The 48,579-nt window shown below is 32.5% G+C and carries 50 protein-coding genes and 1 pseudogene; 6 read left to right on the top strand and 45 right to left on the bottom strand.

Annotated elements, in window-relative coordinates; genetic code table 11:
• Positions 1 to 216 precede the first annotated feature (216 nt).
• The 12 genes from ACI32A_RS04815 to ACI32A_RS04760 form a co-directional block, all read right to left on the bottom strand.
• Positions 217 to 1,821 (bottom strand): putative manganese-dependent inorganic diphosphatase, encoded by a 1,605-nt coding sequence (locus ACI32A_RS04815; RefSeq protein ID WP_439753897.1) that lies wholly within the window; start codon positions 1,819 to 1,821, stop codon positions 217 to 219.
• 1 nt (position 1,822) lies between these two features.
• Complete coding sequence (locus tag ACI32A_RS04810; RefSeq protein ID WP_439753896.1) at positions 1,823 to 2,218, bottom strand: PTS sugar transporter subunit IIA; 396 nt, start codon at positions 2,216 to 2,218, stop codon at positions 1,823 to 1,825.
• Positions 2,219 to 2,235: 17 nt separating this feature from the next.
• Positions 2,236 to 3,006 carry an SDR family NAD(P)-dependent oxidoreductase gene (locus ACI32A_RS04805; protein WP_439753895.1) on the bottom strand — a complete coding sequence of 257 codons (771 nt, stop codon included), beginning with the start codon at positions 3,004 to 3,006 and terminating at the stop codon, positions 2,236 to 2,238.
• Positions 3,007 to 3,009: 3 nt separating this feature from the next.
• Complete coding sequence (locus ACI32A_RS04800; RefSeq protein WP_439753894.1) at positions 3,010 to 3,801, bottom strand: HAD family hydrolase; 792 nt, start codon at positions 3,799 to 3,801, stop codon at positions 3,010 to 3,012.
• Positions 3,798 to 4,877, bottom strand: a complete 1,080-nt coding sequence (locus ACI32A_RS04795) for a 2-hydroxyacid dehydrogenase (RefSeq protein WP_439753893.1) — start codon at positions 4,875 to 4,877, stop codon at positions 3,798 to 3,800. Before ACI32A_RS04795 ends, ACI32A_RS04800 begins: the two co-directional genes overlap by 4 nt.
• Positions 4,878 to 4,929: 52 nt before the next feature.
• On the bottom strand, positions 4,930 to 5,760 hold the full coding sequence (locus ACI32A_RS04790) for a PTS system mannose/fructose/sorbose family transporter subunit IID (RefSeq protein ID WP_439753892.1): 831 nt from the start codon (positions 5,758 to 5,760) through the stop codon (positions 4,930 to 4,932).
• Positions 5,761 to 5,772: 12 nt separating this feature from the next.
• Positions 5,773 to 6,549, bottom strand: a complete 777-nt coding sequence (locus tag ACI32A_RS04785) for a PTS sugar transporter subunit IIC (protein WP_439753891.1) — start codon at positions 6,547 to 6,549, stop codon at positions 5,773 to 5,775.
• Between the two features lie 25 nt (positions 6,550 to 6,574).
• Positions 6,575 to 7,054, bottom strand: a complete 480-nt coding sequence (locus ACI32A_RS04780; RefSeq protein WP_439753890.1) for a PTS system mannose/fructose/N-acetylgalactosamine-transporter subunit IIB — start codon at positions 7,052 to 7,054, stop codon at positions 6,575 to 6,577.
• Positions 7,055 to 7,068: 14 nt separating this feature from the next.
• Positions 7,069 to 7,494, bottom strand: a complete 426-nt coding sequence (locus tag ACI32A_RS04775; protein ID WP_439753889.1) for a hypothetical protein — start codon at positions 7,492 to 7,494, stop codon at positions 7,069 to 7,071.
• Positions 7,495 to 7,505: 11 nt separating this feature from the next.
• Positions 7,506 to 8,723, bottom strand: coding sequence for an iron-containing alcohol dehydrogenase (locus ACI32A_RS04770; protein ID WP_439753888.1), 1,218 nt, complete (start codon positions 8,721 to 8,723; stop codon positions 7,506 to 7,508).
• Between the two features lie 119 nt (positions 8,724 to 8,842).
• Complete coding sequence (locus ACI32A_RS04765) at positions 8,843 to 9,622, bottom strand: SDR family NAD(P)-dependent oxidoreductase (protein ID WP_439753887.1); 780 nt, start codon at positions 9,620 to 9,622, stop codon at positions 8,843 to 8,845.
• A 16-nt stretch (positions 9,623 to 9,638) separates the two neighbouring features.
• Entirely contained in the window at positions 9,639 to 10,460 is an 822-nt protein-coding gene (locus ACI32A_RS04760; protein ID WP_439753886.1) for a class II fructose-bisphosphate aldolase, read from the bottom strand.
• A 211-nt stretch (positions 10,461 to 10,671) separates the two neighbouring features.
• Between ACI32A_RS04760 and ACI32A_RS04755 the strand changes: the two genes are divergently transcribed.
• The 6 genes from ACI32A_RS04755 (at position 10,672) to ACI32A_RS04730 (ending at position 17,444) form a co-directional block, all read left to right on the top strand.
• Positions 10,672 to 12,582 carry a BglG family transcription antiterminator gene (locus ACI32A_RS04755; RefSeq protein WP_439753885.1) on the top strand — a complete coding sequence of 637 codons (1,911 nt, stop codon included), beginning with the start codon at positions 10,672 to 10,674 and terminating at the stop codon, positions 12,580 to 12,582.
• An 89-nt stretch (positions 12,583 to 12,671) separates the two neighbouring features.
• A complete protein-coding gene (locus ACI32A_RS04750; RefSeq protein ID WP_439753884.1) occupies positions 12,672 to 13,073 on the top strand; it encodes a hypothetical protein in 402 nt (133 codons plus the stop codon).
• Between the two features lies 1 nt (position 13,074).
• The gene (locus ACI32A_RS04745; RefSeq protein WP_439753883.1) at positions 13,075 to 14,232 is read left to right on the top strand and encodes a nitrogenase component 1; all 1,158 of its coding nucleotides are present in this window, start codon (positions 13,075 to 13,077) and stop codon (positions 14,230 to 14,232) included.
• Positions 14,229 to 15,050 (top strand): nitrogenase iron protein, encoded by an 822-nt coding sequence (gene nifH / locus ACI32A_RS04740; protein WP_439753882.1) that lies wholly within the window; start codon positions 14,229 to 14,231, stop codon positions 15,048 to 15,050. The genes ACI32A_RS04745 and nifH overlap by 4 nt, the downstream gene beginning before the upstream one ends.
• Positions 15,051 to 15,088: 38 nt before the next feature.
• Positions 15,089 to 15,562, top strand: a complete 474-nt coding sequence (locus ACI32A_RS04735) for a MarR family winged helix-turn-helix transcriptional regulator (RefSeq protein WP_439753881.1) — start codon at positions 15,089 to 15,091, stop codon at positions 15,560 to 15,562.
• A 43-nt stretch (positions 15,563 to 15,605) separates the two neighbouring features.
• A complete protein-coding gene (locus ACI32A_RS04730; protein ID WP_439753880.1) occupies positions 15,606 to 17,444 on the top strand; it encodes an ABC transporter ATP-binding protein in 1,839 nt (612 codons plus the stop codon).
• Positions 17,445 to 17,448: 4 nt separating this feature from the next.
• Here ACI32A_RS04730 and ACI32A_RS04725 read toward each other — a convergent pair whose 3' ends face one another.
• The 33 genes and pseudogenes from ACI32A_RS04725 to ACI32A_RS04565 all read right to left on the bottom strand — a co-directional run bounded on the left by ACI32A_RS04725 (position 17,449) and on the right by ACI32A_RS04565 (position 48,520).
• Entirely contained in the window at positions 17,449 to 18,360 is a 912-nt protein-coding gene (locus ACI32A_RS04725) for a patatin-like phospholipase family protein (protein ID WP_439753879.1), read from the bottom strand.
• Between the two features lie 7 nt (positions 18,361 to 18,367).
• Positions 18,368 to 19,486 (bottom strand): Ldh family oxidoreductase, encoded by a 1,119-nt coding sequence (locus ACI32A_RS04720; protein ID WP_439753878.1) that lies wholly within the window; start codon positions 19,484 to 19,486, stop codon positions 18,368 to 18,370.
• Positions 19,487 to 19,547: 61 nt separating this feature from the next.
• Positions 19,548 to 20,135, bottom strand: coding sequence for a rubrerythrin (gene rbr / locus ACI32A_RS04715; RefSeq protein WP_439753898.1), 588 nt, complete (start codon positions 20,133 to 20,135; stop codon positions 19,548 to 19,550).
• A 222-nt stretch (positions 20,136 to 20,357) separates the two neighbouring features.
• Positions 20,358 to 21,314, bottom strand: a pseudogene (locus tag ACI32A_RS04710) (FMN-binding glutamate synthase family protein); the annotation flags it as partial.
• 432 nt (positions 21,315 to 21,746) lie between these two features.
• Positions 21,747 to 22,733: a Gfo/Idh/MocA family protein gene (locus tag ACI32A_RS04705; protein ID WP_439753877.1), complete on the bottom strand. Its 987-nt coding sequence runs from the start codon at positions 22,731 to 22,733 to the stop codon at positions 21,747 to 21,749.
• Position 22,734: 1 nt separating this feature from the next.
• The gene (locus ACI32A_RS04700) at positions 22,735 to 24,141 is read right to left on the bottom strand and encodes a HAMP domain-containing sensor histidine kinase (protein ID WP_439753876.1); all 1,407 of its coding nucleotides are present in this window, start codon (positions 24,139 to 24,141) and stop codon (positions 22,735 to 22,737) included.
• A 3-nt stretch (positions 24,142 to 24,144) separates the two neighbouring features.
• Positions 24,145 to 24,804: a response regulator transcription factor gene (locus ACI32A_RS04695; RefSeq protein WP_439753875.1), complete on the bottom strand. Its 660-nt coding sequence runs from the start codon at positions 24,802 to 24,804 to the stop codon at positions 24,145 to 24,147.
• A 14-nt stretch (positions 24,805 to 24,818) separates the two neighbouring features.
• Positions 24,819 to 26,195, bottom strand: a complete 1,377-nt coding sequence (glmM, locus tag ACI32A_RS04690; protein ID WP_439753874.1) for a phosphoglucosamine mutase — start codon at positions 26,193 to 26,195, stop codon at positions 24,819 to 24,821.
• 2 nt (positions 26,196 to 26,197) lie between these two features.
• On the bottom strand, positions 26,198 to 26,947 hold the full coding sequence (locus tag ACI32A_RS04685) for a CdaR family protein (protein WP_439753873.1): 750 nt from the start codon (positions 26,945 to 26,947) through the stop codon (positions 26,198 to 26,200).
• Between the two features lies 1 nt (position 26,948).
• Complete coding sequence (cdaA, locus tag ACI32A_RS04680; RefSeq protein WP_439753872.1) at positions 26,949 to 27,851, bottom strand: diadenylate cyclase CdaA; 903 nt, start codon at positions 27,849 to 27,851, stop codon at positions 26,949 to 26,951.
• A 15-nt stretch (positions 27,852 to 27,866) separates the two neighbouring features.
• On the bottom strand, positions 27,867 to 28,640 hold the full coding sequence (locus tag ACI32A_RS04675; protein ID WP_439753871.1) for an HAD-IIB family hydrolase: 774 nt from the start codon (positions 28,638 to 28,640) through the stop codon (positions 27,867 to 27,869).
• A gap of 85 nt (positions 28,641 to 28,725) precedes the next feature.
• Complete coding sequence (locus ACI32A_RS04670; RefSeq protein ID WP_439753870.1) at positions 28,726 to 29,412, bottom strand: LytR/AlgR family response regulator transcription factor; 687 nt, start codon at positions 29,410 to 29,412, stop codon at positions 28,726 to 28,728.
• A gap of 35 nt (positions 29,413 to 29,447) precedes the next feature.
• Positions 29,448 to 30,713, bottom strand: a complete 1,266-nt coding sequence (locus ACI32A_RS04665) for a UDP-N-acetylglucosamine 1-carboxyvinyltransferase (RefSeq protein WP_439753869.1) — start codon at positions 30,711 to 30,713, stop codon at positions 29,448 to 29,450.
• Positions 30,714 to 30,792: 79 nt separating this feature from the next.
• Positions 30,793 to 31,464 (bottom strand): hypothetical protein, encoded by a 672-nt coding sequence (locus tag ACI32A_RS04660; protein ID WP_439753868.1) that lies wholly within the window; start codon positions 31,462 to 31,464, stop codon positions 30,793 to 30,795.
• On the bottom strand, positions 31,461 to 32,135 hold the full coding sequence (locus ACI32A_RS04655; protein ID WP_439753867.1) for a LytTR family transcriptional regulator DNA-binding domain-containing protein: 675 nt from the start codon (positions 32,133 to 32,135) through the stop codon (positions 31,461 to 31,463). The genes ACI32A_RS04660 and ACI32A_RS04655 overlap by 4 nt, the downstream gene beginning before the upstream one ends.
• A gap of 20 nt (positions 32,136 to 32,155) precedes the next feature.
• A complete protein-coding gene (locus ACI32A_RS04650) occupies positions 32,156 to 33,544 on the bottom strand; it encodes a BspA family leucine-rich repeat surface protein (RefSeq protein WP_439753866.1) in 1,389 nt (462 codons plus the stop codon).
• Positions 33,545 to 33,553: 9 nt separating this feature from the next.
• Positions 33,554 to 34,018 carry a hypothetical protein gene (locus tag ACI32A_RS04645; protein ID WP_439753865.1) on the bottom strand — a complete coding sequence of 155 codons (465 nt, stop codon included), beginning with the start codon at positions 34,016 to 34,018 and terminating at the stop codon, positions 33,554 to 33,556.
• Positions 34,015 to 34,521 (bottom strand): signal peptidase I, encoded by a 507-nt coding sequence (locus ACI32A_RS04640; RefSeq protein ID WP_439753864.1) that lies wholly within the window; start codon positions 34,519 to 34,521, stop codon positions 34,015 to 34,017. Before ACI32A_RS04640 ends, ACI32A_RS04645 begins: the two co-directional genes overlap by 4 nt.
• Positions 34,518 to 35,105, bottom strand: coding sequence for a hypothetical protein (locus ACI32A_RS04635; RefSeq protein ID WP_439753863.1), 588 nt, complete (start codon positions 35,103 to 35,105; stop codon positions 34,518 to 34,520). Before ACI32A_RS04635 ends, ACI32A_RS04640 begins: the two co-directional genes overlap by 4 nt.
• Before the next feature lie 196 nt (positions 35,106 to 35,301).
• On the bottom strand, positions 35,302 to 36,213 hold the full coding sequence (locus ACI32A_RS04630) for a hypothetical protein (protein ID WP_439753862.1): 912 nt from the start codon (positions 36,211 to 36,213) through the stop codon (positions 35,302 to 35,304).
• A gap of 15 nt (positions 36,214 to 36,228) precedes the next feature.
• The gene (locus ACI32A_RS04625) at positions 36,229 to 36,861 is read right to left on the bottom strand and encodes a hypothetical protein (RefSeq protein WP_439753861.1); all 633 of its coding nucleotides are present in this window, start codon (positions 36,859 to 36,861) and stop codon (positions 36,229 to 36,231) included.
• A gap of 52 nt (positions 36,862 to 36,913) precedes the next feature.
• A complete protein-coding gene (locus tag ACI32A_RS04620; protein ID WP_439753860.1) occupies positions 36,914 to 37,531 on the bottom strand; it encodes a signal peptidase I in 618 nt (205 codons plus the stop codon).
• Positions 37,532 to 37,815: 284 nt separating this feature from the next.
• Positions 37,816 to 38,655 carry a tyrosine-type recombinase/integrase gene (locus ACI32A_RS04615; RefSeq protein WP_439753859.1) on the bottom strand — a complete coding sequence of 280 codons (840 nt, stop codon included), beginning with the start codon at positions 38,653 to 38,655 and terminating at the stop codon, positions 37,816 to 37,818.
• 94 nt (positions 38,656 to 38,749) lie between these two features.
• A complete protein-coding gene (fba, locus tag ACI32A_RS04610) occupies positions 38,750 to 39,616 on the bottom strand; it encodes a class II fructose-1,6-bisphosphate aldolase (RefSeq protein ID WP_439753858.1) in 867 nt (288 codons plus the stop codon).
• A 68-nt stretch (positions 39,617 to 39,684) separates the two neighbouring features.
• The gene (locus ACI32A_RS04605; RefSeq protein WP_439753857.1) at positions 39,685 to 40,554 is read right to left on the bottom strand and encodes an ATP-binding protein; all 870 of its coding nucleotides are present in this window, start codon (positions 40,552 to 40,554) and stop codon (positions 39,685 to 39,687) included.
• Positions 40,554 to 41,672 carry a DnaD domain protein gene (locus ACI32A_RS04600; RefSeq protein WP_439753856.1) on the bottom strand — a complete coding sequence of 373 codons (1,119 nt, stop codon included), beginning with the start codon at positions 41,670 to 41,672 and terminating at the stop codon, positions 40,554 to 40,556. The genes ACI32A_RS04605 and ACI32A_RS04600 overlap by 1 nt, the downstream gene beginning before the upstream one ends.
• Entirely contained in the window at positions 41,665 to 42,264 is a 600-nt protein-coding gene (gene coaE, locus ACI32A_RS04595; protein WP_439753855.1) for a dephospho-CoA kinase, read from the bottom strand. Before coaE ends, ACI32A_RS04600 begins: the two co-directional genes overlap by 8 nt.
• Positions 42,237 to 43,058, bottom strand: a complete 822-nt coding sequence (mutM, locus tag ACI32A_RS04590) for a bifunctional DNA-formamidopyrimidine glycosylase/DNA-(apurinic or apyrimidinic site) lyase (protein ID WP_439753854.1) — start codon at positions 43,056 to 43,058, stop codon at positions 42,237 to 42,239. The genes coaE and mutM overlap by 28 nt, the downstream gene beginning before the upstream one ends.
• The gene (polA, locus tag ACI32A_RS04585; RefSeq protein ID WP_439753853.1) at positions 43,058 to 45,601 is read right to left on the bottom strand and encodes a DNA polymerase I; all 2,544 of its coding nucleotides are present in this window, start codon (positions 45,599 to 45,601) and stop codon (positions 43,058 to 43,060) included. Before polA ends, mutM begins: the two co-directional genes overlap by 1 nt.
• Before the next feature lie 52 nt (positions 45,602 to 45,653).
• Complete coding sequence (gene mreD, locus ACI32A_RS04580) at positions 45,654 to 46,220, bottom strand: rod shape-determining protein MreD (protein WP_439753852.1); 567 nt, start codon at positions 46,218 to 46,220, stop codon at positions 45,654 to 45,656.
• Position 46,221: 1 nt separating this feature from the next.
• Positions 46,222 to 47,052: a rod shape-determining protein MreC gene (mreC, locus tag ACI32A_RS04575; protein WP_439753851.1), complete on the bottom strand. Its 831-nt coding sequence runs from the start codon at positions 47,050 to 47,052 to the stop codon at positions 46,222 to 46,224.
• 47 nt (positions 47,053 to 47,099) lie between these two features.
• The gene (gene radC, locus ACI32A_RS04570) at positions 47,100 to 47,774 is read right to left on the bottom strand and encodes a RadC family protein (RefSeq protein ID WP_439753850.1); all 675 of its coding nucleotides are present in this window, start codon (positions 47,772 to 47,774) and stop codon (positions 47,100 to 47,102) included.
• A gap of 44 nt (positions 47,775 to 47,818) precedes the next feature.
• The gene (locus ACI32A_RS04565) at positions 47,819 to 48,520 is read right to left on the bottom strand and encodes a tRNA threonylcarbamoyladenosine dehydratase (RefSeq protein ID WP_439753849.1); all 702 of its coding nucleotides are present in this window, start codon (positions 48,518 to 48,520) and stop codon (positions 47,819 to 47,821) included.
• Positions 48,521 to 48,579: the final 59 nt, after the last annotated feature.

Below are 48,579 nucleotides of genomic sequence, written 5' to 3'. Positions count from 1 at the left end.
GGTTTTAAATTGGCTTTTTTCTAAACCTCATCTAATTTTAGAGGTCCTTTAAAAAGGCAGGAATTCCTGCCTTTCTTTTATAAAATCGTATAATGAATGAATCGATAGTTTTAGTGAACGGAAATGTAATACTTCATAGAAATCGCGTTTTGAAGGACTTTTTACGACTATGAATAAAGTAGAAATTAATAAATGGTATATTCATTCATCACGATATTATAAATCCATATATTTACTGATCATCGGAATCAACTGTTGCTTACGAGACATGATTTTTTCATCAAATCCTGAACAAGTATCAAATGGATTTTCCAAAATTGAATTCATGATAAAGGATTGAGGTCCACTATAAATAAATAAAGTTCCTTCTCCTTTTACATTAGTAAACATCATGATCATTAAATCATATTGATTTTTTTCTTGATACAATCGAATAGATTCTTTAAATTCATTTAAACGAGGTTGAATATCTTTCAAATCACTGTAATTTGTTTGTCCAACAGCAAAACAATACTTTCCAAATCGATATTCTTTCAAATCTCGTTCAATAACTTCAATAATATCTACGTTTTCTAAATTTACAGAAGCTTTTAATAAACAATTAGCATATTCATCTATATTCACATGAGCAATACTAGCCAATGCATATGCATTTTCTATATCCTTTGAAGTCGTTGTTTCTGATTGAAAATACAACGTATCTGATATAATCGCACTCAACATCATTCCTGCTATTTTTTTTGAAGGTTTATATCCTCTTTCCTGATACATTTGATAAATAATGGAACACGTACATCCACATTTTTGATTTCGATATTCAATTGGCTTTGTGGTTTGGATATCTCCAATATGATGATGATCAATGACTTCAATGATTTCTCCTTGTTCTAAGTGATCAATGGATTGACTCAAAGAACTATGATCTACCAAAATAAATTGATTGGGCTGATAATTAAATAAATGATATCTGGAAATAGATCCCACTAAATGATTGTTTTCATTGACAACTGGATAACTACGAAATCTTGTTTTTACAATACTTTCTCGTGTTTCATCCACAAAATCATTTTCCATATAACAAACTACATTCTTAGACATAATCAATGACACTGGAAAGGCATAATATATAGCTAATACTATTTCTTCTAGTGCCATTTTACTATCGAGTAAAGTAATATTTCTTTTCTTTGCGATTTCAATGCACGTTTCAAAATCTTTTCCTGGTTTTTCTATAAAAATAATCATTGTTGGATTTTTTTGAAGTGCAATTTGAATATGTTTACTATGACAAAGAATAATGGAATGTTCTTCAATTTCATCGTCTTCACTACTCAAAAAAACAATTCTTCCTGTAAAATCAAATTTTCCTTTAACGATAACATCACTTTTTGTATCTTTACTAATATGTTCAATACTACTTTTTGACAATAAAACATCCAATTGTTTTCGATTTAATAATTTTAAAGAAGCTAAATCTCCAATGGAAACAATGCCCTTTAATTCTTTATTTTCAATAACATACAATGTTTTATTATTTGTTTTAACAATTTCTTTAAAGGCATCGTTACAAGAAGCATGCATAGAAATCATAGCAGGTTCATCCATTTGGATGTCTTTTAATAAAGTACGTGCATCACTTAATAAAATTGGTGCATCCACTTGAAAATAACGCGTCGCAAATTTAGTTTCTTCGTTTAATGTTCCCAATCGAGCAGCAATAACTTCTATTGAAGACATTACCTTTAATTCACAAATTGCCAATGAAGAAGCAATGGAATCCGTATCTGGTTTTTTGTGCCCAATGGCATAAATTTTTCCCATATTATTTATCGAATAAAGCTTTTACATCGATAATGCCTGTTTGTCCTGCTTTTAATACTTCTTCCATATTCAAGTCTTCTCTTGATGAAAGATATTGAAGAAGCATCGGAAAATTTAATCCAGCAATGACATCAACTTTATCTAAATCAAAATTTTTGAAATTACGAATCACACTGTTACAAGGTGTTCCATAGGCAATGTCACAGAAAATAGAAACGCCATCTCCTGTATCAACGCTTTGAACCGCTTCTAAAATACGATTCACATATTCATCTGGATCTTCGCCTTCTGCTAAACAAACCGTTATGAGTTGTTCAATTTCACCAAAAAACATTTTACAAGTTGAAACAATTCCATTGGCAAATTCTCCATGTGTGGCAATAACTATACCTTTCATATTTTCCTCCCTATTATTTATACATCCCCTAATAAAGTGGATCCCGAACAATCTAGAATAGCCCCGTTACATTGAAATGCTTTATCGGAACATAAAAAAGCAATACAATTTCCAATTTCTTCTGGTTTGGCATACTCTTTAAATGGAATATGAGAAATGGCTTTTTGATAACGAGCCGAATTTGGATTGGTTCGATCATTTATTACATATCCAGGAACAACTGCATTAACATGAATCCCATCTCGTATCACATCATGGGCCAATCCTCTTGTAAATGATGCATTGGCGCCTTTAACAGTAACATAAGCTAAATTATGATAGCTTCCTGTCCAAAATATAGATTTTGTTAATACATTTACAATGTGTCCTGGTTTCTTTTGCTCTTTACAGTGTTTGACAAATTCACGACAGCAAATCATCATGGATTCAATGGAACCGGCTTCTGCGCCTCTGAATTTTTCAACTGAAAATTGTTCAATAGGTCCATTGGAATCATTTAATTCATTGACATTATTGACTAAAATATCGATTTTTTTCATTTCTTGTAAAGATAAATTAAATAAACGAAGAATATCTTCTTCTGAATTCATATCCGCCTGAATCGCAATCGCATGGATGCCATAGGTGTTTTCAAGTCGCAAAGCCAATTCCTGTGCTCTTTGTTTTGAATGAACATAATTTATAATAACGTTGCAGCCTTCCTGCGCAAATACTTCACACGTACCTGCACCTATTCCTCTCGAAGATCCTGTCACTAATACAACTTTTCCTTTTAATCCTAAATCCATAATTTACTCCAATAAATTTTCTTCAATAAATTGTCCGACTCCATCTTCATCATTTGATAAACAAATATAATCAGCTACTTTCTTTGTGTTTTCGCTTCCATTTGCCATACATACACCAATCTTGGCAAATTTAAGTGCTTCAATATCATTTTCATAATCACCAAACATCATTACATTTTCCCGACTTAGATTTAAGATATCACAAACTATTTCAAGTCCTTTTCGTTTGTTTATGCCTTTTGGAGCAATGTCAATCAAAGTATCACCTGAAACAATAATAGAAATATCTTGATTGGTATAAGCATATTGAATGACTTTTTCATAAGATTTTTTATCATCAAATTGTGGCATGATTTTTATGGCTTTAAACTCTTTTAGTTGATGGATATCAAACAATTCTTCTATTGGCTTGTTTTTTCGAAAATGATGAAAACCAGAATTGACAATTTCTGTTTCATTGCTTCGAACAATAAAGTCAATGTGATTGTCCATTAAAAATTGAACACAATGCATCATAGATTCTATTTCAAAAGTATTTTCCTGATAAAGAATCTTTCCATCCCAGCTATATATTTGTGCTCCATTGGCACAGACAACCGGTGCATTGGCTTGAATCAGACATTGTACTTTTTCTAATCCTTTAAAATGCCGTCCCGTTAAAAAAGTGACAAAATATCCTTGTTCCTTAGCTCGATTCAAAATATCAATATTTCTTTTTGAAATTGTGTCTTGTGAATTCACTAATGTTCCATCTAAATCCATGGCAATGAGTTTGATGGTTTCAAATCGTTTCATTGTCGTCCTAGACGTTCTTTTGCTGTTTCTAACCATTCTTTGAAAGAAGGATTCTCTAATACTTCTGGATTGACAATGCCCATAATTGGCTTTCCATCAATTAAATCTTTGATTCGATCAAGTACTAGTTTAGGAGATCCTGTTGTGGATTCGATAGTATTTCCAGCGCGATGTGGTGTAAGTGTTACATTGTCCAATGTCAAGAACGGAGAATCAGCAGGTAAAGGTTCTTGATCAAATACATCTAAACTTGCCCCGGCAATACGATTTTCCTGTAATGCTTCCAATAAAGCATCTGTATCCACTAAACCAGCGCGAGCTGTATTGATTAGATAAGCCGATGGTTTCATCAAAGAAATTTGTTCTTTTCCAATCATATGATAAGTTGAAGGAAGCAAGCGAGCGTGTACAGAAACAAAGTCAGCTTCTTTAAAGACTTCATTTAATTCAACTAATTTTACGCCTTTTTCCTGTGCTATTTCTGGTTTTACATATGGATCATACGCAATAATATTCACATCAAATCCACTTAATTCTTTGGCAACCAATTGACCAATATATCCAAATCCAACCAAACCCACTGTTTTTCCATGTAATTCATATGTTGTTTTATAATTTGCTCTTGAATTCAATAAAGTCGCATGATGACTGCGAGCAATATTTCTTGTTTCAGCCAGTAACATACCTACTGTATATTCACTCACTGCATGGGCATTGTGTCCATTGGCATTGATAATCAGAATTCCTCGTTCTGTTGCTGCTTTAACATCATAGTTTTCCAATCCACCACGAATAGCACCAATCAAATGACAAGATTTTAATGCATCCAGGTTTTTAGCTGAGAAAGGTGTAAAAGTCGCAATAACGATTTCTGCATCTGGATTTTGTATAAAACCTTCCGGTGTATCAAAATCATCCGGTCCATCTGTTTCAACTTTACGAATTAAATATCCCAAGTCATCGCCTTCTTGTAACCAAGGTCCTTTGACTAATTCAACGTTTTTTCCAAGTGAAAGCGCATTAGGAACGATGTATTCATCCATGGCTCCGCCTTCATCCATATAAAGAACTTTCATATTTTCCTCCTTTTATAAAAGTATGAATGGAGCATAGCCCCATTCATTTTTTCTACCAAATATTTAATAATACACCAATGATGACAACCAATAAGTAGATCAACATCAATTTAATACTTGATGCTTTCTTTCCTTTTTCTAAGTATAAGTAACCACCAATTAAGAATAAGAATGGAACCAATCCTGGTAAAATAGAATCAAATAATCCAGGTAAATCCAATACGTTTCCACCAGATAATTCAAGAACCAATGTAGGTTGAATATTCACATAATTTGCTCCTAAACAACCCATCATCATCATTCCCAAAATACCAGCACCAACAACAAATTTATCTAACCAGTCTCCTTTTAAGACTTTTAATACCGCTGTTTTTCCTTGACTATATCCAGTATGGAATAAGAATAAAGATAAAGCGATGAATAAGAATCCCATTGCGAAACTTAATAAACATAATGGAGATCCTTCCATACCAAATCCAGCAAAGATAGATGCCCAAATTGGAGAAACTACATAACCGATGATTGTATCTCCTAAACCTGCCATAGGCCCCATACAAGATGTTTTAAATGTCGTAATGAAAGATCCATCAATAGGAGCTCCATTTGCTTTTTCTTCTTCCATTGCCATGGAAGCCGAAAGAATAATAGAACCACAGTTTCCTTCTGAAATATAAACTTCCAAATGACGTAATAAAGCTTCATCCAATGCTTCCTGATCATCGGCATATAATTTCTTCAAACAATGAATCATAGAAGCACAAATACCATTTGCGTAGTAATAAGAAATACTTTGTGTTGCTTTTTGGAAGAAATGTTGTAAGTACCAGAAAAGCGCAAGGTCTTTTTTACTTAATGTCTTTACATTTTTATTTTCTTCTGCCATAACTCTTTACCTCTACTTATTGTCCTTTACTTTATGAGCACCACTGATGGCATCCTCACTCATATTGGAAACAATAATAACTGCAACTAAACAAGCAACAACTGCAAACATCAATGTAGACATATCTGGTAAAATGACACAGATAAAATATCCTAAAATAAACCAAGGAACTAATTTTTTAGATCCAACAACACGTACACAAGAAATAATACCAACAGCTGGTAAGATTTGTCCTAAAATAGTTAAGGAACGGTTTAACCAGACTGGAATAAAGTTCAAAACAACTTCGGCATTTGTTCCGTGACAAGTCAAATAAAGAATAGCGGCAACAGGGATAACAGACATAGGTAATTTAATTAATCCAGGTGCTCCATATGCCCAGAAATACATTTGATTGTATTTATGTTTTTCAACACATTTCACCATGAATTCATGTGTTACTGTATTGATAACATATCCTGTATTGTTGATAACAGATCCTAACATACCAAATGGAATGGCTACGGCTAAGGCAGTTCCTAAATCTAGATTTAACTTCAATGTTAGTGGAATGGCAATTAAAGCTGCCAGTTTTTTATCAGATGGAAGTGTTCCACCAACGGCAACAACACCCATGAATGCCAATTCAATTGTTGCAGCAACTTGGAATCCTTTTGCAGGATTTCCACAGAATAAACCAATAATCAGACCCATCCAATATGTGTCTGTTGCGACCATAAGACATTTCCCATAGTCAGAAGTGGTTAACCAGTACCAAATACCGATACCTATACAACCTAATAAACTCATATTTTTTCTCTTTTCTTTCCTTTTTTTATAACTTATTAATGGCTTCTACGATGTCTTGTTGATTATCTTCAGGAACAGCCTGAACATAAACATTAACACCTTTTCCAACTAAATCCTTAAACATAGCTTGTTCGTCTTTTGTTAAGTGAACCGTATTATGTACTCTTTCACGTCCTTTTGTCATTGGAACTTGAGCTACGTTTAATGATTCATACTTCAATCCCGCATCCCATGCTTTACAAGCAGTGGCTGGTGTTTTAAATAAAATGATAATGTTTCCATCACCAAATTGATCCTGATTCCATCTTTCTACTCCTTTTTCAATTGTGTAGCATTCGATGGCAGTTCCTGGAGGAGCAACTAAATTAAACATTTCCACCATGAATGGATCATTGGCGACTTCGTCTTCAACAATTGCTACTTTTGTAGCATGTAATAATTTGATCCAACGTCCAGCAACTTGTCCATGCACCAAACGGGCATCGATACGTGTCATTACGATCATATGAATTCTCCTTTCTATTTTTTACACCAATTTTCATTGGTTGTTATCAATGATTCCAAAAAATCTTGCAGCGTTGTCTTGCTTCGTTTTGTTAATATGTAACTCGAAATAATCAGGGCAATTAATAGAATAAAGAAATTAATGGTTCCTGGTTTTTTTTGAATCCAAAACAAAATACACAAAACAACTAAACAAGCAATGGCTATATAAGTGGATAAAGACAAAGAAGTAAGTGATTTATAGACTTTGATATAGTTTTCATTTTTTTCTTTGTTGAATAACATCAAATCCACTAAAATTTCATTGTTTTCTTTGGAAATTTTATTTAAAATTTTTCTTTTTTCTTTTGGCTTTGTTTCTTCTTTTTTGAATATATCAAGGTCTTCTTTGTATTGATTCAATAAAGTAGAAATCGCTTTTCTTTCAATTGTCTTATCCATAAAAATCCTCATTAAATTAAAGAACGGAACATTTCTTTTACATCTTCTGGATGAACACGACCAAATCCAAAGAAATTTCCATCGTGATCAAATTTAACATATCCAACTAATTCATCTAATTGTTCTTCTGTTACGGTATCTACTTTTGCGTATTCACGAATCGTAGAAGGCATTCCCATATCATCTAACCAAGCTCTAAAACGATTGATTCCTTCTTGAGCAACAGCTCTACGATTTTCTGGATCATCTGGTACATCAAATACATTTGTTGCCAATTGGGCAACACGATCAATAGTTTGTTCGTCTTTATCAATTGCCAATTGCAGACAAGCAGGCATAACAACTGCTAATCCAGCTCCGTGTGTACGATGGAATACATTTCCCAATGCTTCTTCTAAAAAATGACTTGTAGCCGATAATTTTCCACGTCCAATTCTTGTTACATCGTTATGAGAGAAAGATGAATTTAATAACAATTCAGCTCTTGCTTCATAATTTGTTGGGTCTTTAACAGCAATTGGACCAAATTTAACAGCCGTACGCATTGTTCCTTCACAATATTGATCCGCTAAATAGGATGTTTCATATGTTAAATAGGAATCAAATGTATGGGCAAAAATATCAGTAGCCCCTGCAGCTGTCTGGAAAGAAGGAACTGTATAAGTTAATTCAGGATTCATCAAAGCAAAGCGAGTACGAATCGCATTGTTCATAAATCCACCTTTTAGACCATCTCCACCAGGTAAATCATTTTTGATCATAGCTGAACCACTTGTTTCACTTCCAGAAGCAGCAATTGTTGAAATAGCACCAACTGGACCCATTTTTTGTGGACGACGTTTATGTGTGAAGAAATCCATAACATCACCATCATCAACCATTCCCAATGCAATGGCTTTTGCTGTATCGACTGTGCTTCCTCCACCAATGGCTAAGACAAAGTCAACGCCTTCTTTTTTTACTAAATCCAATCCGACATACACTAAGCTGGCATTTGGATTGGGTTGTACGCCTTCTAATTCTACATAAGAAATATTTGCTTTTGTTAAGACATCGACGATTCGATCAAATAAGCCAGAAGCTTTGATGAATCCTCCACCATCCATAACAATTAGTACTTTTGTTCCTCCGTATTTTTTTACATAGTCAGCAACTTGTAGTTCTGCATCTTTTCCAAATACGATTTCTGTTGGCATATAAAATGTAAAATTCGAAAATCTTTTTTCCATTTTGAACTTCCTTTCCATTACTCATTTGAAAGATTCAAATGAATCTTTCAAATGAAATATTTCTTCAAATGCTTAAATAAAGGAGAGATAATAAGTTGAATGTTTCATTTGAAGATGTATTATAACAACAATCCACCTGTAATATCGACGATTGATCCAACAGCTACTTGATTTTGTTCACTGGCCAAGAAAGCAACCACTTGTCCAATTTCAGTTGGTTCCGCTAATTTATGTGTAGGTAATTTAGCCAAACGGCGTTTTACATTTGGATTTTCTAATTCTTCTGGTTTACCAGTAAATAAAGAATTTTTGGCAGATCCTGGCATTACACCATTAACGATAATTCCAGATTCTGTTAATTCAACGGCCATTTGTTTTGTTAAAGCCATTAAAGCCGCTTTTGTTGTTGCTAAACAAACATGTCCAGCTGTTGTTGAAGATACTGCCGCTTTTGATAAAATATTAACGACTCTTCCTGATTTTCCTTTTGCAATGGCACGATTTGCGAATTCCTGGCTCATCATAAAAGTTCCAATGAAGTTAACTTCAACATTTTTTCTTAATTTATCCATTGGCATTTCTGTAATTAAAGCATTTGTACTTGGTCCTGTTAATCCGGCATTGTTGACTAAAATATCAGCGCCTCCATATACTTCATCTGCTGTATCAAATACTTTTTTTACATCATCTGGATTGGAAATATCGCCTTGTACAAATGTTACACTTGTATTGTATTTTTCAGCTAATTCTTTGGCATAGGCTTCACATTCTTCTGGACGAGCTAAGTCATCAATGATAACATTGGCTCCTTCGCGTGCAAAGATTTCAGAAATTCCTCCACCTACACCACGAGCACCACCAGTCACAATGACTGTTTTTCCTTTAAATCCTAAATCCATATCGATCTCCTATTCCTTAAAATTTATCAACTTGACCAAATACATGCATGTAGTGAATGACTTTTTCTTTGTAACCTGCTTTTAAGTTTTTCATTCCCTTACCAGCATCTGTAACACCTGCTTCATTCCATTTATCAGCAGCATTTGTTAGTAAGTCTGTACAAATATTGATTTTACTAATTCCAGAACGAGCAGCTTGTGCTAATAATTCATCACCTGTTCCAGATCCACCATGTAATACTAGAGGGATATCAACTTTTTCACGACATTGTTTTAATAAATCAAAATCAATGAATGGAGTTCCTTTATATTGTCCATGTGTTGTACCAATGGCAATAGCCAATGCATCGACACCTGTACGTTCTACATAGTCTTTACAATTATTTGGATCCACTAATCCAGCACGAATTCCTTCTTCATCATCCCCCATACCAACGTGTCCAATTTCACCTTCAACAGAAACACCAACAGCATGTGCAATTTTTACTAATTCAGCAACTTCTTCAACATTTTGTTCATATGGTTTGTCAGAACGATCTGCCATAATTCCAGTGAATCCAGCACGAATAGCCCAGATAGCTTGTTCGAATGTTCCTCCATGATCTTGTTGAATAGCAACAGGAACTTTTGCCTGCATAGCTAATCTTTCATAGATTCTTCCTTGTGATACGATATCTGGATGTTGTGGAAAGTTAACATCTAGAATGACAGCTGTATGACATTCTTCTGCAGCTTCGATAGCAGCACGTGCAAATGTTTCATTATTGGCATTTGGTGCAATGACAGCAAATCCACCTTTTTGAGCGGCCTCTAAAATTTCTTTTGAACTAACTAACATATTTTTTGTAACCTCTTTCTTTCTGTTCTTTTGACAATTTGAATATACAATGAATTGAATTTTATTGTTTTTTTGTTTGTATACAAAAAATGAAGTTTAGTAAATTTCAAATTTTTATGAAATTTTAAAAATTTGAAATCTTTAACAGCTTCTTTGAAATATTTCGTGAATTTTCTTCTTTGTATTATAATAAAAATGAAAGGAGACCTTTATGATATCGAAACGACAATTTGAAATTCTGAATCGCTTATATACCAATAAAAATGTCCAAATGAATCTAGAACAATTAGCAAATTTTCTAGATGTGAGTTCACGTACCATTCGTTCTGATTTAGAAGCCATCCAGGAAGAATTAAAAAATGAATCGATGTCGGTTTCCATTATTCGAAATAAAGCTGTTTTACAAATTCTTGATGAAAAAAAAGCAGAACAATATATGGATCAATTATCTTCTAAGACACAGAAAATGATTCATTTTGTGGATGAAAATCAACGAGCAAAATACATTATTGAAAAAATGTTGTTGTCAAGTAAAGACTATATCAATATGGATGACATTGCAGATGAACTCTTTATTTCTCGTTCTCGTTTGTCCAATGATTTAAAAATTGTACAAACGATTTTAAATAAGTACGATCTTCAACTGGATAAATTAAGAGGTGTTGGGATTCGTGTTTTAGGAGATACACTCAATAAACGGAATTGTTTAATTAAAGAAAGTACAGTGGTTGTAGCTGAAAACATCAAGAAAATTCGCAATGAAAAATACAATCACATGATTGAAAATGCGGAAGAAGTGGTAACAGATGTATTAGTAAATAATAACTATATTTTATCGGATATTGCGTTACAGAATTTAATTGTTCATGTGGCAGCCACTGTGGAAATGCTTCTTAGAAATCATTTAATTGAATATGAAAAAGAAGAAATTGCCTATGGTGCTTATTTACATGAATACGACATTGCCAAAAAAATTTTTTCACAATTTCAAAAGAAATTTTATTTTCCATATAATGAAAGAGAAATTCAATTATTGGCTATCAGCATTCATGGCAAAAGAGAATATGATAACAATGACTATATTGCTAATGAATTGAATAATAAAGTATACAAAGGTTTAAAAAGAATTAAAGAACGCTTTCATATGGATTTTAGTGTTAATATTAATTTACGAATTTCTTTGGCGCTTCATTTAGAACCCTTAATTACTCGATTAAAAACGCATTCACAATTAGAAAATGTATTAATTTATGATGTTAAAAAAAGTTATCCACTGGCTTTTGAAATTGCGACATGTTTCATCAATGAAATTTATCCAGAATATATGAAAGAAATATCCGACGATGAATTGTCTTTTCTGGCATGTCATTTTGTTGGACAATTAGAAGAATTGAGTAAAGAAGAAAAAAATAAAATGGTTTTAATTGTAACTAAACAAAAAAAGAGCAACATTGTTTTATTGCGCCAGCAATTAAATAAAAAATTTCCTTCGATTCAGTCCATCGATATTTATCATGACTACAATAGTTTAGAGCTGGATTTAGATGCCTATGATTGTATTTTAGTTACAGAAAAAGAATTGACAACTTTAAATGAAAACTGTATTTTTATTCATTATTTCATCAATACCGAATATGAAGAAACACGCATTGCTTTGTCTTTAGCTGGTTTTAAAGTCAATGATTTTTTAAATAAATTTTCGAATCAGCTCTTTCAGATTTCTTCTTTCCATAATAAACAAGAAGTATTGATTTCTCTTTGTCAGCAAGCTTTAAAAGCAGGTGTTGGAAATAAAGATTTACTTCCTTCTTTGCAGTATCACGAAGACAATAGTTCTTCTTATTTTGGCAATCACATTGCGATTTGTCATCCTGAAGATTCTATTACCGATACAACTTTTATCAGTGTTATTATTTCGGATTCTATGATTCAATGGGATTTACATGAAGTGAATTTCGTAATGTTTTTAAGCATAGAAAAAAATGATATTCAGCAATATAAAAACTGGAACTATATTTCTTTTATAATTTCCGATGAAAATAATATTCATTTATTGCATCAAAGTACTTCTTTTGATCAATTTATTCAAACATTAAAAGAAATTTTTAAATTGACCGTATAATGGTCAATTTTTTTATTGACTTTAAAAATATTTTATCTATATAATTAATACGTATTAATTAATATCTATTAAATAAAAAGGAGATGACTATGATTCAAAATACACATGAAACAAAATGCACATTCACAACATTTTTTGACAAATACAATACCAGAGATTATCAAGTATTGTTTATGGGTTCGTTAAATTGTTTGCGCCATAAGCCTTTTGCGAAAATTGGTCGCATTATGCAAAATGGACAAGGTGCCTTGTTGTGTCCTTCTATGTCGGATTTTTCAACAGGTCGTTATCTCAATCAAATTAAAGAAGCTATTTTAGAGCTTTATGAAGAAAGACATTATACAAAATATTTATTGGTTGTGGGATGTCAATGGATGATTTTATCCAGTGATGGAACATTCTTAATTCAGGAATTAAAAGAAGAATATGGTATCACTTTAGAGATTGTGGATGATAATCATATTGAAAAAGAAGATCGAAAGGAGCACTAATATGAAGAAACTATGGAAATATATTCCACCTTGTTACTCGGATGTACAAGGATTTCAAGCTATTTTATCGACAAGTGATGGATTAGGAATTATTGATGATCCATCGGGTTATAAAAAAGTGAAACCTTCTTTTGAGGTTTCCACTCATGACAAAAAAGATAAAGGACATAAAAAAGATCATCATAAAAAAGGGAGTCGAAAAGACAAAGAAAATGAAAATGTCATCAATTCAAAGATTCGTAACGATGACATCATCAATGGTACCAGTGAGAAAGTGCAATCTTGTGTTAAAAAAGCACTTTCTAAAAGAAAACCTGACTTTATTTTATTATCATTAGCGCCTTCTTCTTCTATGATTGGATCAGACTTAGGTTTTGAAGCCCAGGTTATTGAAAAAGACTATAGTATTCCATCTCTTGCCTTGGATATTCATGGAGATAAAGACTATGTTTATGGAATGGGTCAAACGCTGTTAGCTATGGGAAAACTTTTGTTATCAAAACAAGAAACAAAAGAAAATAGTATCAACTTAATTGGATGTAATCCATTGGATTTTAGTGAACAAGCGTATTTGGAAATCAAAGAATTTTTATCACAGTCTTATTCCATTGTATCTGTATGGGGAATGAAAGAATCCACAGAAAATCTAAAAAAAGCTTGTCAGGCTTCTTTAAATGTCGTGGTTCATTCTTGTGGTCTTGCTTTGGCAAAATATATGAAAGAAAAATTTGATATTCCATATATTGTTTCTGTTCCCTATGGAAAGAAACAATGCCAGGCTCTTTTAGAACAACAAACAATTGACAATCAAGTAATAAATACCGAAAAAGTATTGATTGTTTGTGAACAAGTATTGGGCAATGCGATTCGAAATGCTTTATCTAATAAAAACTGCATCGTTTGCAGTTTCTATGAAATGGATAAAGACTTAATGAATCCAGGGGATAAAAAATTAAGTGGAGAAGATGCTTTAGTGGATTTATTTCACGATGATACAATCACAACCATTATTGCCGATGCCAATCAAAAAGTTCTTTGTCCCAATGATAAAAAATGGATTTCTTTACCAAATCCAGCTTTACAATCCAGTGCCAATGTTACGCCTTATGAAAGCTTTGTGAATGAGAAATTAGATCAATGGTTAGGAGATAGACTATGAGAAAAATTGCGATATATGGAAAAGGTGGAATTGGAAAATCCACAACTACACAGAATTTAGCCGCTGCTTTTGCTTCATTAGCACAAAAAGTCATGATTGTGGGATGTGATCCCAAAGCTGATTCGACTCGTTTAATTTTAGGGGGTCTTCCTAAGCATACTGTATTGGATATCATGCGAGAAAAAGAAGAAGACGAAATCACTTTAGATGATTTTCTATACACAGGCTATGCCAATATTCAGGCTGTAGAATCTGGTGGACCGGAACCAGGTGTTGGTTGTGCAGGTCGAGGTATTGTCACTGCCATTAATTTACTAGAACAATTGAATGCCTATAAATCTGATTTAGATTATGTCTTATATGATGTATTAGGTGATGTTGTTTGTGGTGGATTTGCGATGCCAATTCGTGAAGGAAAAGCCGAAGAAATTTATATTGTTTGTTCTGGAGAAATGATGAGTTTATATGCAGCCAACAATATTTGTAAAGGAATTAAGCGATATGCAGCTTTAGGAAAAACAAAATTAGGTGGTTTAATTTGTAATTCTCGTTTAGTGGATCAGGAAAAGGAATTGGTCAGTGAATTTGCGAAGAAATTAAATACACAAATGATTTATTTTATTCCAAGAAACAATGTGGTCCAACATGCGGAACTGCAAAAGAAAACGGTCCTGGAATATGATTCCCAAAATATACAGGCCAATGAATATCGTCAATTGGCTAAGGCCATTGAAGAAAATAAGAATTTCAGTGTGCCTACACCGATTTCAAATGAAGAATTAGAAGCTTTATTGATTAAGTATATTCCAATTCAATGACAAATGAATGTCATTTCTCTATAATAAATTATAAAGAAATGAGAGTAGAAATTATGATTGATGAAAAAATTTTAGAAGAATTATCCGATGCTTTTTATCGAAAGACACATTCGTCTCATAAAAAAGATCAAAACAAAAAGCATGACCATAAACATCACCAAGATAAACATGGAATGCACTTCGTTCTTGGCTATTTATATGATAACCAGAATCAGGAGATTTTTCCAATGGACCTGAGTGAAGCAATGAATGTATCAGCTCCTCGTATTACTGCCATTTTAAAGGAATGCGAAAAAAAGGAATTGATTCAAAAAATTCATAGTCAAGAAGATAAACGTATGGTTACTGTTTCTTTAACAGAAAAAGGAAAGGAACAAATATTGCGTCAAAGAGAAAAATGGGATCGTCAAATTCGGTTGTTGATGGATCGCATTGGTCCAGAGGATTCCCAGGCGTTGGTTCGTATTCTTGAGGCTTATTCACAGTTAAAAGAAGAAGGTCTTTGGAAATAAAAGTGCACATGTTGCACTTTTTTTATTTCAAAGGAGGAATTGTATGCCTAGACATCATCATCGTGGGCCAAGGGATTTTCTAACAGAAGAAGAAAAACAAAATGCTCCCAAGGTCACAAAAGAATTATTGTTTCGTATATTAAGTTATTTAAAACCATATTGGTTGAGTTTATGTGCGGTTTTAGTAGTGATTTTTTTATCAGCTATTTTGGGCTTACTTCCTTCTATCATTACTGCCAAAATTATTGATCAAGCAATTTTAGGAAAAAATTTATCTTTATTGTTTCAACTGGTTTTAATAGCTGTTTTAACTTTATTTGCTTCCCAGGTTATGGGTGTATTGGAAACCTATATCAATGCCTATATTTCCTATCAAATTATTTATGATATGAAAAATGAAATGTTTAATCATCTGCAATCCATGCCTCATTCTTTTTTTACGACAGAAAAACAAGGCGATATTATTACACGTATGAATTCCGATATTTCTGGTGTGAGTACCGTGGTTTCTAATACATTAGCGCAAACCATTTCAAATTTATGTGTAGTTATCACAACCATTGTGGCTTTAATGAAAATGAATTGGCAATTGGCTTTGGTTGGAATATTAATTATTCCGTTTTTAATTCTTCCCACAAAAACAGCAGGCAAAAAAAGATGGACATTGGCAAGTCTTGCTCAAGAAGGAATTGATGAATTAAATGATATTATCAATGAGTCTTTAAGTGTTTCAGGTTCTTTATTAATCAAATTATTTACACGGGAACAAGATCAATTTGAATTATTTAAGAAGACTAACAGAAAAGTCATTAATTTATCGATTAAAGAAGAAAGAGCTGGGCAATGGTTTCATGTTGTAATGGGTATTTTTACGAATTTGGGTCCTTTATTAATTTATTTAGCAGGAGGCTATTTTATTATTCAACTTCAAATACCGAATTTAACAGTGGGAACCATAACCGCTACTGTTACTTTAATTAATCGATTATATCGACCGATTCAGGATTTATTGAATATTGGCGTGGATTTTACGCGAAGCTTAGCTTTATTTTCTCGTATTTTTTCGTATTTAGATAAAAAACCAGATATTACCAATTGCGAGCATCCCATTAAACCAGATTTAAGTCATGTCGATATTCATTTTATGAATGTTTCATTTGATTATCAAGATGATATTCCTTTATTAAGGAATTTATCATTCACAATACCAGATGGAAAAATGTATGCCATTGTAGGTCCATCTGGTGCAGGAAAAAGCTCCATTGTGAATTTAATTCCTCGTTTATACGATGTCAAAGAAGGTTGTATTCAATTGGGAAATTATAATATAAAAGACATTGATTTAACGTATTTACGACAAAATATTGGAAAAGTAACCCAGGAAGCGTATTTATTTAATGATACAATAAAAAACAATTTATTGATGGGAAAAAAAGATGCTACAGATGAAGAAATCATAAATGCATGTAAAATTGCCAATATTCATGATTTCATTATATCTCAGCCAAAAGGATATGATACTATTGTTGGTAATCGTGGATTAAAGCTATCCGGTGGAGAAAAACAGCGTTTATCCATTGCTCGTGTTATTTTAAAATCACCTTGTATTTTAATTCTAGATGAAGCCACTTCTTCTTTGGATTCTATTTCAGAAAGTGCTATACAAAATGCCTTAGATCAACTCATGAAAAATCGTACATCCATTGTCATTGCTCATCGATTGAGTACAATATTAGCTGCCGACCAGATTTTAGTTGTATCCAATGGTTCTATTGTAGAACAAGGAAGCCATGAAGAATTGATTCAGAAAAATGGAGTCTATAAAAAATTATATGAAACACAATTTCGTAAAGTAATTGATATGGAAACCAAAAAGGACTAGATTTCTAGTCCTTTTGATTTAAATAGTTTTTCAGTTCTTCCATTTGATTGTAAGCATCCTGATATCCAAGAAAATACCAGTCTCCTAATTTTTCAATGTCATGTTCCAATCGACTGGCTGGATCATTAATAGAAGGAGAAATCACAAATATTTTTCCTTGTTGTCTTAATTCATCAATATAATCACATGTTTCATTGTATTCATGATTCATATTTTTTAGTTTTTCACAAAGAGATGGATATTTATGATACATCACATCAATCATTGGATCCATTTTCTCATCTTCATTTTTTCGATAATCATTATGTTGTGTTTTAATGACTATAATTTTTTTATAGCCTTGATCAATAGCCCATTGAACTGGAATATGATCGGAAATGCCTCCATCTAAACAAGGCATGCCATCGACTTCCACCATGGAAGAAGCAAATGGAAGAGAAGCCGATGCTTGTATGGCTATTTCGATATCTGAACACTTTCCTTTTTCCATATAATATGCTTGTCCATCTAGACAATTTGTCACAACGGCAACAAATCTACGCGTTTCTCTTTCAAAAAATAAACGATCAAAGGGTTCTTCACGAATAGGTCCAAAGGCATAGTCAGAGCCAATGATTCCTTTATTATGGAGTATGGTTTTAGGTCCTCCAACATAATTTAGATCAAATCTATGACTCAAATTAAATCGAGCACTTCTTCCAATTTGCCCAGCAACATAATTATATCCATTCATAGCACCTGCTGAAACACCAATTGTACATTCCATATTCAAATCATTTTCCATCATCGCATCTAAAACGCCTTCACCATATACAGCTCGAAACGCTCCGCCTTCACAAACTACACAGCCTTCTTTTATTTCCAGTGAAGCATGTCCCCATGGAATTTGATTGATTTTTGAATATACTTTTTCCATATTTCACCTATTCAAATGGGAATTTAATATCTAGTTGACATTCATCACGAATTTCAATAAATTCTTTTTGTACAGCTTCTGTTAAAGGAACACCCTTGTCTTTTCTTTCTTGCCATACATCCCATTCTTTTTCGCCAGCTGTATAAATTCGATCATAATTTGGATCTTTTTGTGAATTTCTAAGTTCCCTTAAAATATCTCCTGTTGTCTTTTTAAAGGATTCCAGTCCCATAAAGGCTTCGGTATCAATGGCCATAAAGAAGTGTCCCAAATGATAAGGACGAATCGAACCATCTTCATTTTTTCCTTCCAATGCTTTTAAGAAAATACCAGCTTGTAAAGCTGCACTTAAAATCTCAACCACAGTGGCATAGCCATAGCCTTTATAGCCTCCCATTTCTTCTCCAAAACCGCCTAATGGAGCTAAAGCCGCTTTTTCGTTTCGAATGTCTTTAATAATTTGTTTGGAATCCGTTAACATAACACCATCTCTGGAAATCACTAAACCAGTTGGTGTGTTATGTCCAATACGTGCATAGTATTCAATTTTTCCGTTTTGAATAATCGAAGTGGCACAGTCCAATACAAATGGAAATTCTTCATCAGTTGGCATTGCAAAAGTCAGTGGATTGGTTCCTAACATATTTTCAACACCAAAAGTTGGTGCAATGGAAGGACGGGCATTGGTTCCGCAAATTCCAATCATGCCTTCTTTTTCTGCCATGCCAGCCCAGTATCCTGCAATTCCAAAATGCGATGAATTACGAACAGCAACCATACCCATTCCATATTTTTTAGCTTTTTCAATACACATTTCCATTGCTTTCTTGCTGGCAACCATTCCCATTCCATCATTGGCATCTAAAACAGCTGTTGTACATGTTTCTTTTATGATATCAATTTTTGTGATTGGATTTAAAATTCCTTTTTTAATGCGATCCAGGTAAATGGGCTTAAATCGATTACATCCATGGCTTTCAATTCCTCGTCGATCACTTTCTAATAATACATCTGAACATAGTTTTGCGTCTTCTTCCGGTAATCCATATTTCATAAATGCCTGTGTCATAAATGAATCCATAATGTCCCATGGAACATAGGGTCTATTATCTTGATCTGTTAACATATAATACTGCCTCCGCTATCTATATTTTACCACATAGAAAAAGACTATCCAAAAGATAGTCTTAATAGTTTTCAATATTGATTTCAAAATAGCTTTGTGAATATGAACAAGTAGGACATATTTCTGGTGCTTTGGTTCCTACAATAATATGGCCACAATTACGACACTCCCAAATCTTTACTTCCGATTTTTCAAAAACAGAAGCCGTTTCTACATTTTTCAATAAAGCACGATATCTTTCTTCGTGGTGTTTTTCAATGGCACCTACCATTCTGAATTTTGCTGCTAATTCCGGGAATCCTTCTTCTTCTGCTGTTTTGGCAAATCCATCATACATATCCGTCCACTCATAGTTTTCCCCTTCAGCGGCAACTGCCAGGTTTTGTGCTGTATCACCGATTCCATTTAATTCTTTGAACCACATTTTCGCGTGTTCTCGTTCGTTTTCTGCTGTTTTCAGGAATAAGTCCGCAATTTGTTCGTATCCTTCGTTTTTGGCAACCTTGGCAAAGTAAGTATACTTATTTCGAGCTTGAGATTCCCCTGAAAAAGCGGCTTTTAAATTCTTTTCGGTTTGTGTTCCAGCATACGATGAATGAGATTTTGGTTGTTCTTGTTCCACTTTTTCCAATAAATCACCTTTTGCCATACAAACTGGACAAACAGGTGTTTCTCCTTCTTTAACTTCAAATATATGCTGGCATACTTTACAGCGATATGTCACCGTGTTCTCAGATTTGGTTTCTTTTTTCTTTTGATCCATCGAAGCTTGTCCAACGTGTCGAATGTTTGTATATTTAGCAATTTCTGGATCTGTGGTTGCTAACTGATCATAGGACAAGTCATGAATGGAAGTATTGCCTGTTACACGAGCAAATGTTTTTAATTCTTCATTGGACACATGTAAAAAATTATAAACACGTTGACTGGCTACTTCAACATTTAAACGCGCTCTTAATTCTGGATTTTGTGTAGCAATACCAACTGGACAATTTCCTGATCCACAAATTTTATATTGTTGACAAGCTGCAGCAATCAAAGCAGCACTGGCAATGGCAACGGCATCGGCTCCCATCGCAATGGCTTTGGCAAAATCAGAAGATACACGTAATCCACCTGTGATCACTAATTCAATGTCACTGTTCACTGAATCTAAATAGGCTCTGGCACGTGCTAAAGCATAGATTGTTGGAACGGATGTGGATTCTCTTAACAACAATGGAGAACTTCCTGTAGCGCCACCTCTTCCATCAATGGTAATAAAATCTGGTTGGGCATAAACACATTGTTCTAAATCTTGTTCAATCTTTCCTGCCGCAATTTTAATTCCAATTGGACGACCACCAGATCGTGTTCTTAAATCCGATACCAATGTTTTTAAGTCTTCTTTCGAATGAATGTTTTCAAATTTACTTGGACTTTGAATATCTTCCCCTGGCTTTTTACCTCGAATCTTGGCAATTTCCGGCGTTACTTTTTCACCCGGTAAATGACCTCCCATGCCTGGTTTTGTTCCTTGTCCGATTTTAATTTCAATGGCATCACTGGATTGAAGATTTTCATCGGTTACGCTATAAAGATTGGGAATATATTCAAAAATATATTTATAAGCGTTTTCTTTTTCTTCTGGTAAAATTCCACCTTCTCCAGAACACATAGCCGTTTTAGCTTTGGCACTTCCCTTCGCTAATGCCACTTTAATTTCTTTCGATAAAGCTCCAAAAGACATATGAGAAATATAAATGGGGCTTTCTAATACCATTGGTTTTAAAGCATGTTTTCCTATAATTGTTTTTGTACTCACGTTTTCATGATCCAGCAATGGCATAGGATTGAGTTGAGCTCCCATAATTAAAATGTCATCCCAGCTTGGTAAAGGCATATCTGTTGACATCGAACCACTAATCGATTTTCCAGTTTTTGAAATTTGATGAATTTCTTTCATAAATCGATCTGATGCATCTTGTCTTTGTGTAGATGAATCGTATTCTAAGTTTAAAGTTGATGATTTTGTTTCAGTTTTCGATTCACTGACAAGAACAAATTTTGAAATGGGTTGTTTACAAACGGGACAACAAGAAAGTGAAGATAAAGGTTTTCCTTCTTTTTCTTCGTCAAAAATAATTCCACAAATTGAACATTTATAAATCGCCATAATATTGTACTCCTTTATTATATTTTAATATAATTTATTAATAGTTTCAAATACTTTTTAGGAATCGTTCTTATTTATGTAAAAAAATAAGGCAACATAGTTGCCTTATGCGATTTGTTGAATTGACTTTTCTAAGATTTCTACTACGACATTGGTGTGATCACATAATTTTTGATATGTTTCTTCATCTTTTTGTTCAATGATACGAACAAATTCTTTGCATTCATATGTCATATGTAAATCTTGTTCAATACCTAAATCAATAGAAGTTTTCTTTTGTTTGTCATTAAATGGTTCTCCCTTAGGTGGCATATAATCCACATTTGGAAGAATGCCAATGCTCATGCCTTTTACTCTTAGACATCCTGTATCCCCTTGAATCATGGCAAAAATATCACTGGCCGAGTCTTTTGCTCCTGCACAAGTTGCTACAAAATCTGGGTATTGTAAAATTACAACTCCACTTGTATCAATGCCATTGTATCCTTTATTGGCATAGTAAATAGAATTCAATGGTTTTCCAAACAATCCTGTTACAAAGTGTAAACAATAGACATTGATATCCATTAAAGAACCTCCATTAAATGCTGGATCAAAAGCATTTGTTTGTTCGTGTTTTTTATATTTATCGTAGCGAGAAGAATATTGTGAATAATTGCATTGCACTAATTTAATGTCGCCTACCTTGGATAAATTATCTTTAATAATTTGATAATTTGGAACAAATTGATTGGTAATGGCTTCAAAAATATAGACATTGTTTTCTTTTGCGATTTCAAATAAATCCTGGCTTTCTTTTAAAGTTGGACAAAATGGCTTTTCGTTGATTACGTTCTTCTTTGCCTGAAGAGCCATTTTTGATTGTGAATAATGAAGAGAATTTGGACTTGCGACATAAATTGTATCCACTTCTTCATCTTTCATCAAGTCTTCTAAATTTGTATACCATCGCTTCATTTCATGTTTTTCACAAAACGAAATCGCTTTTTCCTGTGTTCGCGAATAACACGCAATGACTTCAATTCCTACTTTTTTCATGGATTCAATCATTCGATCAACAATAAATCCAGTTCCAATAGTTCCTACTTTCATATCAATTCTCCTTTTTATTTTTCATCCAAGATGAATTATTCTTTTTCTTTTCTTCAACAACGGGTTTTCGATAAATACGGAAACAAACACCATCTTCTGTATTATATCCTTCAACAATATAATTATTTGTTTTCGTCACTTTCGAAACAATGGATAAACCCAATCCAAATTTTCCTTTTTCTCCTTTTTCAAATGGATGAAATAAAGTCTGAATGCGTTGTTCGCTCATTTTTGGTCCATCATTTAAAATTTTTAAATCATCTTCGCGCACTTCAATTTTTATATATGATTTCGCATAGCGGAATGCATTATCCATAATGTTTTCAATACAAACACGCCAGGCTTCTAATAAACCATCAAAGAAGACTTCTTCTACGTCCGTAATCACTTCAATTTCAGGTCGAATTACAGCTGAATTTAAAACCACTTCTTCGACAACTTCTTTCATATTTGTTACAACGCCTTCGGAATCTGATGTCAATAAATATTCAATTCGATTTAAATATAATAAATTATAGACTTTTTTCTCCAATCGATTGGCATTGTCAATAATCACGTCTACACTGCTTTCTAAATCTCCATATGGATAAATCCCATCTTTAATGGATTCACCATAGCTTTTTATAGTCGCAATCGGTGTTTTCAAGTCATGAGAAATATTGTGAATCATCTCTTCTTTGGCTTTTTCCTGTTTCATCAATTCGTCTTTCATTCCGACAATGGCATGGGCAACTTGACCAATTTCATCTTCTCGATTGATATTCAATTCCACTTCTTTTCCTAAATTAATTTGTTTAATATAGTCTTTGATTTGAGATAAAGGCTGAATAATAGAAAATACCCAGACTAAAATCACCATAAAAACTAAGACAAACGCTAAAATAATCATATAGACAGTGGAATCAATTAAAATGGAACGAAAAGACGATGGATAGGTATTGTCCATAAAGCTGGCTACAACAAGCTGTGTTTTAGGACAATAAACCATACTATAGTAATATTCCATATTATTGATGCGAACAATTCCGTGTTGTGTTGAATTTTTTGTGGAAAGTTGTTGTGATTCTACTATTAAATATTTATATAATTCAACATTTCCAATTTTATCTTCTTTGCCTCCAAAAATATGAAGAACGCCATTGGAAATCAAACAATCCACTTGTGTTGTGCTCTTTGTTAGATATCCATAAAATTCTTCATCTATATTGCCTTCGTTTTCCATCAAATTCACAATAGGTTTTTGGTTTTCAGAGAGCATATTGAACATTTGTGTTTCAATGGTATCATTAATACCTGTTCGTAAAATCACAAAAAAGAAAATCAGAAAGGCAACTAAACAAGATGTAATAATGGTTAAAAACTGTTTTGTCAAAGAGATGCGATGAAATAATTTTGAATGATTCTCCATAATCTATCCCAATCGATATCCATATCCATAAATGGTATGAATATTTAGTTTAGGTAGTTTTTTTCGTAAACGACGAAGCGTGTCATCGACAACACGATCCGATCCAAAATAGTTTTCATCCCATACATTTTCTAAGATTTTATCTCTTGAAAAGGCAATCCCTTTGTTTTTGATAAACATCATTAATAAATCAAATTCTTTTGTTGTTAGTTCAATTTCAACATTATCGGAATAAATTTTTCTTTGTTCTTCATCTAATTCATAGCCATCAATACTGATGCGATTGTTTTCATCTTTATATGCACGACGAATAATATTATTCACTCGTAAAACCATTTCTTTAGGTGAAAAAGGCTTAGTGATATAGTCATCGCATCCTTTTTCTAAACCAATAATTCGATCAAATTCTTTGTCACGAGCCGACATAAAGATAATTGGAATTGTTGGTCCTTGTAAACGAATTTCCTCCAATAAATCAAATCCAGATTTATCATCTAACATAATATCCAGAATCCAAAGATGAACGTCATCGTCTTGAACATGTGTACTAGCTTGTTCATATGTATAATACGAACGTACCTCATATCCTTCTTTTCTTAAATACTGAGCCACAAGATTATTAATATCTTTTTCATCTTCGACTACACAAATGACTCTTTTCATATTTTGTCTCCTTTCTAAACAGCGAGCTCATGACCTTTTGCTTTGATTACATCAATCACCTGGTATACATATTTTTCACATTCTTCATGTGTTTCTGCTTCAACCATAACACGAACCAAAGGCTCTGTTCCGGATTCACGTACCAAAATTCGTCCACTTTGTCCCAATGCTTTTTCTACATTGTGCACAGCTTGTTGAACATCTGGATCGTTTTGTGCCAGGGCTTTGTCTTTTACGCGAATATTAACTAATAATTGAGGATAAATTTTTAATCCTTCATATAATTTACTCATTGGCATTTTCTTTGCCATCATTACTTCCATTAATTTTAAAGACGTTAAGATTCCATCTCCTGTAGAAGCATATTTAATAAAGATAATGTGTCCAGATTGTTCTCCACCAATTCGGCATCCATTTTCTTTCATATATTCATATACATATTTGTCACCAACTTTTGTTTTAGCATAGTCAATGCCTTCTTTATCAAATGCTTTATATAAACCAAAGTTTGACATAACAGTTGTAACTACAGTATTGGTAACCAGTTTACCTCTTTCTTTCATATATTTTCCATAAATATATAAAATATGATCACCAGTTACAACATTTCCTTTTTCATCGACGCATAAACAACGATCGGCATCACCGTCATAAGCAAATCCAACATCTAAATGATTTTCAACCACAAATTGTTGTAGATTTTCAATATGTGTACTACCCGCATTTTCATTGATATTACATCCATTTGGTGCTGCATTGATGACATACGTTTTAGCACCCAATGCATCAAATACACTCTTGGCAATTTGCCAGCTGCTTCCATTGGCACAATCCAATCCAACTTTAACGCCTTTAAAAGAATACAATCCCAAAGAAATCAAATAACCAATATAACGATTTCTTCCTGAAACATAGTCCACTGTACGTCCAATTTTTTCATTAATTGCGAATGGAATTTCTGTATATGTTTGACCAAATAAAGTGACAGATCCATCTAAATAGTCTTCAATATAAGAAATAGTGGTTTCATCCATTTTTTCGCCTTCTGAATTAATTAATTTAATTCCATTGTCGTAATATGGATTATGGGAAGCACTGATCATGATTCCACAATCAAAGTCATCCACACGTGCAATATAGGCAACACTTGGCGTTGTTGTGACATGAAGCATATAGGCATCGGCACCAGATGCAGTTAATCCAGAAATCAAGGCATATTCAAACATATATGAAGAACGTCTTGTATCTTTTCCAATCACAACTTTAGCTTCTCCATTTTTTAATTTTGAATAATACCATCCTAAAAAGCGTCCAATTTTATATGCATGATCCGCTGTTAAGTTGACATTGGCTTGTCCACGAAACCCATCTGTTCCAAAATATTTACCCATTTTTATTCCTCCTTAGCTAAATTTACTTTAGCTTCTACATATTCATTTTCAAAATCAACATCAATGACTTTTCCATCTACGTCATATGCCACTAATTTTGCATTGGCTACAAAATCTTCATAACGTCCTGTGGCATCCACAATCGCTTTAACGACACGAATGGAATCCAAAGTATCTTGACTGGCCTTAATTACGACATGTGTTTGCGCGAGTTCTGGTGTTTCAAAATCACTTATTTTTTGCCCATTTCCTACTAATAACTCACAAGAAATCGCAAAGCTTCCTTTGACTTTTGGATCTAAAGAAACTTCAACGGCTTCTGGTGAGACCTTGGCTGTGATATTCGATGGAAGTGAATCCACTGTCAAATTGACTAAATTACTTCCTTGTTCACATTTACTTAAATCACATGTTACAGAAACTCCATTTTGTTGCCGAAACACTTGTATATCCGTTGAATTTCCCGTTAAAGATACACTAACCGTATTGGGTACGCCACTAATTTCATAGTCTTCTTCATTGGCAATGACTTTTACTTCCACATTGGAAATTGTAACAGATGTTGTTAAGTCATTAAATAATTGAACACGAATGGCATCATAGTCAATTGATATACAAATGATAAAAGACAACAAAAAAGAAACAAGTACCATTCCTTTTCGATTAAATACGATACGATCAATGAGTTTTGAAAAACGACGAATGACAGGAGAGAATAAAGATCTAATAATTTCATAAATATGACTATTCATCTTAATCCGCCCCTTTCGAATAATTATCAATCACCTTAATTGGCTTAATTCTTTCATCCACGACTTCTTGTTTACGAGAACGCGTTGTAAAGTTATTCGCTGTTTTAATGACGGAATCCAGAAAATTATTTGGTTGTGATGTTTCTTCAAAAATCATTGTACTTAATAAATAGTTTTTCAATGCCGATGGCGTATATTTTTTCAATATACCAGATACCGCTATAGAAATCGCACCTGTTTCTTCACTAACCACAATGGTAATGGAATCCGATATTTCGCTGATTCCAACAGCTGCTCTATGTCTAGCTCCATATTTACTTGGTAAATCTTTTGTGGTTGGTGGAAAATAAGCTGCTGCACAAGCAATTTTATTTCCCTGAATAATAACGGCTCCATCATGCATGGGTGTTCCATATTTAAAAATAGTACATAATAATTCCGTAGACACTTCCGAACCCATATTAATACCAGATTGAATATATTCTTGTAAATCCTGTGTTTGCTGAATCGTGATAATAGCCCCTGTTTTCTGTTTAGACATTATTTCACAAGCATCCACAACTGCTTCAATCATTTCTTCACATTGTAAACTCGATAAAGTATTCATCCTTGTTCCTGATTTTCCTACTTTTTCAAGCATTTCACGAATTTCTGGTTGAAAAATCACAATAATTAATACAACCCCCCAATTCAGAAAAATATCAATAATATATCCCACAGCCGTTAAATTGAAAAAGACAGATAAACCTTTAACCAATAAAACAACCAGGGCCCCCTTAATAATTTGAATGGTACGATTATTGTTGCTTAATATTCTCAACAAAGAATAAATAAGAAACCATACAACAAGGATATCTACAATGAGCTGTAAAACAAATTTAAATTCCTGAAATGTTAAGCCCATAGAAATCCTTCCTTTCTATTTTAAAATATCTGTTATCATATCATGAATGGAATCATATTCCTTCAAAGCATGTTCTTTCACATCTTCTAAAGCCGTTGACATACAAGCGCCATTGATTCCAAATTCCATCAATGGAATATCGTTATACGAATCTCCGATTGTATATACATCCATTTCATCGACTTCTGAAAATTCGCAAACAAAGTCCAGACCAGTGGCTTTTGAAGTTCCTTTTGGAACGATATCAACCACAAATTGATTGGCATAGGCTTGTACAATGTCATCAAAATTCGAATTAATTTGTTCTGCCAAAGAAACAGCCAATCCAGTTTCTACCATGGAAATCACAACTTGTGCATAGCGACCTAAATCCATGACTTGTTCTTCTGTTAAATCGGGTTCTAATGTTAAATAACGTCTTTCCTGTAAATCTTTATTGACAACAATTCGATGTCGATTGTATCCGTCATTGACAACATACGAAACAACGCCTTCAATTTCTTTGGCAATATATAATAAGTCAATACTTGTCACTGTATCTAAATAAGAAGAAAATAATTTATTCCCATCCGCATCAAAAACCATTCCACCATTATTTGTGACATAATAATCTACTGGAATTTGATATAAATCGGCTTGTGCTTTAATGGATTCCATGGAACGACCTGTTACAATCACAAATAAGTTTCCAGCTTCTTTCCATTTTTTGATTGCATCTAAGTCTTCTTGCATTACATTTTGAGCGTATTTTAATGTTCCGTCATAATCAGTTGCTAAAATTTTTGTCATGTTGAATACCTCACCTTTGTATTATTGTATCACATAATTGAGGGTACAAAAATAAGAGGATAAAAAAAATACGACGATTGTCGTACTAAAAAGAATCATTTTCATTTTTCTTAGAAGCCAATATTTTTCGTTTTTGCTGACGCGATAAAGGCACTTTCTTTCCAATTGTAAGTTCTACTTCATCTTTATACCAGGCAGCAATATGTTTTTCATTGACAAGATAAGAAACATGGACTCTCAAAAAACCATACGGACTGAATATTTCTTCTAAGTCACTCATATTGATTCGTTGATGAAATTCTCCTTTTTTGGTATGAAAATAAACCATTTTATCTATTTTTTCTAAATAATAAATTTCTTCATATGGCAAATTCACATCCACTCCATTATATATTAAGCGATATAAATCTGTTTGCATGCTCTGTTTCAATATAGAATCTTGTATTTCTTCATACTGTTCTTTTATACGATCTTTTTCAATATATAAAATACGACCTCTTTGATCTTCTTTTAAATATCGATATTTATTTTCTACTACAAAAACAAATAACGCATTGGGATTATCGTGTACAAAAACACTTTCAATTCGAGGCGTTTTAAAGATTTCATCGAATACAAAAATCTGATACGATTCTTTCTTTAACCCTTTCATCAAATCCGATGCTTTATTATAAATACGAAAAGTCCAATCCATTTCATGAAATGTTTTGGCCATTAAATACGTCATCTCTTTGACTTCTTTTTCATATTCTAAAAACGCAATACGTATCATGTATATAGTATACCATACAAAAAAAAGAAGTTAAATTACTCAACTTCTTCTCTCCATAATTTCGCACCTAAATTCACAAGCTTACCATCTAAGTTGTCGTAACCACGATCAATATGATATACATCATGAATTTCAGTGATGCCTTCTGCCATTAAAGCAGCAACAACTAAGCCAGCTCCACAGCGTAAATCTGTAGAAGTGACTTTTGCTCCATGTAGCTTTGTTTTTCCATTGATAAAACAACTAGGTGTCATTACATCAATGTCGGCTCCCATTTTATTTAATTCTTTACAATGTTTGAATCGTTCTTTATAAATGGTTTCCGTAACAGCTGAATTTCCTTCGGCTTGTGTTAATAAAGCCGTAAATGGTTGTTGGACATCTGTAGCAAAACCTGGATATGGTTTCGTTAGAATGTCTGTTGGTTTCAGTGGTTTATCGGTTTTGAATACTTGTACATAATCCGAACCCACTTTCATATCAATTCCCACTTGTTTTAATTTCATAATTACGGCTTCTAAGTGCTGTGGAATGATATTTTCAATAATCATATCATCTGCCATAGCAGCAGCAATAATAATATAAGTAGCCGCTTCAATGCGATCGGGAATGATTTCATGGAAACATCCACCTAATTCTTTCACGCCATCAATGACCAATGTACTCGTTCCCATTCCATGAATTCGAGCTCCCATTTTATTTAATAAAGTCGCAATATCAATAATTTCTGGTTCACGAGCCGCATTTTCAATAATGGTTCTTCCTTTGGCATATACAGCTGCCATCATAATATTAATGGTAGCCCCTACACTGGATATATCTAAGAAAATATTGGTTCCTACTAATTCAGGTGCATCCAATACGTAGCATCCATTTTCATAGGTAATCTTAGCACCCAATGATTCAAATCCTTTTAAATGAAGATCAATAGGTCTAGGTCCCAAGTAACAACCACCTGGCATTTTAATTTCTGCATGACCAAATCGTCCTAATAAAGCGCCCATAAAATAATAACTGGCTCTTAATTTCGAAACGGCATTGGATACCATTGGAATATTTTTAATATGAGTTGGATCAATGTATAAAGTTTCGTCCCCTTTTTTCTCCACTTTTACATTTAGTTCTTCTAATAATTGTTGTAAAGAATGTACATCTGAAATATTTGGCACACCAAAAATCGTAACAGGTTTATTGGCTAAAACACAGGCTGGAATCAAGGCTACTGTTGCGTTTTTGGATCCACTGATACGTACTGTTCCATTTAATCGATGTCCACCTTCGATTTTTATTACTTTTTCCATAAAAACCCCCTTAGGCATGTACATTTTACACTATTCAATCACTTTTTCCAACAAGAAAAGACTTTGAAAATAATCTATTTCAAAGTCTTGATCGTATTTCCTTTATTTTATTTTTAATATATTCTTCATCTATATTATTAGAAGAATTCAAAATTGGTTTTAAAATCATTTCTTCAGCTTTTTGTCGTAAATCAATAGCATATTGCTTATTTTTTGAGCGACATAAATAATAATCTTTGCCATTTATTCCAATGCTTGCCATCCATTTTCCTGTACTTCGATCATAACTAACACCTATAAATCCCGATGAATTATTTTTTCTTAGTTGATGTTGAATGGATCGTTTGATTACTCTGTACTGATTTTGTTTTAGACTATCTTCTCTTAAGCATCCACAAGACAATGTTTTTTGGCTTTGTAAAGATGAACAACTGACTTGACATATATTGCCACAATCACATTGGCATGTCCATAATACCGAATGTGCACTTCGTTTATTTGTCATCGACAATACTTTTAATCGTCCAATTTTTTGTCCACTTAAATCAACTGGTTTTATTCCTGAATTTTGTTTACGTATACAACCACATGATTGTGTGTTTCCACTTGTTAATTTACGAGCACTGACATCCACTGTATTTCCACATTCGCATATACAACGCCATATAACACTTCCATTTTGTCGTTTTTCTGTTTGAGATTCTACAAGCAGTTTTCCAAATTTTTTTCCTTTTAGATTTATGATTTTCATAATATCAGTTGTTTATTACGAAATTCAGTTAAATATTTTCTGGAAATAGGAATGATAGTTCCATCCTGCATCTGTATTTTATCTCTTTTACAGATTTCAAAATGATATGGATTAACTAAATATTTTTCATGTGTTCTTATAAATTCGTCATTTGTTTCTTTTATAAAATCATCTAGTGATTTATAAGTAAAACTTATCTGTCCATTGATTTGGTGAATAATTGTTCTTCTTTTATCACGCTCAAAATAAATAATATTTCTCGTTTTTTGAATATATGTGATGTTTTTCCATTTATATTGAATATAATGTTCTTCTCTTTTTTGACAAGCATTAAATAACGCATGTAACGCATCTTCTAGACATTCAAGTTCTTTTTTACTAACAAAAGTTGCATATTCCATGTCATATAATTGATAATAATCCGAGAGTTGATGTCCTAAAAACATGATTTTAATGTTTTGATAATAAGTTTGTATTTCAATCGTTTTTGTTTTCCAATCTTTCAAATCAAGATCAATGCATAAAGCATCTAATTTAAAATTTTTTCTTGTTTCTAAAAAATCAAAAAAAGATTTATATTTTTGTATGATTTGATTTTCCATTAAATAATTAATTTTATTTTCAATTATATGCGAAACATTGATATCTTCACTAATGATCCCAATATTCATAATCATACTCCCCTTTCAACTTATTCCCCTTCAAAATTTTGTACAGGCTCATCATCAATTACCGGTTCTTCTATAATTGATTCATCTACATTTTCAGTTGGAACTTCTATGATGTTTAGTTCCTCTTCATCTTCCGGATCAAATGACAATGTATTTACAATAGGCGACTGGTCTTTGTTTGCGTAATATGTCATAGTAGAAGTTGCATTATTTTGTACGGAAACAAGTTCTTCTGGTGTATAAGCTTCTTCTTGATTGATATACCATTTTCCATCACTTGTTGTTGGTAAAACGGCTGTTGTATCTAAAAATTTAAAATTAGCTCCTAATGTTACTTTTTCTAATTGTGTACATCCAGTAAAAAAATCTTTCATATTTTCTGAGGATACATTGGCAGTATCAAAAGAAGATAAATTTAGTTCTTTTACATTTGTACAATCTTTAAACATTCCTTCAACAAATTGGATTCTTGGAGCATAAAAACCTGATAAATCAATTGTTTCAAAATTTGCTCCTTGAAACATACCATTTGATACTTCTAGTTTTGGAGCATTTTTTGAAAATGTAAAAGAAATCGGTTCTGTGATATCTTTTCCATAGTTCATAAACATAAATTGAGAATACAAAGTTTCTGACATATCCAATGAACTCAAATCTATATTTTTTAGTTTTCGGCATCCATTAAATAAACAATTCATATTAACAACCTGGCTTGTATTAATATGATTGAAATCTATACTTTCTAAATTTGTGCAGCCATTAAACATATATTGCATATCTTTTAGATTTGTAGATTGTTGCCAGTTTTCACCAAATACCACTGTCTTTAAATTAGCTGACATATGAAACATATAATTGAATTGTGTTACATTTGAAACATTAAAATGACTTAAATCCAGATAAGGTGCAGATGTCCACTCAAACATTCCAAACATTGTTGTTACATGAGATGTATCTATGTTGTTAAATTGAATATTTGTGGCGGAAGTAGTAAAAACGCCATAAAAGAGTTCCTTACAATTTGCAGGAAACATTAGTGGCTTACTTCCTTTAGATAACACATAAACTGTATCGTTATTTGAATCGTAATAATATTTCACGGAATTATTTAGTTCTGTATTATCTGTACCATCCAAAGTGCCACCCATATTTTCTAAATTATTCCATGCAGGAACATTTGATTTTTGGTTGTTATAGCTATCAAAAATATATGTAGAAGCATTCTTATTAATATAATTTTTCAATTGTCGATTTAAATACGATGGCTCATCTGTAATATCTAATACCAAAGATCCTATTTCTTTGTCTTCTGTATATTTTGCGACTGTTTTTGTTACAGACAAAGACATTAATAACAAGATGGATAAAATGAAAATACTCCATAATTTATATTTTATTTTTCGATTCATAATTCCCTCCTAATCTATTTGTTCAGTATGAACATTAATCTTAATGGTATTTTGTCCAATATTCGTTCCATCAAGCGCTTCAAAAATTAGTTCTAATGCTTGTTCCTGACCAAAATTTAAGACATGATCTGAAAAATATAGAGTTGAACCACTGGATATTATTTCTTCACTGTCTTCTCCTATTTTCAATGTGACCTTTATTTGATTAGATACATTTTCAAGAAAAACATGATATTTCAATATGACTTCGGATTCATTTTTAACTGAAAAAGTATAATTCCCAGTTTGTGATGTATTTCCAACATCCAATTTAATAGAAGTATTCGAATCTTGATTCACTGAAATTCCATATTTTGCCACACGAGCATTGGATTCTAAAATCGATTCCGTACTATATTTTGCGAATGAAACACTTATAGACATCATTGTGAAAACAATGAAATAAGTAAGCCATATATTTATTTTTCGTTTCATGTTTTATTCCTCCTCTTTTTTTCTTCTATAAATTTTGGAATAAATATGAGTCCATATCCCAAAAACAATAAAATACTCATGCCCAACGGTGATTGTATATAAGAAATAAATAATCCGATAACAGGAATCACATAAATAACTTTTCCAACTATTTGTTCTTTAGATACAACATCTAAATCTTCCGCATTGTTTGCATCTCCTTTTGTGATAAATCCATCTTTTTCTTTTCGAATTATTCGATGTGTTACAAGATGATTTCCACTTACAAAAGAAATAATATCCCCCACTTCATATTCATCTACACTATGGCAGATCACCATATCATTAATTTCTATGCTTCCGGACATACTTCCTGAAATGACAATTGCATTGGAGTAACCAAAAATTGTTGGCTGAATCGTTTTAAATATCATTTTTTTTGAAAGTAGGCATAGATTACATAAAAGGAAAATCGACAATAATGAAGTTAAAATCAAACTTAATATTTTTCGGATTTTTTTCATTTGTTCTTCTTTCTAAATAGAATCAATATAATTAATGTACTTATTGCTAATAGAACAAAATATTGATTTGTATGTGTTTGTAATGATGTATCTGTTGAAATATATTGATTATCATCTTCAATCACAACATACAATCCAACTTCTACATTAGTCGGTTTATCTATACTCGCAAAATCTCCCATCATAGAATCAATTTCGTCTTGCTGGTCACTGACTTCATATGGCCAAAGGCAGGAAATATCTAAATCTCTGTATTTTTTTCCTTCAATTGTCCCTTCCAATACATTTACAACTTGATTTGATTCAAGGTTTGAATGCACGTTCATTTGTTCTTGATCTTGTATCTGATATAAAAATGCTTTATATTGAATCGGACCATTGACTTGATTGTACAAACGAACAATAGATTCATTATGGACACCGGGTGCTGTTATTTTTTCAGAATTATTGGATACCGCATTTTCATAAACAGAATGAAATAAATTTAAATAAGCAATTCCATTTTCTTTAACAACTGTAGAAGAATCCCATGTCAAGTTTCCTTTTGTATATGTTAAAACATGGTTTGGACTCTTTCCCTTCATTGCCCAAGTATGTTGTGAAGCAATTGAAAAAGTTGTGATATATAAAATGAATAAAGTTATAAGTGAAAGAAAAATCCTTTTTTTATCATAAGCAATCTCCTTTTCTTCCTCTTCTATCAAAATTCTTTCAAATAATTCTCATAGAAAAAGAAGAACAAAAGCCTGTACTGCCACCTGACAGACTTCTGTTTTATATTTAATTTACTTGCGTAACAGTTGTTGTTAGTTTCAAAGTAATCGTTGCTGCATTTCCATCAGCTGCCTGATCTCCTAAATATGTATCTTTAGAATCATTTCCATCAAATGCCCATTTCCAAGACACTTCAGGCACATCCACTGTTGTCATATCAATACCAGCTGCATATTTTGAAGAATATGCATTGATTGCTCTTTCAACTGCCATTTCAAATTCTGCAGCAGAACGATAATTCAAACCATTAAATTCTTGTGTTCCTACAGTAATAACAATTGGACAATAGAAAATCATACCCGGAGCCGGAATCACAGATAAAGAAATAACATTCCATTTGTATTTGTATTCAAACAAAGCTCCTTTTCTTCCTGGTTCTTCCCAAACAATTTCTTGTGCACAAACAACTTCTTCTCCGTTTGTATTTCCATCACGATTTGGACTCTCTACTGCATAAACAGGTGCTTGAAGATCTGTTGAAGGTGTTCCAATATCACTTGTTTTCACCCATCCTAAGGAAACCCATTCACCTATTTCTACAATTTCATCGTCTACATCTCCATTATTTGGTGCAAACCATTCATCCAAAATTAAATCTGAATTAAAGTTGATTGCCACTGCCACTTCTGGTTGACCTGTAATCACAACTTTTCCTAATTCTCCTTGTGTTCCAGGTGCAACTACTTTATCTGTTGAAACGACAGAATTTAATTCAGCAAATGTTGCATCTTCTGTTGCATATACTTCAGAAAACATATTTCCATTTGGTTCAATTTGTACGCCCCATTTCGCTGCTCGAGCTGCATCTGCACTTCTACCTTCTCTTACATATTTTGCTAGCGTACCACCTACAAAACACGTAGTAATCATTGCTAGAGCAACCAAACCTGAACCGATTCGAAAACTCTTAGATTTCATAAATTTTTCTCCTTATTAGTCGATTTGTACTGCTTTAACATTGATTTTAACTACAACATTGTCCAAAATTGCATAATTAGCTCTTGTTGTATCATCCGTATCATAGGCTGTATCACCCGTAAAATCCCATTTCCATTTAATTGTATGAACATTTGTTCCATCAAAATTCACTGGTAACTCTCCAGGTGCATATACTTTTGTTCCACTTACATCGCCTGACAAAGTTTTAATTTGAGTTAATAAATCATTAAAAGATCCAAAATCCCCGTCGTTTAAAGCCCATTGAATATGATCCACAGGGCATTCACTTCCTGTTGTATCCACTGTAAATGTATATCCTACTTCTGGAGCCTCTGCTGTATTTCTGTTAGGTTTATAACGGAACTGAAAACTCGTTTCTCCATTTGTCCCAGGCGCTACCACTAAAGAATCGTCTTCACTTGCAACATTGTCATAACTTTCACTAAATAAAGCATTTGGACCTGTCTGTAAATCTGTTTCAAAAAATCCCCAATATGCAACACGTGCACTTGTTTGATAGCTTGCTTCTGTTACATATTTAGCAAATGTTCCTCCTACAAAGCTTGTAGTTGCTAATGTTAGAGCCATTAATAATGAAGAGGCTCTTAATGTTCTCTTTTTCTTCATGTTTTTCTCCTTTTTCTTTATATCAATGTCTTGTGGCAAATAGACATAGATATCATTTCTTTTCCTTTTTTAATTTTTCAATTTCTTTTTGTAGTTCTTCATTCTTTTTGGCTTCTTCAATTGTTTGTTTTTTACGACGCATTACGTCATAACTTACAAATACCAATAATGGCAATCCCATGAATAAGAACATACCAGTAGGTGTTTGAGCAAATAACACAAAATCACCTATTTTTGCGATTCGTTTACTGAATACTCCAACGATTTGTTTCTCTCCTACTTTTTTTTCATCTTCTGCGTTATTTGCATCACCTTTAGTTGTAAATACCAATTCCTTGTTTTCATTTTCTTCAATGTCTACAATTCGATGCGTTACAACAGATGCGCCATCCATAAACGCAATAACATCTCCTTTTTTCAGTTTTTCAATTTCAATTTTGTCAATAAAAATCAAATCGCCTGCTTCAATATGACCTTCTTGATTTCCAGACATAGAACCTGATTTGACAACCATTGGCGTAATTCCAAATACAGATGGTGGACTTTCTGGATGCATTGCGCCTTTTATAATGATGGTCAAATTACAAATGAGTAAAAAACCAAAAATAAGACAGAGTATTATGCCAAGAATGGATAGAAATTTTTGTAGAACAATATTACTTCTTTTCATATCTTTCCTTCCTTTGTTTCCAAAACATAATTCATATTATGTTTCTGTTTTTATTTTGATTTCACTTTCTCAATTATTTTTGGCATGCGAAAAATACACTCCCTTGTTTTTTTTAAAAAAACGCTTAGAGAGTGTATTTGTCATGCTCAATTATTTGGTTTCAATGGATTCAAAAATGTAGAGTGGACAATTTTTCTTGATTTTGTAGATAAGTGTGTTAGAATATGTATGAAATTTTATATAAAAATTCAAAGAGATCGACAAAAATCCTAACATAATATGAATTATGTCAGGATTTTTTTTGATAGAACCAGTCCCAATTGTTCGATTCTTTTTCTATGTTCATGACCTGTTGACATGATATAAATCCGTGTTGTATTAATATTACTATGTCCTAATATGTCAGCTAATTTTGCGATATCTTTATCCAGTTTATAAAATAAACGTGCAAATAATTTTCTTAAGTTATGTGGAAATACTTTATTGGGATTAACTTTTGCACTTTGACAAAGCTTCTTCATTTTTTGCCAAATCATTGTCCGATTTACAGGTTTTCCTTTTTTTGTCAAAAAAATAAATCCTTCTTTTATATTGTGTTTCTTGATATATCTAAGTAATACTTTTTTCAATTTATTCGGAATTAAAATAATTCTTTCTTTTCCTTTACATCGAATATTAATGACTCCTTTCTGAATTCCTTCCACTGTAAAATAATTCAATTCACTTACACGTATTCCCGTACTACATATTGTTTGCATGATTAATTGCATTTGTTCATCTTGTTTAGAAGCTTCTAATAACCGAAAATATTCTTCTTTAGTCAATTCTTTTTCTTCTGGGCTAAATATTTTTCTTTGTTGTTTTAAACACTTCACTTTGCATTCTTCTTGATTAGAAAAATCCAAAAAAGAATTTATGCTGGCAAGCATAGAGTTAATGGAAGTTGTTTTATATTTTGTTTCCATTAGATATGTTTTATAGTTCATCACAAGTTCTTTTGAAATTTCTTCATTTTGTTTATATTCAAAAAAATGAGACACATCTCGAATATATTTTTCAATCGTGGCCTCACTTTTTTCTTCTTCTATTAAATATTTTTTAAAATCCTTGATGATCTGAATCATAGTTTGTCTCCTTTTTTTGAGACAAAATAATAACATATCTATATCGTTTATTCCATAAAAAAAGGTGGAATGAATTCCACCTCAATTTCATGAATTATGCTTTGTCAGCACATCCAAAGTAGTTTTTGTTCATGTCTTCTACTTTGGCTTGAATTGCATCTGTTCCTGGTTTTAATAATTTACGAGGATCGTATCCTTTACCAGCCTGGTCTTTACCTTCTTCGATATATTTACGAGTTGCAGCTGCAAATTCTAATTGTAATTCAGTATTTACGTTAACTTTAGAAACACCTAAAGAAATCGCTTTTTTAACTTGTTCAGCAGGGATACCTGAACCACCATGTAATACTAATGGTTTACCATTTGTACTAGCTTGGATTTTTTCTAATTGATCAAAGCTTAATCCAGCCCAGTTAGCAGGATATTTACCATGGATATTTCCAATACCAGCAGCTAAGAAGTCTACACCTAAAGCAGCAACAGCACCACATTCTTCTGGATCTGCTAATTCACCATTAGAAACGACACCGTCTTCTTCTCCACCGATTCCACCAACTTCACATTCAACAGAAATTCCTTTTGAATGAGCTAAAGCGATGATTTCTTTAGATTTTGCAACGTTTTCTTCAAAATCAAAATGAGATCCATCAAACATTACAGAAGTGAATCCAGCTTCGATGCAATCCAATGCACCTTGGTATGAACCATGGTCTAAATGAATAGCTACAGGAACAGTGATTCCTAATTTGTCATGGATATTTTTAACCATACCAACAACATTTTTGTACCCTTGCATATATTTTCCAGCACCTTCAGATACACCTAAAATAACTGGAGAATTAGTAGCTTGGCATCCTTTTAAAATTGCAATGATCCATTCCATGTTATTGATGTTGTATTGAGGAATGGCATAATGACCTTCATGGGCCTTATTAATCATTTCAGTAGCAGAAACTAACATTCTTATTATCCTCCTTTAGAATTGCTTTCCACACTTATTTTAATACAAAAACAATGAATTTAAAAGTATTATCGACGGCTTTTTCCTAACAAGCTCACAGAAGAAGACAAAGCACGAATTCTTTCTAAGAAACGATCTGATGAAACACTGTTATTGTCTTTTCCTTTGATAAAATATTGCTTAGCTAATTCTTCCATTGTGTAATTCGATGTAAAATATGTTTTTAAGTGATGATCCATGCGATAATTCAAAGCAGGAAACAAAATGGAATCTCTTGTCCACATAGAAATAGATTCCGATCCAATGTCATCTAAAAATAAAATTTCACTGAATTTTAAATGCGATAAAATCGTGGATTGAAATTCATAATCACTCATGGCATCTTTGCATTCCTGAATTAATTGAGGAACGCGAACAAAAGATATTTTCTTTCCTTGTTTGGCATAATAATTCGCACATGCGATACTTAAATATGTTTTTCCAACACCTGGTTGTCCATATAAATAAATGCCTTTTTCATTTTCAATGGACTTAATCATTGAAGTATAAGCTTGAATATATTCCATTGATTCTTGTGAAACATCAATATCTTTTAAATCAATGCTATATTGACTGATTGATAAATGCGAAAACCGATAAGAACTTTGATGTTTTAATTCCTTCATTTCTTTTTTCTTATAACGACAAGGCATATATGTTTCTTCAATAAAATTTCCATCCATATAAATGGTTTTTACTCGACCATTCATTTGCTGGGCACAATATAACAAACCCTGACATCCTTCGCATTTCTTTAAAGTCTTTAACCAGCTTTCAAAATAATCTGAATTCGTCTCTACAAAACTTATATCCAATCCATTTTTCTTTAAAAACGAAAGAACATGACGATTTTTCTTTAATTTTTCAATCAATTGCTTCTCATACAATTCCTGATTCATTATTCATCACTTCCCTTCAATTTTTCTTGTAAACGCAACGCCTCTTGCAAAGCTTGTTTTGTTGGTTTATTTTGCGCAGTGTTTTGATACCAATCTGGTTGCTGATTCTTTTGTTTTGGTTGAATTTGTTTCAAAGCTTTTTCTTTGGAATCAATTTGTAAACGAGCCCAGTTAGCTGCTACTTTTTCTACATAATTTTTAGACAGCGACTGATTTGTTTTTTCTAAACAATATTCAATTAATACATTAACAACTTCATTACTAAAACCATATTCAAGACATAAAGACTCAATTAAGCGCTTATCACTCGTAGATACTGGCAATCCTTTTTGCTTGGATCGTAAAAATTGAACAGGTGCCATTGTATATGGATCCTCTTTTGTTTTTTGTACTTTTCGAGAAGAAAAAACAAGATCTTTTAAGGCTTTTTGATCCAATTCTTTTGATACTGGATGTACACTTCTTTGCACCAGTCGTTTCATTTCTTTTTCATCGATTCCATAAATGGAAGATAACTGAGCAATTAAATTTAAATTTTCTTCACTTCGAAGTCGAATTGGAAAAATCCGATCCATGCCCTGAAAAAATACTTGAAAATCAAAGTCATAGACTCTTTTATTTTGTGGTTTATTATTTTGAAACACATCTTCTTTTTTTTCATTCCATAAATCAAATCGAGACGTATCAAATTGTTTCGACACATCAATAAATCCATCTAAATTTTGTGAATCCACTTGAAAATAATACTTCATAAAATCATATTTTTTGCTTCCACAAATATGAATAAATAAACGAGCAAAGCTATCGTGTATTAAAAATTCATGAGCACTCAATGGAGGATTCACATAAAAAATCCACTGATTATTTTGTGTATTTAAATATGTCTTTAATAAAGAAAATTCTTCTAAATTTTCTCTTGCCCGTTCAAATTGACCCGGTTTCATTTCACATAAATCCATCAATGCTTCCAATTGATAATTTTGTCTAGAAAGAGAAATCAATAATTGATATAGAAAATAAGCCTCTTTTCCAATCAATGGACAATATAATAAAGTTAAAACACTTTGATAATCTTGTTGAAAGGCTTCTTGAATCGAAATTGAAACATTTTCATTCATATAAACTCCTTTCTAAAGCTACATCAATACAACGATATAAATCCTTTAAATTTCCATTGTTTTCAATACAAACATCACTGTTTTCTTTTTTATAGGAAACACTTAATTGCTGATTTAAACGCATTTTTGCTTCTTCAAACGTAAAATGACGATATTGAATCAAGCGTTGCATCGCAATGTTTTCATCACAATAAATACACCAGATTTCATCAAATTGATTTTGGGCATGGATTTCAAATAATAAAGGGACTTCGACAAAAAGAAGTGGCTGATTTTGTTTTTGTGTCCATTGTTTAATTTTTTCAAAAATTAAAGGATGTAAAATAGCTTCTATTTCTTGTTTTTTATGAATATCCTGAAACATAGAAAACGCCATTTTCTTTTTATCAATATTTTTTTTCTCATCAAAAACAATCCAATCCACTTGCGCTATTTTTTCATATCCTTTTTGTCCTTTTTCCAATAACCTGGCATTGACTTTATCACAATCCAATACCGGATAAAAATTTGAAATATAAGAAGAAGCCTGTGATTTACCCGATCCCATAGACCCTGTAATCGCAATTACTTTCTTTTTTGACAATGTGTGCATATATATGTTCCCCTTGTCGCCACGACTCTTTTTATAATTGGTTTTTGACAAACTGGACATGGCTCATCTTTTTTCATATGAACATGAAGTTGCAGTTGAAACAAACCAGTTACACCAAGTGAAGAAGTATAACTACGAATAGTGGTTCCTCCTGCTTTCATAGCTCCGCGCATAATCTTTTTAGTATAAAAAACAATATTTTCACTATCTTTTTTTGATATTTTTGAACAATTGCTTCTTGGATCTAATTTAGCCATGAAACAAATTTCATCGGCATAAATGTTTCCAATGCCCGCACAAATGGATTGATCCAATAAAGCACTTTTTAAATTTGTTTTCTTTTTGTGAATGCCTTGATAAAAATAAGACGCATTCATTCTTTCATCCAATACATCCCAGCCTATATGTTGTAAACCTGGACAATCATATTTATCTTCTACTTTATCATATAAAGCCATGCGACCAAATTTTCTTGTGTCATGGTAACACAAATAACGATGATCATTCAATTCAAAAACCACATGAATGTGTTTAAGATTTTGTGGATATTCATTATAGATATAGAATTTTCCTTCCATTCTAAGATGCACCACAAAATCATATTTTTCGGTTGTGAATATTAAATATTTTCCAATTCTTGAAAAATTTAAAAAATGTTGTCCAATTAATAAAGAAGGAAGCTCTTTATTTTCAAGAATTTTATCATAATACACAAATACATTTTCAATTCTACAGTTTTGAATCTGATTTTCTAATGTTCGCAAAACTGTTTCTACTTCAGGTGCTTCCGGCATTATTTTGCCTCATACCATGTTTTGCCATAGGCAATGCTTGCCTTTAAAGGCACTTTCAAATCCAATACATGTTCCATTTCTTCTTGTACCAAAGAAACCATTTTATCTAATTCCTCATCTAATACTTCAAAAATCAATTCATCATGAATCTGCAGCAGCAATTTAGATTGCACTTGTTCTTTTTCCATTCTTTGTTTCACATGGAGCATCGCAATTTTAATTAAATCCGCAGCACTTCCCTGAATCGGTGCATTCATGGCCGCTCTTTTCCCAAATTCCCTTGTCATAAAGTTTTTATCTTGGATTTCAGGAATTTCTCTTCTTCGCTTAAAAATTGTTTCCACATAGCCATTTTCCTGACAAAAAGAAATTAATTCATTCATAAAAGAGTGAATGGCTGGAAAAGAGGCAAAATAGGTTTTCATAAAATCAGAAGCTTCTTTTCTTGTGATATTCAATTGTGAAGATAAACCAAATTCTGTTTGTCCATAAACAATTCCAAAATTCACAGTTTTGGCAATCCGCCGCATAGAAGAAGTAACATCTTCTTTTTTGACCATAAAGATTTTCGTAGCGGTTTGGGTATGAATGTCAATGCCTTCTTTAAATGCCTCAATCATATTTTCTTCATTGGCCATATGCGCTAAAATACGAAGCTCAATTTGAGAATAATCCGCTGACAACAATTGACATCCTTCTTTCGCTACAAAAGCCTTACGAATTTCTTTTCCTTGTTCATCGCGTACACTAATATTTTGTAAATTGGGTTCACTGCTGGACAAACGACCGGTTTGCGTCATTGTTTGATTAAATCTTGTATGGATTTTTCCATCACTTTGAATATGTTTTCGAATACCATCAATATAGGTTGACTTGATTTTGGCATATTTTCGGTATTCCAGTAAACAAGGCACAATTGGATGAGCATCCACTAATTTTTCTAAAACCTCAGCCGATGTGGATCGTTTCTTACCCGTTGGTAAATTTAATTCATCATATAATACATTTCCTAGTTGTTTTGGTGAATTGATATTGAATACCATATGTGCATAATCATAGATTTGTTTTGTTAGTGCATCAATTTTTTCATCAACAACTTCTTCAATAGAATCCAATGTATTTTCTTTGACAAGAATTCCTTGTACTTCCATATCAAATAAAACCGGAATTAATGGAAGTTCAATATTTTGATACAAATCCCATAAATTCATTTCTTTTAACTGCTTTTCAATGTCTTCTTTCAATAAAAACAATTGCTTAGCCATAGCGCCATATACAGCTAAAGAACGAGACAATTCATAAGCTTCTTTATCTTTGACTTTTTTACTCAATTCATGTAAAGACTCCGGTAAATGTACTTGCAGAGTCTGTAATAAATCATCGGTATTGGTTGCTTGTGAATGCAATAAGAAAGAAGCAATGTGATAATCATTTTTAAAATGTGGCATAGGCAAACCATATTTTAAACACAAATGCATACAGTCTTTACAATCCCATGTACTTAAATTTTCTTGTTTTAAATACAATTGAAATTCTTTGTCTTCTAAAGCCTGGTCCATGCTTTCAAATATTGTTTCGATTCCATTACTGCAAACAAAACCTAGACACTTTCCTTCATTGGTAATGATTGGCAAAAAGAAAGAATCCAGTGGTTTCCATGTCTTAACTTGTTCAATGGATTGAACTTCTTTGGTTTGTTGACGCACAAAGGAATACATTTCATATTTTTGATAAAAGTCATTAACTTGATTGGAATACGAATCGAATGCTAAATCGTCCATTCCAAATGGAAATTCCATATCTCGATAAATAGTAGCTAATTCTTTTGATAAAAATGCATCTTCTTTTCCATTGATCAGTTTTTCTTTTAATTTTCCCTTGATCAAATCAATATTTTCATAAACTGCTTCTAAACTATGATATGTCTGTAATAATTTTGTAGCTGTTTTTTCTCCAACTCCGGCTACCCCTGGAATATTATCGGAACTATCTCCCATTAAGCCTTTTAAGTCAATGATCTGTAAAGGAAGCAATCCATATTTTTCCTGAAAATGAGAAACATCCATCAAATCCATATCTGTTAATCCTTTTTTCATTAATAATACATTGGTGGATTCATCAATAAGCTGCAGTAAATCACGATCACTGGTTAAGATTGTTGTTTGAATGGATTGACTTTTTTTGGCCATGCTTCCAATAATGTCATCGGCTTCGTATTCTTCATTTTCATAGCGCACAATGCCAGCGGCATCTAAGAATTCTCTGGCAATTGGAAATTGAACTTTTAATTCTTCATCTAATGGTTTTCGAGTCCCTTTATAGGCTTCATATTTTTTATGACGGAATGTGCTTTTTCCAGCATCAAAAGCCACTAAAATGGAATCTGGTTGAATCATTTCAATTGCTTTATTGATCATTAAAATAAAACTAAAAACTGCATTGGTTGGAATTCCATTGGATGTACTCATGGTTTTTCCATATAAAGTGGCATAATAAGCTCGAAATAACATCGAATTGCCATCAATTAATAATAAATTTTTCATTGTTGTCACCTTCTAAACTCTATTTTAACATGAAAAAAGAGACGATTTGTCTCTATTTTCTGGATAAACGTAAATTTCGATACTTTTTCTTTTCCAATTTCTGATTTCGAATTCTTTGAATTTCCTGATATCGATCATAGACATTAAAAATATAAACCAAAGTGGCAATACAGACAATATGAATTAAAGCCGTTGCTAATTCAAAATGAATCATCCATTTTATAATAGAAATTGAAATCTCATCTTTAAAATGAAAATATAAAAACGGAATGACATCGATACAAACAACTAAAAACCATACAACCGTCAACAATAATTTATTGTCCTGGTCCATTTGTTCTTGAAAGAATCCACAACAATAGCTTAAAAAAGGATACCATAAAATATGAAATGAAATACCATTTTGAAATAAAGCATCATAGGCAATTCCAAACAACAAGCCCATTAAAATTCGATCGAGCCAGTTTCTTTTGTAGATACTAATTAAAAATGCAGCCAAACATAAATGTGGTACAAAAGAAAATCCCTGATATGTATAGTCAACTGGAAAAAGATAGACAATGGCTTGATCTAAAAGAGCGAGTATCAAAAATAGAATCAAATAAAATCGATTTTTCATTTTATTCCTCGTTTCCAATGACCATTACATATTCAAAACTCTTCATATTGGATACGGGAGAGACATAAACCGTTGATATAATCGCATCATCGCTTTGAGAAACATCCACAACCGTTCCAATGAATAAACCAGAAGGATAGTTTCCTCCTGAACCACTGGTCGCAACACTTTGTCCCGCTGCAACCGTTGCATCGTTATCAAACAAAGAAACGCAATAAGCTTTTTTCTGAGCATCATAAGATTGTAAAACACCTTCTACACTGCTTCCATCTTCCAAAGAAATCTTAATCGCAATGTCATTGACTAAATTTTCACTCGTCAATAATCTTACGATACTTGTGGCACTTTGAACAGTTTCCACCAATCCAATAGCTCCTTCACTAGTCATCACAATCATATTTTCTTTGACACCTTGTGCTTTTCCAGCTGAAATGGTAACTGTTTGTCTCCAGGAAGAAGCTGATCTTTGTAGAACACTGCAGGAAATTGTCAAGGCATCGGGTAATGAATTTTTCATTTCCAGTAACTTTTCCAGGTCTTCATTTTTATTTCGTTCTTCTTCATAAAGTGTTTTATAACTTCTTTGTTGCGCTAGTTCTTCTTTTAAATATTCATTGTCTTCATAGACGTGCCATAAATTGGCTAAATCCGATATTCCATTTCCTAATGATTTCAATGGATAGTCAATTAATCCATATTTTATATATGTCCAGGCACTGTATCCTAAATTTGATAGTGAATTTTGTCTCAGGGACAACATAATGAAACTAAAAATTAAGCTGATACAAATCAAAATCGACAATATTTTCTGTAATCGAGTCAGTTTTCGCATAATTTCCCCCAAATTCCTTTTCATTATAACGATATTTTCGATTTGTTTCAACGAAGATATTCTTCCTGGCGAAAAGAAAAATAGCGATTCTTTCCCACAATGATGTGATCCATCAAATAAATACCCATTGTATTTGATATTTCATCCAGTCTTTCTGTAAATTCAATATCACAAGTCGATGGACTGGGATCCCCTGATGGATGGTTATGCAAAACAAGAACGGAATACGCATTGACTTCAAATGCTTTTTTAAAAATTTCACGGGGATGGACGCTACTTTCATTTAGCGTTCCAATAAACAATGTGCAATGTAAAATAATATGTCCTTTGGTATCTAAATAAATCGCAACAAAGTTTTCTTGTTTCAATGTCCCGTATTCCAATTGAAACCAATGCAACACATCTGTTGGCTTTTGAATTGTGGTTTGATAGGCATGGGCTTTTAAAGAGCGCTTTGCCAATTCAATTCCAGCTAAGAGTTGAAGAGATTTGACTTTGCTGATTCCCTGAATATTCATCAAAGAAATCGCAGATAACTCAAACATTTTATTTAAATCCTCCGATTGTTTGAGTACATCTTTAGCTATTTCAAATACATCTCTTTTTTTGTTTCCACTTTGTAAAATCAAGGCAATAAGTTCTAAATCAGTGAGGGATTCCAATCCAAAACGCAAAGCCTTTTCTCGTGGACGTTTTTCTTCTGACATTTCTTTTATTTTCATATTCTTTTATACGAAAAAAAAAGAGAAAAAGACAAATTTTTTCTCTATTTTATAAGATCTTTTACCACTTCTGAGGCAATAATCAAGCCTGCTGCCGATGGCACAAAACTAGAACTACCGGGAATGGCTTTATGGCTTACAGGATCGATTGGCTGGTTTTCTATTTTTATAGGAAGTTCTTGTGAATAAACCACTTTTAGATGTTTGACTCTTCTTTTCTTTAATTCTCTTCGCATGACTTTGGCTAAAGGACATACTTTGGTTTTATAAATATCAGTAACTTCAAATTTTGTGGGATCTAATTTATTTCCAGCGCCCATACTTGAGATAATGGGAATATTTTTTTCCTGGCATATTAAAACAAGTCCAATTTTAGCACTGATGGTATCAATGGCATCGACTACATAAGTATATTGATCCCAGTTAAAGTCAGCTATATTTTCATTTGTCACAAAAAGTGGATGCGTTTGTACTTGCACATTGGGATTAATATCCTGCATTCTTTCTTTCATTACATCAACTTTATTTTTACCAATCGTAGAATGAAGGGCAATAATCTGACGATTGATATTGGATATAGATACAACATCGGCATCAATTAAATCAAAGTGTTCAATGCCACTTCTTACTAAAGCTTCGACAACATAGCCACCAACACCACCAACACCAAAAATGGCTACATGGCTTTGTTTGAGTTTTTGTATAGCTTGTGTTCCAATTAATAATTCGGTTCTTGAAAATTCCATGAGTTTATTTTATCAAAAAATAAATATAAAAAAAACCTGGAATATTTCCAGGATTTGAT

The sequence above is a fragment of the Floccifex sp. genome, from assembly GCF_051873555.1.
In the GTDB taxonomy this organism is placed as follows: domain Bacteria; phylum Bacillota_I; class Bacilli_A; order Erysipelotrichales; family Erysipelotrichaceae; genus Floccifex.
Note: the sequence above shows the minus strand (reverse complement) of the source record. Positions and strands in the feature narration are given on the sequence as shown.

Excerpts from the sequence above, each read along its gene's own strand:
- ACI32A_RS04815 (WP_439753897.1), bottom strand. The coding sequence starts at position 1,821 with ATGGGAAAAATTTATGCCATTGGGCACAAAAAACCAGATACGGATTCC.
- ACI32A_RS04770 (WP_439753888.1), bottom strand. The coding sequence starts at position 8,723 with ATGGAAAAAAGATTTTCGAATTTTACATTTTATATGCCAACAGAAATC.
- ACI32A_RS04615 (WP_439753859.1), bottom strand. The coding sequence starts at position 38,655 with ATGATTCAGATCATCAAGGATTTTAAAAAATATTTAATAGAAGAAGAA.
- ACI32A_RS04655 (WP_439753867.1), bottom strand. The coding sequence starts at position 32,135 with ATGAATATTGGGATCATTAGTGAAGATATCAATGTTTCGCATATAATT.
- mreC (WP_439753851.1), bottom strand. The coding sequence starts at position 47,052 with ATGCGAAAACTGACTCGATTACAGAAAATATTGTCGATTTTGATTTGT.
- ACI32A_RS04605 (WP_439753857.1), bottom strand. The coding sequence starts at position 40,554 with ATGAATCAGGAATTGTATGAGAAGCAATTGATTGAAAAATTAAAGAAA.
- ACI32A_RS04695 (WP_439753875.1), bottom strand. The coding sequence starts at position 24,804 with ATGAAAAGAGTCATTTGTGTAGTCGAAGATGAAAAAGATATTAATAAT.
- ACI32A_RS04775 (WP_439753889.1), bottom strand. The coding sequence starts at position 7,494 with ATGGATAAGACAATTGAAAGAAAAGCGATTTCTACTTTATTGAATCAA.
- ACI32A_RS04635 (WP_439753863.1), bottom strand. The coding sequence starts at position 35,105 with ATGAAGGGAAAGAGTCCAAACCATGTTTTAACATATACAAAAGGAAAC.
- fba (WP_439753858.1), bottom strand. The coding sequence starts at position 39,616 with ATGTTAGTTTCTGCTACTGAAATGATTAATAAGGCCCATGAAGGTCAT.
- ACI32A_RS04630 (WP_439753862.1), bottom strand. The coding sequence starts at position 36,213 with ATGAAATCTAAGAGTTTTCGAATCGGTTCAGGTTTGGTTGCTCTAGCA.
- ACI32A_RS04720 (WP_439753878.1), bottom strand. The coding sequence starts at position 19,486 with ATGTTAACAGATCAAGATAATAGACCCTATGTTCCATGGGACATTATG.
- ACI32A_RS04790 (WP_439753892.1), bottom strand. The coding sequence starts at position 5,760 with ATGGCAGAAGAAAATAAAAATGTAAAGACATTAAGTAAAAAAGACCTT.
- ACI32A_RS04785 (WP_439753891.1), bottom strand. The coding sequence starts at position 6,549 with ATGAGTTTATTAGGTTGTATAGGTATCGGTATTTGGTACTGGTTAACC.
- coaE (WP_439753855.1), bottom strand. The coding sequence starts at position 42,264 with ATGCACACATTGTCAAAAAAGAAAGTAATTGCGATTACAGGGTCTATG.
- ACI32A_RS04805 (WP_439753895.1), bottom strand. The coding sequence starts at position 3,006 with ATGGATTTAGGATTAAAAGGAAAAGTTGTATTAGTGACAGGATCTTCG.
- ACI32A_RS04795 (WP_439753893.1), bottom strand. The coding sequence starts at position 4,877 with ATGAAAGTTCTTTATATGGATGAAGGCGGAGCCATGGATGAATACATC.
- glmM (WP_439753874.1), bottom strand. The coding sequence starts at position 26,195 with ATGGGTAAATATTTTGGAACAGATGGGTTTCGTGGACAAGCCAATGTC.
- ACI32A_RS04755 (WP_439753885.1), top strand. The coding sequence starts at position 10,672 with ATGATATCGAAACGACAATTTGAAATTCTGAATCGCTTATATACCAAT.
- ACI32A_RS04600 (WP_439753856.1), bottom strand. The coding sequence starts at position 41,672 with ATGAATGAAAATGTTTCAATTTCGATTCAAGAAGCCTTTCAACAAGAT.
- ACI32A_RS04565 (WP_439753849.1), bottom strand. The coding sequence starts at position 48,520 with ATGGAATTTTCAAGAACCGAATTATTAATTGGAACACAAGCTATACAA.
- ACI32A_RS04725 (WP_439753879.1), bottom strand. The coding sequence starts at position 18,360 with ATGGAAAAAGTATATTCAAAAATCAATCAAATTCCATGGGGACATGCT.
- ACI32A_RS04625 (WP_439753861.1), bottom strand. The coding sequence starts at position 36,861 with ATGAAGAAAAAGAGAACATTAAGAGCCTCTTCATTATTAATGGCTCTA.
- ACI32A_RS04730 (WP_439753880.1), top strand. The coding sequence starts at position 15,606 with ATGCCTAGACATCATCATCGTGGGCCAAGGGATTTTCTAACAGAAGAA.
- ACI32A_RS04665 (WP_439753869.1), bottom strand. The coding sequence starts at position 30,713 with ATGGAAAAAGTAATAAAAATCGAAGGTGGACATCGATTAAATGGAACA.
- mutM (WP_439753854.1), bottom strand. The coding sequence starts at position 43,058 with ATGCCGGAAGCACCTGAAGTAGAAACAGTTTTGCGAACATTAGAAAAT.
- mreD (WP_439753852.1), bottom strand. The coding sequence starts at position 46,220 with ATGAAAAATCGATTTTATTTGATTCTATTTTTGATACTCGCTCTTTTA.
- polA (WP_439753853.1), bottom strand. The coding sequence starts at position 45,601 with ATGAAAAATTTATTATTAATTGATGGCAATTCGATGTTATTTCGAGCT.
- ACI32A_RS04670 (WP_439753870.1), bottom strand. The coding sequence starts at position 29,412 with ATGATACGTATTGCGTTTTTAGAATATGAAAAAGAAGTCAAAGAGATG.
- ACI32A_RS04745 (WP_439753883.1), top strand. The coding sequence starts at position 13,075 with ATGAAGAAACTATGGAAATATATTCCACCTTGTTACTCGGATGTACAA.
- ACI32A_RS04760 (WP_439753886.1), bottom strand. The coding sequence starts at position 10,460 with ATGTTAGTTAGTTCAAAAGAAATTTTAGAGGCCGCTCAAAAAGGTGGA.
- nifH (WP_439753882.1), top strand. The coding sequence starts at position 14,229 with ATGAGAAAAATTGCGATATATGGAAAAGGTGGAATTGGAAAATCCACA.
- ACI32A_RS04780 (WP_439753890.1), bottom strand. The coding sequence starts at position 7,054 with ATGATCGTAATGACACGTATCGATGCCCGTTTGGTGCATGGACAAGTT.
- cdaA (WP_439753872.1), bottom strand. The coding sequence starts at position 27,851 with ATGGGCTTAACATTTCAGGAATTTAAATTTGTTTTACAGCTCATTGTA.
- radC (WP_439753850.1), bottom strand. The coding sequence starts at position 47,774 with ATGAAAATAAAAGAAATGTCAGAAGAAAAACGTCCACGAGAAAAGGCT.
- ACI32A_RS04650 (WP_439753866.1), bottom strand. The coding sequence starts at position 33,544 with ATGAATCGAAAAATAAAATATAAATTATGGAGTATTTTCATTTTATCC.
- ACI32A_RS04800 (WP_439753894.1), bottom strand. The coding sequence starts at position 3,801 with ATGAAACGATTTGAAACCATCAAACTCATTGCCATGGATTTAGATGGA.
- ACI32A_RS04640 (WP_439753864.1), bottom strand. The coding sequence starts at position 34,521 with ATGAAAAAAATCCGAAAAATATTAAGTTTGATTTTAACTTCATTATTG.
- ACI32A_RS04620 (WP_439753860.1), bottom strand. The coding sequence starts at position 37,531 with ATGAAAAGAAGTAATATTGTTCTACAAAAATTTCTATCCATTCTTGGC.
- ACI32A_RS04735 (WP_439753881.1), top strand. The coding sequence starts at position 15,089 with ATGAGAGTAGAAATTATGATTGATGAAAAAATTTTAGAAGAATTATCC.
- ACI32A_RS04765 (WP_439753887.1), bottom strand. The coding sequence starts at position 9,622 with ATGGATTTAGGATTTAAAGGAAAAACAGTCATTGTGACTGGTGGTGCT.
- ACI32A_RS04810 (WP_439753896.1), bottom strand. The coding sequence starts at position 2,218 with ATGAAAGGTATAGTTATTGCCACACATGGAGAATTTGCCAATGGAATT.
- ACI32A_RS04750 (WP_439753884.1), top strand. The coding sequence starts at position 12,672 with ATGATTCAAAATACACATGAAACAAAATGCACATTCACAACATTTTTT.
- rbr (WP_439753898.1), bottom strand. The coding sequence starts at position 20,135 with ATGGCAAAAGGTGATTTATTGGAAAAAGTGGAACAAGAACAACCAAAA.
- ACI32A_RS04700 (WP_439753876.1), bottom strand. The coding sequence starts at position 24,141 with ATGGAGAATCATTCAAAATTATTTCATCGCATCTCTTTGACAAAACAG.
- ACI32A_RS04705 (WP_439753877.1), bottom strand. The coding sequence starts at position 22,733 with ATGAAAGTAGGAACTATTGGAACTGGATTTATTGTTGATCGAATGATT.
- ACI32A_RS04645 (WP_439753865.1), bottom strand. The coding sequence starts at position 34,018 with ATGAAACGAAAAATAAATATATGGCTTACTTATTTCATTGTTTTCACA.
- ACI32A_RS04685 (WP_439753873.1), bottom strand. The coding sequence starts at position 26,947 with ATGAATAGTCATATTTATGAAATTATTAGATCTTTATTCTCTCCTGTC.
- ACI32A_RS04660 (WP_439753868.1), bottom strand. The coding sequence starts at position 31,464 with ATGAAAATCATAAATCTAAAAGGAAAAAAATTTGGAAAACTGCTTGTA.
- ACI32A_RS04675 (WP_439753871.1), bottom strand. The coding sequence starts at position 28,640 with ATGACAAAAATTTTAGCAACTGATTATGACGGAACATTAAAATACGCT.